The organism is Serratia sp. NCCP-200, from assembly GCF_059697885.1.
Window position 1 is genome coordinate 680,145 of record NZ_BAAKUJ010000001.1, and the last position, 57,671, is coordinate 737,815.

A 57,671-nucleotide genomic window follows, 5' to 3' on the forward strand; every position below is an offset into this window, starting at 1 on the left:
ACCGACCAGGCGGGAACTGTAACGCTGCCCTCTGCGGTAATATTGACACCGGAGGCGAGTGAGCGGTCTCCCAGGTTTTGTTGGATTGCGCTCAGGGTGAGATTTTCACCGGTAAAGTCATTAAGCGTTCTGGCTTCCGGCGCTGCGTTGATGATAACGACTAACGCATCGGCTTGGGGATCAAGATCGTTTCCGGCCTGAACTCCGTCATCAATGGTCATTACCAGTAAGCCCAGTTGCTGTTCTGCGCCCGTGTTACGGAAATCGACACGTTTCATCACTTCGTGGCCGCTACCCAAGGCAATCAGAGGCGAGGATTGGCGCAGTTGCGTGAGTTCCTGATAGAACGAGTTCATCTGCGCGATCTCTGTTTGGCCAGGTGTGGCAACAGCATCTTTTACGCTGGCGATCAGCGAATAGTTGTCACCGTCATCGCTGATGCGTGGCATACCAACGTTGAAGTTGTTGTCTTGATAGCTGTAATCCACACGGTTGAACCAGTCCCCGGCATCATATGAGTCACGGGTAAATGACTTGGAACGCAACAGCTCTGAGCCTTGTTGATCGAATGCTAGCCCTTGGCCCAACAACGTAGTGGCCAGTGACACCGCCTGCATGCGTACGCGAGTGGTGAGATCGGCTTCACGTGCGGCTTTGTAGCTGATCATATCCCATAAGGTTTGGTTGTCGTGTTTGGAAACATAGTTGACCACTTCGGTCGGATCGTTGGCATAACCCCCAATCGCCCCGTTATAGTCAATTTCGCTGCCTTTTTTGACGGAGCCGTCTTTATCGATCAACAGGAATTCAGCCAGGTTGCCGGCCATGCCCAGACGGGTCAGATCGGCCAGATGGCGCACGGTATCCTCGTTTTGCTGGGTCAACTCGTTAGCCAATACTCCGGCACCGTTACCCACCCCCTGGTTTTGACGCAAGGCATCACCAGAGTCAAACGGGCCGCCTCCGCGAACAGCATCACGCAGACGATCGGAGAAGGTGCCAATGCCGGTGCCTTTTAACGTGATCTGCGAAGCGATTTCGAAGCGATCGTCCTGACCTGAATTCCAACCTTCACCAAAGAAATAAACGTTGGGGTTCACCGATTTTACTTTCTCCCGGGCCGCCAGGATTTGTGCTTTCGGATGATAGCCCATCAGGTCAAAGCGGAATCCGTCAATCTTGTAGTCTCGGCTCCAGACCACCAGAGAGTCTTCAATCAGTTTGGCAAACATCCGGTGTTCGGGGGCCGAGTCGGAACAGCAGGTGGCCGACTCTACACTGCCCGTAGTTTCATTCAAACGTTGATAATACCAGGGCACGATTTTATCCAGCACCGAGGTACGATCCGTTGGGCCAGCCGCATTGGTATGGTTATAAACCACGTCCATGATGATGTTCATACCCAGTTGCTGTTTGATGGTCTGCACCATGGTACGAAACTCTTTGATGCGGGCAGTGCCTTCGGGATTGGTAGCATAAGAACCTTCAGGCACCGTGTAGTGGAACGGATCATAACCCCAGTTGTAGGAGTCAGTCTGTGCCACATAGCCATTCAATTCCTGCACCTGCGGGTTATCCTGGCTGTCATTCTGTTTCAGTTCTTCTAGTACATCACCGATGGTGGTTGAACTCCCACAGTAGCCAGCAAAACGGCTTTGCTTAACGGCGCTGTTCAGTTCACAAAGCCGACTGAATGGATGGGTGAGATCCGCCACTTTGTCGCTGAACTCATTGACGGTTGCCAGATCGAACACCGGTAACAATTCAATATGGGTTACGCCAGCTTGCCCAAGCTGTCTGAGATGCTGCACCATATTGCTGTCACTGGCGGTCAACGCCAGATATTTACCCCGTACCTGTTCAGGAACGGTCTGATCCCAGGCGGAAAGATCGCGGATATGCGACTCATGGATGACCATCTTGGCAATATCAGCCTGGCTGGTCTGTGGGTGTGGCATTGCCAGACCGTCCCAGCCTTCTGGTTTCAACGCGCTGTCATTGAGATCCACGACCTGGCTGTATTCGGAGTTCGTGGAGAGGCTATGGGAGTAAGGGTCGGTGACCTCATACTGCTCCACTTTGCGCGATTGCGGATGATAAACGGTCAGGGCGTAACGATAAAAAGCGTCTTTAAGGTCATGACTTCCTTGATATGACCAGGCACCGGAATCGTTATCTCTGGTCATCGGATGGCTACCAATGACTTTTTTATCCGCACTGTAGATCACCAGTTCTGCCTGCTGGGCCGTGGGTGCCCAGACACGGAAAGTGACGCCAGAATCGGTCAGCAGAGCACCATATTCCAGGCCTTCCGCTGCGGCTGAGAAGCGATCATCGAGAACGCCTGCGGTCTGTACCTGGGTGGCTGAAATAAGGATGCCGTCCTGATTGGCGGCCAGGGCGACGGTCTCGCCGCTAAGCAGTTCGTCTACTTTTGCATTGTCCGGCAATTTGAAGGCGGCATAACCCGCAAGGTGAGGGAAGCGTGAACCCAGTTCCTGGTTGATGCTGGTCGGTGTCAGCGAAAGATAGCGATCGGTAAACTTCCCTTCGCTGTTGGCGGCCACTTTGCCATTGTGGTTGTAGTACAGACGTACGATAGGTTTCCCTTCCCCGGCTGGCCACAGCAGGGTGTGTTTATCTACCCAATGGGCTTCAGCCAGAGCCACCCCGAAGGCCGCGCGGAAAGCTTCGGCACGGGTATCATAAAGCGTACTGCTGCCTGCAAGCGTAGAAACGGTCCTGTCAGGAAAATCACTGAACGATAAACGCATATCCGCATCAATCAGCTTATTGGTGCCATCACGCAGAATGAAGTTGATACACCCAGTGGTTTTGCTCAGAGGTAGCACCCAATACGGGCCATAACTGTCGCTGCCTGTCGGTGTTGTACTGGTGTCATTCCAGTCCCCAGAGGGGTTATCCAGGGCGTCACAGGTGTCGTTATTCCACAAAAACAGGTTCTTGGTACTGTAATCAGCGGCGGAGCCGCTGGTGATACCAGCAATATCGACCAGATGAATGACCGCCTGGTTTTCACCTGCCATGACGGCTTCGCCAGGCATGGCTATGTCAGGCAGACGTGCAATCGGCTCTTGGTTGTTGGTATCGGGGCTAACGTCTGAAGAATTATTATTATCACAGCCGCTCAATATGACGAGCGAGCCGAAAAGTAGGGCATTACAGGTATTTTTCAGCATTCTAAATTCCCTATCAGGCTTGCATTATAGAAAGTAAAAAATCGTATCAATGTGTAAAGCAGTGGTATTAGATATTGCATGATAAGGAGGAGCATCCTCCTGCTTTAGGAGGAGGAGGGGCGTAGGTGGAAGGAGGACGCGAAGTTTAGAGTAGGGAGATCAAACGGGTTAAACCGCTTTTATGCTAGCGAGATTAAGAAATAAATAGCTATAAAAACAGAAAGATAAATTATTTCGATAAGCAAAAATAATGATTTATTATTGAGGGGAGTATGTATAAAGTAACCCTTTCTGAGAGGATGTATTCAGAAACGTAAGGGCTGATGGAGGTACTGAGTTGTAAGGTTTCAGTCATAACCTTACATATTCTCCAACGACAATGCCCCCAACGATATGCCCACCGATTGACTGATATCGGTGAACTTCTAACTGGCGTAAACAGAGAAGCAGGCAAAGGAAGGCAAGATGCGATTTTCTGTATTGTTATCGGTATGCAGAGAGGCTACTTTCAGGCTGTTCACGCCGCGATGGGCTTTATGCGTTCTGTCACTGTTGATTTGCAATCAACTCGCCTTGCTCACCTGGCACGGGCTCCTGCCCCCTGAAATATCCCCCGTACGCTTATCCAAAGCAGACTTCGCACCAGTAACAACTGGCGTTGGAGGTGAGTCTGAACGTTACCGCTTCACCCTCTTTGGTACTTCGCTACCCTCATCTTCCGCCGCTGAGCATTCTGTCTCTGACCAAGCCCTGCGTAACGCACCGCCTTCTTCTCTCAAGCTAAACCTGACCGGCATTGTCGCCAGCCCCAGTCCAGAGCGTTCCATCGCCATTATCGCCAAAGATAGCAAACAGTTCAGCCTTGGCGTGGGGGAGAAGGTGCCTGGTTATGACGCCCGAATTGCGTCAATTTTTGCCGATCGTATCGTGATCGCCTATCAGGGGAATTATGAATCGTTGTTGCTGTTCAGCGAGCAACCCGAGGCCGCTAAAAGTGACAAAAAAACCTCAGCGTCGCAGCTCAAGGCACAACTGCAAAAGCAGCCGCAAAGCATTCTCAATTACCTGAATATCTCACCGGTGATGGTGGATGACAAACTCATCGGCTATCGACTCAATCCGGGCAAACAAGGCGAGTTATTCCGCAAGGTCGGGCTGCAGGAAAACGATCTTGCCATAGCGCTAAATGGCCTGGATCTGCGTGATGCACAGCAGGCTCAACAGGCATTGAAACAGCTTTCAGAACTCAGTGAACTGAATCTTACCGTTGAGCGTGGCGGTCAGTTACAGGATATCTATTTGGCTCTTGGAGATGACTAATTGTTGAATACAAAAATAATCAGGAGCTTACGCATTGTGCTACTGGCGGTGATGCTGCTTGGTACTCGGCAGGGCTGGAGTGCCGAGTTTTCTGCCAGCTTCAAGGGCACGGATATTCAGGAGTTTATTAATACGGTCAGCAAGAACCTGAATAAAACGGTGATTATCGATCCTGCCGTGCGCGGCACTATCACCGTACGCAGTTATGACATGCTCAATGAGGAGCAGTATTACCAGTTCTTCCTCAGCGTGCTGGACGTTTATGGCTTTGCCGTGGTGGATATGCGTAACGGCGTGTTGAAAGTGGTGCGCTCCAAGGATGCGAAAACCGCTGCGGTGCCGGTAGCCAGTGATGCTCAGCCGGGCGAGGGTGATGAAGTGGTGACACGTGTCGTGCCGGTCAATAACGTGGCGGCACGCGATCTTGCCCCGTTACTCCGTCAATTGAACGATAACGCCGGGGCTGGCAGTGTTGTGCATTATGAGCCTTCCAACGTGTTGCTGATGACCGGGCGTGCAGCGGTTATCAAACGTTTGATGGCGATTGTTGAACGCGTTGACAAGGTCGGTGACCGTAGTGTGGTCACGGTACCGTTGGCTTACGCGTCAGCTGCTGAAGTCGTCAAACTGGTCACCGAATTAACCAAGGATGCCAGCAAATCAGCGATGCCAAGCCTGATGGTAGCCAATCTTGTTGCGGATGAGCGAACCAACTCGGTCCTGGTCAGCGGAGAACCCAACTCTCGCCAGCGGATCATCGCCATGATCAAGCAGCTGGATCGTGAGCAGGCCGTGCAAGGCAATACCAAAGTGATTTACCTGAAGTATGCCAAAGCCACCGATCTGGTTGAGGTGTTGACTGGCGTCAGTACCAGTATTCAAAGTGAGCAACAGAATGCCAAGCCAGCGGAAGCACTGCGTAAAGACATCACCATCAAAGCCCATGAGCAAACCAATTCACTGATACTGACGGCGGCTCCGGATGTCATGCGGGATCTGGAGAAGGTGATAGCTCAGTTGGATATTCGCCGTGCACAGGTACTGGTAGAGGCGATTATCGCAGAGGTACAAGACGCCGATGGTTTGAACCTGGGGATCCAGTGGGCTAACAAGAATGCTGGAGTGACGCAGTTCACCAATACCGGTTTGCCTATCACCACGGCGATTGCCGGCGCCAATCAATACAATCAGGACGGGACGGTGAATAGTACCCTGGCCAGCGCTCTCAGCAGTTTTAACGGTATTGCTGCCGGTTTTTATCAGGGCAATTGGGCAATGCTGCTGACCGCGCTTTCCAGCAGTAGCAAAAATGACATTCTGGCGACACCGAGCATTGTCACGCTTGACAACATGGAGGCCACGTTCAATGTCGGCCAGGAAGTTCCTGTCCTCTCCGGCTCGCAAACGACGTCGGGCGATAATATTTTCAACACGGTGGAGCGTAAAACCGTCGGCATTAAGCTGAAAGTCAAACCGCAGATCAACGAAGGGGACTCCGTGCTGCTGGAGATCGAGCAGGAGGTTTCCAGTGTGGCTGATGCGGCGTCCAGCAGCAGTGCTAATCTGGGGGCGACCTTTAATACTCGCACGGTCAATAACGCGGTGCTGGTAGGCAGCGGTGAAACCGTGGTGGTGGGTGGCTTGCTGGATAAAACCGTCCGCGACAGCAGCGACAAGGTTCCGGTGCTGGGGGATATCCCGGTGCTGGGCTATCTGTTCCGCTCCAACAGCAAACAGGTTTCCAAGCGCAACCTGATGCTGTTCATCCGCCCGTCGATCATCCGGGATCGTGACCAGTATCGCCAGGCCTCCTCAGAAAAGTATCAGGCTTTTAATCAGGAACAAGACCATCAGCGTGGCCAACAAGGGAGCGAAGCCACGCTGAATAACGAAGTATTGAAGTTGCCACCCGATCAAAACGGTGCCACTTTCCGCCAGGTTAATGCCGCGATCAGCGCATTCTATTCAACGGGGGGGCGATGAATACCCTCCCCGAGGACCTGAGTGAATTACGCCCGCAGTTGCCATTTGCCTATGCGCGCGAGCAACGCATTTTGCTGTTGCGGGATCATGCGGGGTGCCGTGTGCTCCGTCTGGCGGAAACCACCGCCACAGCATTGCTTGAGGCTCGTAGGGTGGCTGGGTGTGGGCTGACTATCAGCACGGTGTCGGGTGAAGAGTTTGAGAAACAACTGGTGATCAGCTACCAGCGCGATTCGCAAGAGGCGCGACGCATGATGACCGATATCGGCAATGAAATGGATTTTTATACCCTGGCAGAAGAGCTACCCGACAGCGACGACTTGCTGGATGCCGATGATGATGCCCCGATTATCCGCCTGATCAATGCGATGCTGACGGAAGCCATCAAGGATAAAGCCTCGGATATCCACATTGAAACCTATGAACGCCATTTGCAGATCCGTTTCCGGGTCGATGGCGTGTTGCGTGAAATTCTGCGCCCTCAGCGGCGGTTGGCCTCTTTATTGATATCGCGCATCAAGGTCATGGCACGGCTGGATATTGCCGAGAAGCGGATCCCCCAGGATGGGCGCATGGCACTGCGAATCGGCGGCCGAGCCATTGATGTGCGGGTTTCGACCTTACCGTCTAATTATGGTGAACGAATTGTTCTGCGTTTACTGGATAAAAACAGCGTCAGTCTGGATCTCGCCGCGCTTGGTATGTCTTCACATAATCGGCGGCAGATCGATGAACTGATCCAGCGGCCACACGGCATTATTCTCGTCACCGGTCCTACAGGTTCGGGTAAGAGCACCACCCTCTATGCAGCATTGAGCCGCCTCAATGCCAGCGAACGCAATATCATGACGGTCGAAGACCCGATCGAGTATGAACTCGAGGGTATCGGCCAGACGCAGGTAAACCCCAAGGTAGATATGACATTTGCTCGCGGTCTGCGAGCCATTCTGCGTCAGGATCCTGATGTAGTGCTGGTTGGGGAAATCCGCGACAGCGAAACCGCTCAGATTGCGGTTCAGGCATCTCTGACAGGGCACCTGGTACTCTCCACGCTGCACACCAACAGCGCGCTGGGGGCCTTATCGCGGCTGCAGGATATGGGCATCGAGCCTTTTTTGCTTTCCACCTCATTACTGGCCGTGCTGGCACAGCGACTGGTTCGCACACTCTGCCCCGATTGTCGCCAAACTTACTCCGCCGATCCGGTCCTGGCCGATCAGATGGGGATTTTACCCGGAACCCCATTATGGCAGCCGAAAGGATGCTCGCAGTGTAATTTTACCGGTTACCGTGGGCGTACGGGTATCCATGAGCTGCTGCTGATTGATGACCGAGTGCGTACGGCGATCCATCAGGGAGAGAGTGAATTCGCGATTGCTCGTCAATTACGTCATGAGTACAAGACATTGCGCCAGGGGGGATTGGAAAAAGTGTTGGCGGGTGAGACCAGTTGGGAAGAGGTGATCCGCGTGACCGAAAGCCAGTCTCAGGAAGAGGGATGACATGGCCCTATTTCATTATCAGGCGCTAGACGAGCGCGGCAAAAAACGACGGGGAGTGCAGGAAGCGGATTCAGCCCGCCATGCCCGTCAACTTTTACGGGAACAGGGGTTGGTCCCTGTAAGCCTGGACGAAGGGCAGGATGAACGCCAGCAGGCCCAAAGCGGGCGGCGTCTTTCATGGGGGCGGGGGATTAGCAGTGCCGATCTGGCGTTGTTGACTCGTCAGCTTGCGACCTTGGTCGCCGCTTCCTTACCCTTGGAGGAGGCGCTGGATGCCGTGGCAAAACAGAGTGAAAAACCCCGTCAGCGCAGCCTGATGGCCGCAGTGCGCACCAAAGTACTGGAGGGACATTCCTTGGCTGAAGCCATGAGCGCTTATCCCACCAGTTTTGAGCGGCTGTACTGCGCGATGGTGGCGGCGGGTGAAGCTTCTGGTCATCTGGATCTGGTTCTGAACCGGTTGGCGGATTACACCGAGCAGCGCCAGCAAATGCGAGCTCGTATCCTGCAGGCGATGATCTACCCCTGCGTGCTGACGGTGGTCGCCATCAGTGTGATCGCCATTTTACTTTCCGCCGTCGTGCCCAAGGTGGTGGAACAGTTCATTCACATGAAGCAGGCACTTCCGCTATCCACTCGTGTGCTGATGGGGCTGAGTGACGGAGTTCGAGCCTTTGGCCCTTGGGTGCTGCTGTTGCTGTTATTGGCGCCGATGCTGCTGCGTCTGTTGCTGCGCCAAGAAGCCCGGCGCATTGCTTTCCATCGGCAGTTGCTGCGCCTCCCGGTGATCGGACGCATCGCACGAGGGCTCAATACTGCCCGTTACGCCAGAACGCTAAGCATTCTCAATGCCAGCGCGGTGCCATTACTGCAAGCGATGCGCATCAGCGGAGAGGTATTAACCAATGAATATGCGCGCCGCCAGCTGTCACTGGCAACGGAATCTGTGCGCGAGGGGGTGAGCCTGCATCGGGCTCTGGAAATCACTGCGCTGTTTCCCCCGATGATGCGGCACATGATCGCCAGCGGTGAACGCAGTGGAGAACTGGACAGCATGCTGGAACGTGCGGCAGACAACCAGGATCGGGAGTTTACTGCCCAAATGCAGTTGGCATTGGGGCTTTTTGAGCCCTTGTTGGTAGTGAGTATGGCGGGCGTGGTGCTGTTTATCGTTTTGGCGATCCTGCAGCCAATCCTGCAATTAAATACCTTGATGAGTATGTAAATTCAATCTGCAAATAACGGAGAGAAAAATGCGGCAACAGCGTCAGCGAGGTTTTACCCTGCTGGAAATTATGGTGGTGATTGTGATCCTGGGCATCTTGGCGAGTCTGGTAGTGCCTAACCTGATGGGAAATAAAGAGAAGGCGGACCATCAGAAGGTCGTCAGCGATATTGTCGCGCTGGAGAGCGCATTGGATATGTACAAGCTGGATAACGGTCGATATCCCACCACCGAACAAGGGTTGCAGGCACTGGTGACCAAGCCCTCGGCACAACCGGAACCGCGCAATTATCCCCAAGGTGGCTATATTCGCCGTTTGCCACAGGATCCTTGGGGGGCAGACTATCAGTTGCTTAGCCCAGGCCAACACGGTCAGTTAGACGTTTTCTCTTATGGCCCCGATGGCATACCGGACACCGAGGATGATATCGGTAACTGGACGATTGGGAAGAAGTAGTGCGCCAACGCGGCTTTACGTTGTTGGAAATGATGCTGGTTGTGCTGCTGATCGGGAGTGCAGCCAGTTTGGTGATCATGTCATTTCCGGCCATGCAACAAAATAACCCGCAGCTACAGCTGAAACGTTTTCAGGCTCAGTTGGCGTTTGCCATGGATGCCGCGGTGCAAAATGACCAGTTGCTGGGGATCCGGGTTCGACCTGACGGCTGGCAATTCCAAATGCTACAGCGTCAGGCCGCTGAAAAACGCGGGGCGGTATCTGGCTCGGATAGTTGGCAAGGTTACGTCTGGCAGAATTGGCAACCCCGTCAGGCGGCGTTAGGGAGCCAAATGCCTGATGATATTCGGCTCAAGCTGCATTTCCCCGATCGGCAGGAGTGGCCGCGTGCTGCGGAATCGGCACCGGAACCCGATATTCTGCTGTTACCTGGCGGGGAGATTACGCCGTTTGAGCTGGTGTTCAGTGAGGCCGGTAGCCAGCCATTAGTATGGCTGCGGGTCGACGACGTGGGCGCGATCGAATCGTCAGTAAACGGAGCAGCACAGTGAGCGCCCAAAGAGGGATGACGTTGCTGGAAGTGCTGGTGGCACTGATCGTTTTCGCCTTGGCGGGGTTAGCCGTGCTGCAAACCACGGCACAACAGGCTGGCAGTATTGGCCGTATGGAGGAAAAAATACTGGCAAGTTGGTTGGCGGATAATCAACAGGCCAGGTTACATCTTGATAAAACCTGGCCGGAAAAGCGCTGGGTCGGCACCACGGTGACCTATGCTGGCGAGGAATGGTCTGTACGCTGGCAGGGGGTTGATACCGAACTGGGTCAATTACGGGCACTGGATGTTGAGGTGCGGCGTCATAAAGAAGAGGCTGCGCCAGTGGTTTCTTTACGCAGCTACGTGGTGCGGGAATGAATGGTCGCAGCCAGCGGGGCTTCACGTTGCTTGAGATGCTGTTGGCATTGGCAATTTTTGCTGCGTTGAGCATCAGCGCCTTCCAGGTGTTGCAGGGGGTGATGCGCAATGATGAGATTTCGCAGCGCAAGGCGCAGCGGTTGGCCGAACTTCAACGTGCCTTTATGCAGTTGGAAGGGGATTTCGGTCAGATCATCCCTCGCCATCACAGAGGGAATGAACGCGTATTTTCCGCGGCGCGCTATCAATTAAAAAGTGAGGACTGGGGCGTCTCTTTCATGCGCAACGGTTGGCAAAACCCGATGGGAATGTTGCCCCGCGCCGAGTTACAACCGGTGGCATATCGTCTGCGCCATCAGCAGTTAGAGCGGTTGAGCTATGCCCATGCAGATCCGCTCGTTGGGGAAGCGCCGGTGGTCAAGGTCTTGCTCAATGGGGTCAGTGTCTTTCGTCTGCGCTTTTTTGCTGAAGGGACGTGGCGGGAGAGTTGGGACAACGCGTCGGTTTTGCCGCAGGGGATTGAAGTGACATTAGTGGTTGCTGGCGTGGGTGAATTGACCCGTCTGTTTTTGATCACGGCGGTGGGGCAAGAATGAGGGCGCAGCAAAAGGGCGTTGCCCTGCTGGTGGTGTTGCTGATCCTGGCGCTGATGGTGACGATTGCTGCGACCATTGCCGAGCGAAACGGGCGTACCTATCTGCGCACAGCGGCTCATTTGGATCGCCAGCAGGCAAAATGGTATGCCCGCTCGGCAGAAGCACTGGCGGTAAAAATTTTGCAACGAGACGCGCTGGACTCACCGAATAAAACGCATTTGGCGCAAAACTGGGCGCAAGAACAGCGCCGTTTCCCCGTTGAAGGCGGGGAGGTGTTGGGGCAGATTGTTGATGGGCAGGCCTGCTTTAATCTCAATGCCATTAACCAAGGGGCAGCCAGTGAGGGGATGCAGCCGACATTGCCTTATCCTAGCCAGGTTTTTAGGCAGCTGTTAATCAACCTTGGGGAAGAGCCCCTGCGTGCGACGCAGATAGCCGCAGCACTGCGCGACTGGGTAGACAGTGATAGCGAATCAGTTATTGATGGGGCTGAAGATGAGGTCTATATGGCCCAGGCGGTGGCTTACTTGCCAGCCAATCAACCCATGCAGGATGTCAGCGAGTTGCGCACCGTCTCAGGGGTTGATGCCAGCCTTTATCGGCGTCTTTTGCCTTACGTTTGCGCGCTGCCAACCCAGACGCTATTGGTAAACGTTAATACCCTGAGTGAGTCTCAAGGGCCATTACTGGCGGCGCTATTTCTCAAGGAGCTTGATACAGCCATGGCGACTCGATTGTTACAACAGCGTCCACGTGAAGGGTGGAGCAGTACGACGGCATTTTTGGCACAGGTTGCCCTGAAGGACATCGACACCTCAATGGTCAGATCGCTGTTGACGATAAAGAGTGGGCTGTTTTTAGCCAGTTTCACCGTGCTGATGGGGGAGACTCACTATAGCCAGCGCAGCCTGTTGCGCAAAGCCGGTAACAGTTTCCAGGTAGTACAGCGGCAATATGGATTAAGCATGATGGTGGAGCCTTGATGCCTAACAGAAAGCCCCGTGAGCAAGCCAGGTTGATATTGCGCTTACCCAGCGATGAAACGCAGCCAGTGCTGTGGTATTTCGCCTCAGCAGATGGTCATCAGCAAGGCAGCTTGGCTATGGGGGGGAACGATGACCAATTGGTGAGCCTGCTTGCCAGATATCCTGCCTGGGTATTGGTGCCTGCGAGTGAGTTGGTTTTCCATCGTGTGACGCTGCCTCGTCGTGCCAGGTGTCAGAGTCTGCAAGTGCTGCCGTTTATGCTGGAGGAGCAACTGGCAACAGATATTGAACGGCTGCATTTTGCCATTTTGCAGCAAAGTGGTGATGTGTGTGACGTTGCGGTAGTTGATAAAAGCCTGATGCATCAGTGGATAGCCCGTTGTGAACGTCTGGGGGGGCAGGTGCAGGCAATGTTGCCAGATGTGCTGGCGTTACCCTTGGCCGCCGACGGTTGGAGTGCGGTCAGTCTCAATGATCAATGGTTGTTTCGCCGGGAAAAGCATGCCGGCATGATTGTTGAATCCTCCTGGCTATCGGAGTTTTTGGCCGTGTGGGCACCGCCGGTAATTGAAAGCTACTCCGCGCCACCAGCATCAACTGCTAGCCCTCCGGAATGGCGTGTTCAACCACCGCGGGATTTACTGCAGCTGGCGGCAGAAGGTGTGCACGATAGCGGAGCCGATCTGCGCCAGGGCGAATTCACCCGCTCTAGCCCCTGGCGTACACGATTACGCCCCTGGCGGACCGTGATGATGGCATTAACGGGGTATTTACTGCTGCTGTGTGTGAGCGCCGGGCTGTCTCATTACCGGCTTTGGCAACAGGCTGACCATTGGCGGCAGGAAAGTGTGCGGGTCTACCAACAGCTGTTTCCGGCTGATAAAAAGGTGGTTAATCCGCGCGTGCAGATGCAGCAGCACTTGCAACAATTACAACCCGTCGAGCAAGCCGGTGTGGTCGCACAGATGCGCCAATTGCAACAGCTGATGGCGGAGAACTCGGCAATCCGGTTCCAGGCACTGTCTTATGACGCTGGCCGTAAAGAGCTGAAAGTCGATATACAGGCGGCCTCTTTTCAGGCGTTGGAACAGTTTCAGGTTGCCGCCGGGCAGCGTTATCAGGTGCAACCTGGCGAAATCAAGCAGAATCCAACTGGGGTAGAGGGCCGACTGACTCTGGGGATAAAGGATGAATGAACTCAAGCGCCGCTGGCTACAGCTCAGCCTTCGGGAACGGGGGTTGGTATTAGGTTGTGGTGTATTGATTATCGTGAGCTTGTGCTACTACACACTATGGCTGCCCTGGCAACAGCAGGCTAGCCAATGGCAGCGTACTATCGCCCGTGAACAAAACACGGTGGAATGGATGTTGCAACAGGCTCCGCGCTTGCGCCAGCAAGGGACACAGCCTATACAGGAGGCATCTCTAAGCTTGTCGGCCAGGGTGGCACAGAGCGCTACAGCTCAAAACATGAACATTACCCGCATGCAGCCCCAGGGAGAGCGGCTAGCGGTCACGCTGGAACCTGGAGATTTTAATGCCCTGATGCTTTGGCTCACACAGTTGGAAAAGCGCTATAGCGTTCGCATTGTGGCGCTTGAGGTGGCGATGCGTCCCGATAAACCCGGATGGGTGACGGTAAACAAACTGATGCTGGAGCGCAGCGATGGGCGCTAAAGCCAAAAAGGCCGTGCTTTTGTTGGCCTGTTATCTCCTATTGCTGGGAGGCCATGCGCCGGCACGGGTATTACAAGCTTTTATACCCGCAGATATGAAGGTCGGTGGCTTTTCGGGTTCCCTGTGGCAGGGCAGTTTGCACCAGTTAAGCTGGCGTAACATTATGCTGGCCAAGCTGAACTGGCAGTTCACTTTTTCCTCTTGGATGCCAGCCTTGGAGATTGAGCTACGAGATCCGCAAGGCTTGCAGGGAGCCGGTATCCTGCGTGGTTGGCAGGATCTTCAACTGCATGAGTGGCAACTCTCTGTTCCTGCAGATGTTGTGCGGCAGCAGTTGTCGTTACCTCTGCCGATCACCGCCCAGGGAGAACTGCGACTGCGGTTGCAACAAGGAGAGTTCAGTTCCACTGGCTGCCGGAGTCTTGGCGGTGGTGTTGTCAACTGGCAGCACGCACAGTTGGCGACTCCATTGGGAGCGTTGGAACTGGCCAACGTGCAAGGCCAATTGAGCTGTGATGGAAAAGGGGCTCTGGTGTTGGTGTTGAAACAAGACTCCTCTCATCTGAGCCTGACGGGGCGTGGCACCGTCGGAATTGACGGGCGCTATCAGTTCAACGGTCAGGTACGACGAGGACCGGTATTACCGGAGACGATGAGGCCACTGATAAATCAGTTAGGCAGGGCCAACGATCAGGGGCAGATACCCTGGCAGGTTCAGGGGCGGTTGCTGTAAATGGCACTAGGCTGACTGTAGGTACTTGACTGACTGTGGGGAGGTTTTATTGAGTTTATTACTGGATTTCACGGTTGCATTTCCCCTCATCTGGCTGTGTGTCGCGGGGATATTGGGGGCCATAGTGGGTAGCTTTCTCAACGTGGTGATTTATCGGTTACCGGTGATGCTGGAAAAGCAATGGCAGCGTGAGGCGCTCGTACAACTGGGGCTGCCCTTACCTGAATCCATACCGCGTTTTGATCTGCTATTACCGCGTTCCTGTTGCCCGCATTGCCAGCATCCTATTGCGGCCAGGGACAATATCCCCCTGCTGAGTTTTCTGTTGTTAAAGGGTAAGGCTCGTTGCTGTGGTGAGCGGATCCCAAGGCGCTACCCGCTGGTTGAAGTGGCAACGGCTATGATGTTTGTTCTGACGGCGCTTATATTCCCGCTAGGTTTCCCCTTGCTGGGCGCTTGGATCTTGCTCTCCTTTTTGCTGACGCTGGCAGTTATTGACCATCACACACAACTGTTGCCAGATGTGCTGACGTTGCCACTGCTGTGGATGGGACTTTTATTCAATATTCAGGGGCATTTTGCCTCGTTGGAACAGGCGACGATTGGCGCGGTGGCAGGTTATGTCTGCCTATGGAGCGTGTTCTGGCTATTCAAGCTGGCAACCGGTAAAGAGGCTCTCGGCTATGGTGATTTTAAATTACTTGCGGCGTTAGGGGCCTGGTTAGGTTGGCAAGCGTTGCCACAGGTGATTTTGGTGGCGGCGGCCAGTGGGCTGCTGGTTACGCTGATACAGCGCGGGTTGGCGAAACAAGATCTTAATCAAGCGTTAGCCTTTGGCCCCTGGCTCGCCGTGTCGGGCGCGGTCAATATGTTTATACCCTGGAGCTTTTAAGCGCCTATATCTTGATTGGAAGCGCTAGCAAGCGCACCCAGTCTTGTTCCTGAAGTACGACTTTTGTTAGTCGGTTGACCAATGATCAAGAAATCACACGCGTGTTACTTACTGATACTAAAGGGAATGGTTATGCATAAGATTACGATGTTGGCGGTGTTGCTTACGGGAATGCTTAATGCTCAGGCGGCAACGGTTTATACCGGAGATAAAATTGGGGGTAATCCGGTTATCAGCAAGTTGGATGTAGACGATCTGGAGGCAGGAAAGGTATATCGCTTCATGTTCCAGGGAACCAGCAATGGGATCGGTCAACATTGGTATGTTCCTGTTATGGTGGCCAAAGGTGCGCAGCCTGGTCCTAAGCTGGGTCTGCAAGCGGCGGTCCATGGTGATGAATTAAATGGTACCCGGGTGATACAGCAGGTGTTTGAAAAGCTGGATCCCGCAGAGTTGAAAGGCAGCGTGATCGGTGCCGTGGGTGCGAATCCTTCAGGCATGTTGGCCAATAACCGAAACTGGCAGTTGGCCAATGACGGCGGAGATATGGTCGATTTCAACCGGGTTTGGCCGGGTAAAGAAAAAGGTAACGCCGCCGAACAGCAGGCTTGGCTGCTATGGAATAATTTGTGGGCGGGCAATGCCACCCTGTTCGTTGATATGCACACACAGAGCCGGGGGACCGAATATCCCTTGTTCATCTATGCGGATTATCGTAACCCGCAGGTGAAGCAAATGGCTGAACTGTTCCCGGCGGACCAGATTAAAGCCGATCCTGGTGAGAAAGGCTCCGTCGAAACCACTTTCGTTGAGAACAAGATCCCTGCCATTACACTCGAAATTGGCAAACCCAAGCTCTATCAACCTGAACTTATCGCGCGCAGTTTGACAGGGGTGCGTAATCTGATGGTTCAACAAGGCATGACAGCCGGAACATTAGGGACAACGGCTAAAGAGCAAAAAACCTATATCGGTAATGAGATGAGCTCGATTCGAGCTGAGGTTGGCGGATTTGCCGAGGTTCTGGTTAAGGTCGGCGATACGGTGGTCAAAGGGCAGAAGGTGGCGGTTCAGCGTAATGCATTTGGCGACATCATTCGTGAATATACTGCGACCCATGATGGTCGAGTGTTAGCTATCGGCAATGATCCGTTGCGCGAACCCCGGGCTTTGCTGGTTCGTATCCTGTTCAACAATCCTGAACCCCAGTGTGCCGATGGTTGCTAATTGACGAGAGGTATTTACCCCCTTGAAGGGATCTTCAAGGGGGTAAATAGGCTAATTATTCCAATAGCCTTGGGTTGTTTATCAGGCCGAACGCAAATGCTTTCTGCTCCCTAACAGTGCCCAGCCGCTCAGCAGTGCCATCATCATCAGATAATAGCTTGGTGCCAGGCTGGTACCGGTCGCGGTGATCAGCAGGGTGCAGATCAGCGGCGCAAAGCCACCAAATACCGTCACCGCCACGTTGTAACTGATCGCCATACCGCTGGCCCGTGTCGCCATCGGGAACAAATCGGCCATCACCGAAGGCACCGTCGAGAAGTAAATGGACTTCAGCAAGGCCAGCCAGCCAACCATCAACATCAGCATCATCGGCGAAGTGCGGTTCACCACCAGCAGGAATGCCGGATAAATAGTCAGCAGCAGCAGGATCAGCGAACCCCACATCAACGGCAGGCGGCCGACTTTTTCCGCCCATAATCCCATTATCGGGGTAACGACCGTTAAAATCACACCGGCTAACAGGGTTGCACTAAAGGCGGCAGAACCGGACAGATTCAGGTTTTTGGTGGCGTAGGTGGGCACATAATTCAGCATGTAGTTGATGGCGGTGGAAATCACCATCAGCCCGATGGCCAGCAACAGCAGGTTTTTTTGATTACCGACCAGCATCTTTAACGGTGCTTCGGGTTTCTTCTGCTGTATGAAGCTGGCTGGTTCATGCACATGGCGGCGGATATACAGCCCCACCGGGCCGATCAGCAAGCCAAAAGCAAAGGGAATACGCCAGCCCCAGTCCTGGATTTGGCTTTCTGTCAGCCAGTGGGTCATCCCTAACCCGAAGGCGGAAGCCATCAGCGTGCTGGCGCCTTGCGTGGCAAACTGCCAACTGGCGATAAACGCCTTGCGCTCCGGGAAGTGTTCGACCAGAAAGGCAGTTGAACTGCCAAACTCCCCACCGGCGGAAAACCCCTGAATCAATCGGGCAATCAGGATCATCAGCGGAGCCGCCAGCCCAATGGTGGCGTAAGAAGGCATAAAGGTGATGATCGCACCGCCAAGCAGCATCAGGCTGATGGACATCAAAAGTGCCTTCTTGCGGCCGACCCGATCGGCGTAGGCACCGAGCACTACAGCACCCAGAGGGCGGATTAAGAATGAGACACCGAAGCTGCCGAAAGTCAGCAACAATGAAACGGCCGGATCCTCCGTAGGGAAAAAGGCATGGGCGATATAGCTGGCGAAAAAGCCATAAACCGCGATATCGAACCATTCCAACGCGTTGCCGATGCAGGTGGCAAACAGCGTTTTATACAAATTGGGCTTGGCCGCTACGCTATCCTGTTGGGCTATCGCGCTCATGAAGACTCTCCTGCCCGGCGTTGTGCCAGGATCGTGCTGCCATTTTCGCCCAACTCCCAGAACAGGTGAGTCATGATCTGCAATCCTTCACGAGTGATGGATTTCAGCATATGCTCATTGACCCCGTGTTGACCACAGGCCGGATAGGAGTGGGGGATCCACAGCGTGGGCAGTCCCAACGTATCGGCAAACACGTCATTAGGCAGCGAGCCACCCAGATTGGGCAGCAATGCGGGCTTTTTGCCGCTGGTTTGTTGCAGGATCTCAAGTGCCCAGGGAACGAGTGGGTCTTGTGGATTGAGCCGGGTGGCCGGTGAACCATGCAGCGATTCCACCTCCACATTGCCAAAGCCGTGTAATTGCAGATGCTGTTGGATATGGTTAACCAGATTTTGCCAGTCGGTACCGACCACGAAGCGCAGTTGGCATACCGCCGTTGCGCTGCCGGGGATGGCGTTCATTGGCCGAGCCGGGTTGCCCGTTTGATAGGCCAGTACTTCAAGCGTGTTCCAACCATAGAGGCGCTCGCTAGGGGTCAGGTCAGCTTCACCCCAGTTCTCATCGATCGCCGGATCGCCAGCTTGGCCGCCAACGCTGAGATCGCGCAAAATGGCACGCAGGTTGCTATCCAGAGGGGCGGGTTTCAGCGCTGCAACCTGTAACTGCCCGTGCTGATTAACCAGAGAAGCGATGGCATTAGCCAGTTGGGTTCCAGGATTGCTGAGTAATCCCCCCCAGTTGCCAGAGTGATAGGCGTTATCCCTGGCGTGAATGCTGAGGCGGAAATTGATACAGCCGCGTGAGCCTAGGAATAATGTGGGCTGTGTGGCGTTCAGCCGTGGGCCATCGGAGGCGATAAACAGATCGGCTTGCAGCAATTCGCGTTGCTGCTGGCAAATGGCCGCTAGCCCAGGGGAACTGATCTCTTCGCCCATTTCGAAAATCAGCTTGCAGTTGAACCCTAGTTTGCCCCCGCGTGCGTGGAAAACCTGCTCCAGCGCCGCCAGGTTAATACTGTGCTGGCCTTTGTTATCCGCGCTGCCACGGCCGTACCAACGATCGCCTTCTTCAGTCAATTCCCAAGGCGAAAGACCTGCGCGCCAGTTCTCGTCATCGCCGAAGACCACATCGCCGTGGCCATAGCTCAGCAGGGTAGGTAAGGAAGGATCTTCAATGCGTACGGCGATCAGAAACGGGCGGTTGGCCGCTTCCGGGTTATCGAACAGTTGTAACTCGAAACCCAGCGCCCGTAACGGCGGCATGATTTCCTGTTCGAGGTAGAGCAAAATGCCGGCATCGTCGTCATGCCGCTGGCTTTCGGTGGCCAGCGCGATGCGCCGCGCCAATATGCGGCGGAATTCGCCACTGTCAAAATACGCTGTCGCCAAAGCGACGGCCTGTTCACCCGTCATGATTATTTTCCCCGTTGTGTTTGCGTTGTGTTGTTTTACTTGTTGTGTTTGTTATCTAAGCTAAAATCGGGGTTTGCCACAATTATCCATTTAACAAACAAGCTTTGCTTTAAAGGCAACGGTGGTTTGCTCGTTGGCAAGCTTTGCATCATGGAGAGGGACGGCATGTTGAGTAGCGAGGTTCGCTTTTTTCTGGTGGTCGCCAACTGTGGTTCGCTCAGTGCGGCCAGTGAACAGCTGTTTGTGGCGGTCTCGGCGATCAGCAGGCAGATCCAGCGCCTGGAAGTGCAGGTTGGCACGCCATTGTTCGAACGCCACGCGCGAGGGATGGTGCTGACCGAGGCCGGGCAGATTTTTGAAAACCATATTCGTAAAAGCCTGTTAAATATTGAACAGGCAGTAGCAGAAATCAAAGGGTTGAAAGCCGAACGGCGCACAGCGCTACGCGTGGCCTGTAGCAACGGAGTGGCCTTTATGCTGATGCCACAACTGATGGCGCGTTTTCGTGCAGAACACCCGGCTGTCAGCTTCGTGCTGACGGTGGCAGACACTAAAACGTTGGCGCGGTTGGTACGCAATGGCGAGTGTGACATGGTGCTGCAGTTTAGTTTGCACCCAGAGCGGGGCGTTGAGATAGCGGCTTCATGGCCCGCCCCGGTCTTGTTGTTGATGAGAAAGGATCATCCATTAGCCGACAGGCAGGTGGTTCTGGCGGATCTCTGCCAGTATCCGGTGTGTCTGCCAGAGCCGGGCTCCACGGTACGTCAGCTGTTTGATATCGCTTGCCAGATGAATGGCACCTTCATTGAACCAGTGCTAACCTGTGATAACTTCTCCACGCTGTACTATTTTTTACAGGACTCCCCGCTGGCGGTGACCATCTGTAGCCAGTTTACCGCGATGCCTTTGTTGCAACCGCAAGGATTGATCCTGAAACCTTTTGCTGTCGAGCAGCAAAGCCTGCGGACCTTGCAGCTGCAATTACCTCTGGGGCGGCAGCGGAGCACGGCGTTGGACCTGTTTGTGGACTATATTAATCAGACATTAAGCCGTGAAGAACGGGCCATCGGTGAGAAATTCGGCATATAAGCCGTTTTTTAATCAACAAGATAAATAATCTGTTGATTACGCTTGATTGTTCCAGTCTGGCTGTATTATATTGCGCCCCACGGAAACAGCATTACTTCCGACAGATTTCGCCGGCTTAGCTCAGTAGGTAGAGCAACTGACTTGTAATCAGTAGGTCACCAGTTCGATTCCGGTAGCCGGCACCATATAAGAAACCCCAGCAGAAATGCTGGGGTTTTTTGTTTTGGGCATCCATGGTGCGGCGCAGTCAATGACCGCGCCCTTCGGCCCTTTAAATATCGGTGGCCAGCCATTGGTCAGACTCTTCGAACATCTCTTCCAGCATACGGTTTAACTTCTCGCGGTCACTTTTGCTGGCGTCCGAGTTAAGGCCGTTGGCCTGCATGGGTTTTACCTTCACTTCTGCATCCGGGAAGATGCGATGTACCCGTTTTGTCAGCTCGGCCTTGATGATTTCATCGGCACCGGGGATCCCTGCGACATTACGCTTATCAAACACCAATTCAACGAACATAGCCCAACCCTAAATTTACTGTTTATGTATACAGTTATTTTGACCGAAGGGACGGGGTGAGTGCAAGAGGGGGAGGGGAAAATTTTATCGTGGTCTATGCTAAGGGATGTGATCTCTATTGTCATTACACACAAATTGTCAAGGTATGAATCGTTGGTTTTTATTATGCATATTGATCTTTGTGCGTCCGTTTGAATGCATCCATCATAATTGAGTGCAAAGATGCTTGGTTGTGCAATACTTTTTTTACATGTCATAAGGCTATTATTTAAGCTCTTATATTTAAAATTTTTCCAAAGGGAATTAATTGCATGAAAAAAGCATTACTCTTTTTAGGTATTTTGTCGGTTGGCACCATCGGTGTAGTGACGTCGGCAGTTGCCCAAAATGCTGATAACAAAAATGCACTAAAGCCAGCGATTAATTTGGCAGAGTTGTTTGCTGAGAAGTCTACTATATGGTCGACTTATCCAGAGAATGATGCCTATGTTTTTGATCGCTCAGAGGAAAGCTATACTGTCGTCGCTAAACGAGCGGATGGTGTTGTTGCACTGGTCAATAAACAGGAGAGCTATACGACCCCAGGAAAAATGGTATTAATGGGGACCTACTTTAACTGCAATAAAATGACTGATGCGACTTTTTATGTTGAAGATGTCAGTGTAGACGACGTAGCCAAGCAGCTTGCTGACCCGGCTATTGATGATCCAGAGAGAGTGCGTGGCTTTGATGCCAGTATGCCCGTTCACGATCTTTATCTGGTCGCTTGCCCGCAGGGTTGAAACTCGTTGGCTTATTAATCGGTGGTGGTCTCTGATTAGTAATGCGCTTGTGAACAGTCACGTTATCCATTGAGAGACACAATCTGGCGAATGACCTGAGATGATACATTGGTATGGCCTGTTAAAGGGGCAGTACCATAGCCAAAATTCAGACATAAAAAAACCAACCGATTAGAGTTGGTTTTTTTATAAATAATTGGTCGGCATGAGAGGATTCGAACCTCCGACCCCCGACACCCCATGACGGTGCGCTACCAGGCTGCGCTACATGCCGACGCAGAACCCTATACTACCGTTTTCGGATGTAAATTCAAGCAGCTACCTCACCGATTGCTCTAGATTTAAGCAGTTAGTTGGCGATAAAGCGTTTTACATCGGTCAGCACCTGTAACAGCAGGGCTAGCTGGGGTTTCTCGTCTTTAATCTCGTTATCGTCTTGATCGTAGGCACGGTAGTTGCCATTACCATCCAATGTCAGCGTCTGCGTTGGCGTGGTGATCACCAACTGGGTGCCGTCGCCGGTGGCGAGCCAATTGTTTTTACGCTGTGCGGCAAACAGGTCTTCGCCCTGCGAATAGTCGTTAGCCGGTGTTTTCACATGCAGCAGACGTTGCATCAGCGTGCGCATCACATCGTTATGATTGGTCAGCTTATTGATGGTTTGTGCCGGGGTGCCTGGCCAGTGAATGACCAACGGAACCTGCAACTGGCTGCGGTTAAAGCTGCTACCTGCTCCCCAGTTGCCTTTACCGGTATCGTTGAACTCTATGCCGTGCTCGGCGGTGATCACCACCACGGTTTTATCCAACAGGCCTTTTTCTTTCAGCGTTGCCAGCACCTGCTCAATCTGCGCATCGACGTCTTTCGCGCCAGTACGATAGAGCTGGGTAAAGGCTTCCGGCGAGAGCTTATTGTCGCCTTCTGGGAACTTTGCACCGCTGAAATTGATAAAGGAGAACCAAGGGCTATTTCCGCTCTGTGTGGCCAACCAGCTCTGCCACTGATGCGTGGTGGCAGCATCGCTCTGCACGAACGGTTCCGGCGGTAGCGAGAAATCGGTCAATAGCGCCTGACGGTAAAGCGTGGCGTTGAAACCGTCTGAAGAGAACAGGCCGAACTGATAGCCTTGATCGCTCAGTGCGCTAATCAACGCGGCCGGTTTGCGCCCGGCCAGAATGCCATCCAGATAGGTAGGTGAAATACCGTAGAACAGGCCAAACAGGCCAGTGTCCGCATGGTTACCGGAGCTGTAATGGTCGCTGAAGCGGATATTTTCCTGTGCAAAACGGCTTAAGCCTGGCATGTCTTGCGCCAGATCCTGTGTACGCACGCCGTTCACCACGATCATCAGCAGGTTGTAGCCGCTGCCTTTATCGCTGTAGTTCAGACTATTGAGCGGGTATTCAACGGCAGCCGCTTCTGGATTGCCCTGTTGCATCAGGCGGCGCTCATATTCTTGCTGATCGAGCAGGCCGTGTTTTTCCAGGAACTTACGCGCCGTCATGGGGTAAGAGAGTGGTAAGTTGGCGCGTTGCATGGTGATCGGCCGATAGAAATTGGCATCCGCCCAGATATAAATCAGGTGCGAGGCAAAGAACGAACAGATGAACAGCACCGCCAGCGGTTTGCCGAAGTTGCGCCGGTTCAGGCTGCGCAGTTTCTGCCAGCTCCAGGTCGCAAACAGCATTTCGATCAGGAATATCACTGGCACGCAGATAAACACCAGTTGCCAGTCGCGCGCCAGCTCACTTTGGTCCGGGTTGATAACCAACTCCCACACTACCGGATTAAGGTGCAGGTGGAAGTGGGTAAAGACTTCGCTGTCGACCAGCAGCAACGTCAGCCCAGCGGTGGCCAACGTCGCGGAAATAAATCGCAGCAGGCGCTGCGACATCACCACAAAGGTGAGCGGGAAGATGATCAGCAGGTAGGCGGCAAAGACAATAAAGCTGAACTGCCCAATCAGGCTGACCAACGCATAGACTCGCCCCAGCAGTGAGGACGGCCAGTCGGTAACAAACAGGTAGCGGCTGCCCAACCCGATACTGAGCAGAATATTAAATAAGGCGAACCAGTGCCCCCAGCTAATCATCTGGGAGACTTTTTCACGATAACGCTGTCGGTTTGTCACCATAAGTAATTATTAATGCGCTTTATCTTCACGGATAGAAGCCTGCAGGGCTTCAGCAAACGATCTGGCCAGTGTGTTCCGCTGTGCGGGAGCAATACTGGTGTTGATCAAATTGGTTACCATGTTGCCCAGTACCATCAAAGAGAGGTCGGTGGGAGTATGGTGTTTTTCCAGAACGTTGACCAGCTCAGAGAGCAGTTGTTCAACGTGTTCGTCACTATAACGAGATGATTGTGGCATAAATATTGTGCTCAAAGCTCGACAAAGTCCCATATCTTACCGTATGGAGCCGTGATTTTCCGCTCTTTTATAGCGTGAAGATCGTTAAGGCATTGCCATGCCCGTTGTCTTTCGGCTTCGTCAGTGCTTGAATACGCGCTCAAAGAACAGGAGGATTGATCATGAGTCTGGATATCGAGCAGATTGCACTGCACCAGTTGGTAAAACGCGATGAGCAGACGCTGGAAGTGGTGTTGCGCGATTCCCTTCTTACCACCAATGCGGCGGTGGAAGAGATGATGGCAGAGCTGCATCGCGTTTACAGCGCCAAGAGTAAGGCTTACGGCCTGTTCAACGAGCAGAGCGAACTGGCGGACGCGTTGCGTAACTGCCGTAAGGGTGATGACGATTTCCTCGCATTTAGCCGTGCTGCCACCGGCCGTCTGCGTGATGAACTGGCCAAATATCCGTTTGCCGACGGTGGCGTGGTGCTGTTCGCTCATTACCGCTATCTGGCGGTGGAATACTTGCTGATCACGGTGCTGAACAGTTGCAACAGTACGCGTGTCAATGAAGAGTTGGATATCCGCACCACCCACTATCTGGACATCAACCACGCGGACATTGTGGCGCGTATCGATCTGACCGAATGGGAAACCAACCCGCAATCGACTCGCTACCTGACATTCCTCAAAGGGCGGGTAGGGCGCAAGGTCTCAGATTTCTTTATGGATTTCCTGGCGGCGTCGGAAGGGCTGGATACCAAAGCGCAAAACCGTGGCTTGTTACAGGCGGTAGATGATTACTGTGCAGATGCTCAACTAGGCAAACACGAACGCCAGACGGTACGTCAGCAAGTTTACAGCTACTGTAATGAGCAGTTGCAGGCCGGTGAAGAGATCGAACTGCAGGAGTTGTCGAAAGAGATAGCCCCGGTGGGCGAGAAGGATTTCCTGCAGTTTTCCAGCGAGCAGGGCTACGAGCTGGAAGATAGTTTCCCGGCGGATCGCGGCACATTACGCCAATTGACCAAATTTGCCGGCAGCGGCGGCGGTATCAGCCTGAACTTTGATGCGATGCTGCTGGGGGAGCGCATTTTCTGGGATGCGGCCACCGATACCCTGACGATCAGAGGTACGCCACCGAATCTGCGCGATCAGTTGCAACGTCGCACGGGCGGCAAGTAAGCATCGCAGAATGATAGCCAATAAAAAACGCCGCAATTGCGGCGTTTTTCACTTCGGCGTCCCGAAAATCGATAACGTGGCGATTAAACGCGAACGAAGTCGATGTGAGCCAGTTTTGGCTTGAACGGGTGACGCTGTACAGCCTGAACCTTAACTTTGGTTTCTTTACCGTCGACAACCAAAACTACTGCTTCGCTGTAGAATTCTGGTTTAACTTCCATGTTCTTGACAGAATCATGGTCTAGTTCGATAGCAATCGCAGCTTCTTCGCCACCATAGATGATAGCTGGGAATTTGTTTGCTGCACGCAGGCGGCGGCTCGCACCCTTACCCTGGTCTTTACGTACTTGTACGTTGATAGTGAACATTGTTTTTTCTCTTAAAAGAAAATTTACCCTGCTACAGGCGACCCAGTAACAGGCTCGATAACCTGCTTTCACACTGGGCGAACCCAGGTAAAGCGGGCGGCATTTTAACGGAAAGCCGCTCGCTGGGCAATGAAAACCTGCCGCTCGGGCCTAATACAGCTCATTGGCACGGCGAAAGCGACCCTGATAATCAAAAACTTTTTCACGTATCTGCCAGAACTGGCCGCGTTTGCGCGCGACGACGAAGTCTGGATGGCGCAACAGCGCCTGCTGAGCCAGAATGTCCGCCGCGTTTTGCCAACCGAAGGGGACGCCTGGTGCCCGTTGGTGCGGGCGCAGGAACAGCATCTCGAAGGCCTTGCGTTGTGCGGGCGTTTGCAGGCGGAACCGTTCGCTGGTGCTGGTGCCATCTTCGTCATAATAGGTGGCTTTCAGCCATTCCCCTTTGTCGTCCTTGCCGCTTTGCAGTTCCATTCCGCCACAGCGCAGGACTAGCGCATCCTTCAGCTTCAATGCGGCCTTCAGCATATCATCCGGATCGACCAGCACTTCCTGGCACTGATGGCAGCGGCGTGCCGCAATATCGTTCTCTGCGCCGCAGTGCGGGCAGCATTTGAAACGGAAGCGATAGTCACACTGCTCGCGATGCCCCTCATCATCTTCCAGCCAGCCCTGACAGCGACGGCCATAGTGCTCGATGATGTCGCCGTTCTCGGTGCATTTGCCCCAAAACAGGTTGGCAAAACCGCAGCCAGGGCAAAAGACCTGCACCGGTTGGCTGTCTGAGTGGGGTTTGCTGACCCCGACTTCCGGCGTGAACAAATCATGGGGATTGCCTGCGTAGTCCAGGATCAGGCAGTCGGTCTTGCCTGGGGACAGCCGTAAACCGCGCCCGACGATCTGCTGATACAGGCTAACAGACTCGGTGGGCCGCAAAATAGCGATCAGATCGACATGAGGCGCATCGAAACCCGTCGTCAGCACCGCCACGTTGACCAGGTAGCGCAACTGCTGTTGCTTGAAGGCTTCGATCAGCGCGTCACGTTCGCCGGGGGGCGTTTCTGCACTGACCAGCGCCGCCTCCCCGCTTGGCAACAAGCCATGCACTTCACGGGCATGCTCCACCGTGGAGGCAAAAATCATCACGCCTTTGCGGGTTTCGGCGTATTCAACGATCTGGCTGATGATATGGGGCGTAATGCGGTTTTGCTGTTTCAGCTCGCGGTTAAGATCCGCTTCGCTGAACAGGCCGTTACTTCTGGCCTCCAGGCGGCTAAAATCGTATTGCACGATCGGCATATCCAGCCGTTCTGGCGGCACCAGGAAGCCGTGTTTAATCATATAGCGCAACGGCAGCTCATAAATGCAGTCGCGAAACAGGCTGTTGCCGTCGCCACGGGTGATGCCGTGGTAGTGATATTGATAGATCCAACCTTTGCCCAGCCGGTAAGGGGTGGCCGTCAGACCAAGCAGGCGCAGCTGTGGGTTGGTTTTTTGCAGGTGTTGAATAATCTGTTGGTATTGGCTGTCGTCATCGTCGCTGATGCGGTGGCATTCGTCGACGATCAGCAGTGAAAACGCGCCGTCGAACAGCGATAAATTACGTGCTACCGATTGCACGCTGCCAAACACCACCTTGCCGCTGCTCTCTTTTTGCTGAAGCCCGGCGGCGAAGATGTCGGCCTCCAGGCCGTAAGCGCAGTATTTGCTATGGTTTTGCGCCACCAGCTCTTTAACGTGGGCCAGTACTAACACCCGGCCACGGGCGCGTTTTGCCAACTCGGCGATCACCAGGCTTTTGCCTGCGCCGGTTGGCAGCACGATCAGGGCCGGTTCAGGATGTTGGCGGAAATGCTTGATGGTGGCATCGACCGCTTCCAACTGATAGGGGCGAAGGGTAAAAGCCATGCGTTAGTACCGCTCGCTGAAGTGGGCTGTAACATTCCACTGAAATTGTGACATTTTGCTCCTCAGACGGCGGAAAAATTTCTATTATTATGCCCTCTGCGGCTACGCAGTGCGAGAAGCATGGAAATTACCCCTGTTATGGCATCGTTTCCGTCGCTATACTAAGCGGCTTCCCTACGCGAACATCCTCTTCGAACCTGTTTTCTGCACCTGGTGCGACAACGGGGCGTCATATTTAGCAACCAGATCAATGCGATCATAACAACGACAGGCAAAGCAGATTCAATGCGACTGGACAAGTTTTTATCTCAGCAGTTGGGTATCAGCCGTGCGCTGGTAGCGCGTGAACTCCGTGCAAAACGTGTCACCGTAGACGGTGAAGTGGTCAAGAGCGGGGCGCTCAAGCTGGCTCCGGAACAGGAAGTGCGGTTTGATGGCAACGTGTTGTCACAGCTGAACGGGCCACGTTACTTCATGCTCAATAAGCCACAGGGTTATGTGTGCTCGACCGACGATCCGGATCATCCAACCGTGCTCTATTTCCTGGATGAACCCGTTGCGTACAAGCTGCATGCGGCAGGGCGTCTGGATATTGATACCACCGGCCTGGTACTGATGACCGATGACGGCCAGTGGTCGCACCGTATCACCTCACCGCGCCACGAGTGTGAGAAAACCTATCTTGTGACGTTGGAACATCCGTTGGCCGCTGATACCGCTCAGCAGTTCGAGCAAGGCGTGCAACTGCATAACGAAAAAAATCTGACCAAGCCAGCGAAGTTGGAAAAAATCGAAGAGACCCTGGTGCGCCTCACCATCAGCGAAGGGCGTTACCATCAGGTGAAGCGCATGTTTGCAGCTGTGGGTAATCGGGTCATCGAATTACACCGTGAGCGCATTGGCGCCATTGTGTTGGATGACGATTTGGCACCGGGGGAATATCGCCCGCTGACCGAAGAAGAGATTGCCAGCGTAGGCGCACCGCACCTGCTGGATTAATTTTTGCGACCGACCAAGGAGTCGTTGAACGTGCAACAGAACCGGACCTCTCACCTCGGTTTGATCTTTATTCTGGGCCTGCTGTCCATGCTGATGCCACTGGCGATCGACATGTACTTACCCAGCATGCCGATAATCGCCCAGGAGTTTGGCGTGGAGTCGGGCCGGGTGCAGATGACGCTCAGTGCCTACATGTTGGGCTTTGCCGTTGGCCAACTGTTCTATGGGCCGATGTCCGACAGCATTGGTCGCAAGCCGGTGATCCTGTGGGGCACGCTGATTTTTGCTATCGCCGGTGGGGCCTGTGCGATGGCCCAATCCGTGGAGCAACTGATCAACCTGCGTTTCCTGCACGGGCTGGCCGCAGCGGCGGCAAGCGTAGTGATCAACGCCCTGATGCGTGACATGTTCACCAAGGATGAGTTCTCACGCATGATGTCGTTCGTGATCCTGGTGATGACCATTGCGCCATTGCTGGCTCCGATGATCGGTGGTGTGCTGCTGCTATGGTTCAGCTGGCATGCTATCTTCTGGACCATGGGAGCTGCGGCGTTGTTGGGGTCGGTACTGGTGGCGTTCTTTATCAAGGAGACGTTGCCAAAGGAGCGGCGGCAAAAATTCCATCTGCGTACCACGCTGAGGAATTTCGGCTCGTTGTTCCGCCACAAGCGCGTGTTGAGCTATATGCTGGCCAGTGCTTTCTCGTTTGCCGGGATGTTTTCTTTCCTCAGCGCCGGGCCGTTTGTCTATATCGAGCTGAATAATGTTTCACCACAGCATTTTGGCTATTACTTTGCGCTGAACATCGTGTTTCTGTTCCTGACAACCCTGATCAATAGCCGCAACGTGCGCCGCCTAGGGGCAGTAAAAATGTTCCGTCTTGGTCTGTTTGTGCAATTGACGATGGGCGTGTGGTTGCTGGCCGTCACCGCCAGCGGGCTGGGTTTCTGGGCTTTGGTGCTCGGGGTAGCGGTTTATCTCGGCTGTATCGCCATGATCTCGTCTAACGCGATGGCGGTGATCCTGGACGATTTCCCCCATATGGCGGGAACCGCTTCTTCGCTGGCCGGGACGTTGCGCTTCAGCATTGGCGCGCTGGTCGGGGCAATACTGTCCTTGGCTCCAGGTAAGAGCGCGTGGCCGATGGTTTCATCGATGGCCCTGTGCAGTATCGTTGCGGTGTTGTTCTACTTTTATGCCAGCCGTCCGCGCAATAATCCTGCCTGATTACCCCTCACCCTAACCCTCTCCCACAGGGAGAGGGGACCGATCGAGCTATTTTATCGATACTGAGATCACCTTGGCTCTTCCAATGAATGTGCCACCACTTTACGCCTGAATCCTACCACAACACCTGACTCCCTCGGGACCGGATGTGCCATAGGTTAAATCCTGCACCTGATTACAGCTCCGGACCAGCTCCCTCTCCTTGGGGAGAGGGTTGGGGTGAGGGAGATCAAATGCAATTAGACCCCAATCTGCCTGCTTGCAAGTTTAAGTTTGTTGCTAAATATATGCAGGCTAACTAAACGTCGGCCAAACGAACTGTAGTTTTTTTGTTAAATATGGCGGCGTTATTTTCCCTGGTGGCCAGAGGTGCAACCCGTTGGCTGGTGGGTCATTTCCTTGGCGGTTAATCGGGCTAATATTGTTTTAAATCAAAATATTATTGATTTAACCTGCCTTGAGTATTTGAGCGAGATGTTTGCACAATGTAAAATTATACCGATTGTAAAGTAACCGCATTGCAAGAAAAAAATGTTGAGATCGCGGCGGGAAAGGGTTACATATAACGCAAAAATGCGAGCTGAGTCGCAAAACGCCGTGAGAGAACCTTCTACGGTGGAGAAAAACTGAGTGATATCAGCAAGCGCAGGATGTGGTTAATTGATTGTTGCAAATTTTACTTAAAAATAACATTTGTGGGCAGCAAAGTCGGATGATCCCGGCTATAACTAAGTCATCCTGTGATGTAAAAAGTGTTTCATCTTTTCATACTAGGGATTTCATGTGGACAGTTTCCAGCTTTCGGTAGTGCATCGCTTGCCGCAAAGTTATCGTTGGCTATCAGGTTTTACCGGCAGCAAGGTTGAACCGATTCCGCTTAGCGGCATAGACGAAGATAACGATCTGATCGGCCTCAAGCTGCTCAGCCATGACGGGCGCGAAGCCTGGCGGGTTATGCAGCAGCTCAACCTGTCTCTGCAAGAGATCCAGGTCAACTGCTCCATCGTTGAATGGGAGGGTGAGCCTTGCCTGTTCGTTCATCAATGTGATGAAAGTGCTGCCATGTGCCGCTTGAAAAACGTCGGTGCGGCGATCGCCGAGCAGCTCAGCGCGCAGTACCCCTTCTGAATGATGCCGCTAATCAACCAACTGCAATAACTGCTGTGTATAGGCAGCAGCAGGTGCGTTGAAAATCGTCTGGCAGTTACCCTGCTCCACGACTTCTCCCTGACGCAGTACGATCACCTGATGGCACAACGATCGTACCACCTGCAAATCATGGCTGATAAACAGATAGGCCAGCCGGTGACGGAGCTGAAGCGACTTCAGCAGCGTCAGGATCTGCGCCTGCACCGATTTATCCAGCGAGGACGTCGGTTCATCCAGGATCAACAGCTGCGGTTGCAGGATTAGCGCGCGGGCAATGGCGATACGCTGGCGCTGCCCACCCGAAAACTCTGTGGGATAACGATAGCGCAAAGCCGGATCCAATCCGACTTCCTCCAACGCCTCAATCACCCGCTGTTCGCGTTGCTCTGCGGTCAGTTGCTGGTGGATCTCCAGCCCTTCGGCGATGATTTGCAGCACGTTCAGGCGTGGATTCAGCGCGGAATAGGGATCCTGGAACACGATCTGCATCCGGCTGCGGTAAGGCAACATCTGCTGGTTATTGAACTGATGCAGCGGTTGACCATCAAACCAGATCGCACCTTTGGAGCTCAACAGGCGCAGCAGCGCCAGGCCAGTCGTGCTCTTACCTGAACCCGATTCGCCTACCAGGCCCACGCTTTCCCCAGGCTGTATTTCGAAGCTCAGATCTTTCAGCGCGTAGTTCTGATCGACAATGCGTCGTAACAGGCCACGTTTGATCGGGAAGCTGACCTGCAGGTGTTCCACTTTGAGCAGCGGCATAGGCTTATCGCTGGCCGGTAGTGGCAGAGGTTCGCCTACGTCTTCCGCAGCCAGTAGCTGACGGGTATAGGCGTGCTGTGGAGAGCTAAACAGGCCGTCGCGGCTATTTTGCTCTACGCACAACCCTTGGCGCATTACCGCCACGTTATCCGCCAACCGGCGCACGATGTTCAGGTTGTGGGTGATGAACAGCAATCCCATCCCCAGCTCCTGCTTTAACTCTTTCAGCAGCATCAGGATCTGCGCTTGAATGGTCACGTCTAGCGCGGTGGTCGGCTCATCGGCAATCAACAGCTTGGGCTTGGTCAACACCGCCATAGCGATCATTACTCGCTGACGTTCTCCGCCGGAGAGTTGATGGGGATAGTCCTTCAGGCGCCCTTTGGCGTTACGTATTCCCACCCGATCCAGGCACTGAATGATTTCGGCGCGGGCGCCGTCACGGCGCATACCCATGTGGAGCATCAGCACTTCGGCCAGTTGCTTTTCGATGGTGTGCAGCGGGTTGAGCGACACCATCGGCTCTTGGAATATCATTGAGATCTGGTTGCCACGTACTTTGCGCAGTTCGGCTTCCGATGCATGTAACAGTGAGTTGCCGTTAAACAGAATATCTCCACCGGGATACACCACCGGCGGGGAAGGCAGCAGCCGCAGCACGGAGAGGGCGGTGACGCTTTTGCCTGAGCCTGATTCACCCACCAACGCTAGCGTTTCCCCTTGTTCCACCTGTAACGAGACGCCGTTGACCACCTGATTCAAGCTGCCTCCCTGGCGGAAGGCGATGCTGAGATCCTGAATAGCGAGCAGAGGAGTGGTCATATTAATGCGCCTTGCTTGGGTCGAAGGCGTCGCGCACCGCTTCGCCGATAAAGATTAACAGTGAGAGCAGCACCGCCAGCACCAGGAAGGCGGTAATGCCCAACCACGGAGCTTGCAGGTTGTTTTTGCCCTGTAAAAGGAGCTCACCCAACGAAGGCGAACCGAGCGGCAAGCCAAAGCCGAGGAAATCGAGAGAGGTAAGGGTGGTGATCGAACCACACAGAATAAACGGCAGGAAGGTCAGCGTGGCCACCATGGCGTTAGGCAGCATATGACGATACATAATCACGCGATCCGGCACGCCCATCGCTCTGGCGGCACGAATGTAGTCGTAATTACGGGTACGCAGGAATTCGGCACGCACTACGCCCACCAGGCTCATCCAGCCAAACAGGATGGTGATGCCTAACAGCCACCAGAAGTTGGGTTGGATGATGCTGGACAGCAGGATGATCAGGAACAGCGTCGGCATCCCCGACCAAACCTCGATCAGCCGTTGCCCCCAAAGATCGAATCGGCCGCCGTAATAGCCCTGCGTCGCTCCCGCACAGATACCAATCACGCTGGAACACAGCGTTAGCGCTAGCCCAAATAGCATTGAGATACGGAAACCGTACAGCACCCGTGCCAACACATCGCTGCCATTACTGTCGGTGCCGAGCAGGTTTTGGCGTGACGGCGGCGACGGGAAGGGCACTTCGGTGGCAAAGTTGATGGTGTTGTAGCTAAAGCGGATCGGGGCCCAGATGGCCCAGCCGTGTTGCTCAATCTGCTTGATAACAAAGGGATCCTGAAAATCGGTAGTGGTATTCAGTTCCCCGCCGAAGGTCGTTTCGCTGTAGTTGACCATAAAGGGCACATACAGCCGGCCTTCATAGCGCACCAGCAACGGCCGGTCGTTGGCGATCAGGTTGGCGGCCAGGCTGAGTGCAAAGGCAGACAGAAAAATCCACAGCGACCAGTAACCACGGCGGTTGCTGCGAAAACGTGCCCAGCGGGCCTGATTGATGGGGCTTAAGCGGCTCATTGACGGCCCTCGAAATCAATGCGCGGATCGACCAGGGTATAGGTGATATCGCTGACGATATTCAACAGCAAGCCGATCAGGGTAAATATGTAGAGCGTTCCGAACATCACCGGATAGTCGCGTTGCAGGGTGGCATCGTAGCCCAACAGCCCAAGGCCGTTGAGCGAGAACATCACTTCGATCAACAACGAACCGGTGAAAAACATGCTGATAAAGGTGGCCGGGAAACCGGCGATCACCAGCAGCATGGCGTTACGGAACACGTGGCGGTAAAGGATCTTCTTCTCGTCCAGCCCTTTGGCACGGGCGGTGACCACATACTGTTTGCGGATCTCATCAAGAAACGAGTTTTTAGTCAGCATGGTCAGTGCGGCAAAGCCACCGATCACCGTAGCCAGCACTGGCAGGGTAATGTGCCACAGATAATCGGTGATTTTACCGTACCACGGCAGCGTGTCGAAATTGCTGGAAACCAGCCCGCGCAGTGGGAACCAGTCCAGATAGCTGCCACCGGCGAATAGCACGATCATCAGGATGGCGAACAGGAATGCCGGAATGGCGTAGCCGATGATAATCAGCGTGCTGCTCCAGGTGTCAAAGGCGCTGCCGTTGTGGATGGCCTTGCGTATCCCCAGCGGGATCGACACCAGATAAATGATCAGCGTACTCCATAGCCCCAGGGTCGCGGAAACTGGCAGACTCTGGCCAATTAGCTGCATTACCGAGGCCCCGCGGAACAGGCTTTCACCGAAATCGAGGCGCATGTAGTTCCACAGCATGGTGAAATAGCGTTCGTGCAGCGGCTTGTCGAAACCGTAACGCTTGGTGATCTCGGCGATCACTTCGGGATCCAGGCCGCGTGAGCCACGGTATTGGCCTTCGGCCACGTTGCCCGCGCCGGCCTTCATATGCCCTAGGCCTTCACCTGCGCCACCGCCGCCAAAGCCGCTGGTTTGCCCCATCTCAATAGAGGCAATGGCCTGATCGACCGGTCCACCGGGAGCGATTTGCACAATGAAAAAGTTAATGGTGATGATCGCCCACAGCGTGGGGATCACCAGCAGTAATCTGCGTATCAGATAAGCGGCCACCTGAGGCTCCTTATTGCCGTTGCGCCGGCAAGCGTGCCGCCTTGTTGACGTCGAACCACCAGTTGTCGAACCCGATCGAATAGGCCGGGCGTACCGCTGGCGAAGAGAATTTGTCCCAATAGGCGTAACGGTCATGATTGGAGTACCACATCGGCAGCATATACCTGTTCCAGGTCAACACCCGATCCAGCGCACGGCCAAGGGACAGCAACGCTTTTTCATCCCCTTGATGCTTCATGATCTGTTCTATCAGGGCGTCGACGGCTGGATCGCTGACGCCAGGGCTGTTGTAGCTGGAATTCAGATATTCAGTGGCCCAGTAGATCTGCAGGTTGGAGTTGGGGAACGGCATAGCGGGGTAGACCCTCGGCATCATATCAAAATCACGCTCGCGCATACGGCGGGTGAATTGACTGATGTCGATCTCACGGATCTGCATATCGATACCCAACCGCTTCAAATTGTGCTGGAAAGGCAGTACATATTGGAAATTGCTGCCACTCGGCAACATCAGTTCAAAGGTAAAGGGCTTACCGGTTTTGCTGTTGACCAACTGCTGGTTTTTCACTTCCCAACCGGCCTGTTTAAGCAATTCGGTGGCTTTCAGCAGGTTCGCCCGGTCATTGCCGCTGCCGTCGGATGTTGGAGGCTGGTAGATTGAGGTAAACACTTCTGCTGGCACTTTACCTTTTAGCGGGGCCAGCCAGGCCAACTCCGCAGCGTCTGGGTAGCCGCTGGCCGCGTATTCAGTATTCTGGAAATAGCTGTTGGCGCGCTGATAGGCATCGTAATACAGCGCCTTGTTCATCCAGTCGAAGTCGAAGGCCAGGGTAATGGCTTCCCGCACCCGGCGATCGGCGAAAATCGGGCGCTGGATATTGAATGCCAGCCAGCGGGCATTCTGTGCCGCCTGATTGGTTTCATCCTGTTTGATGATGAAGTTGCGCGCGAAATTGCCGCCCTGATACTGGGTGGCCCAGCTTTTTGGCGAGCCTTCGACGCGGAAATCGTAAGCCCCGGCCTTAAAGGCTTCCAGCGCCACCTTATCGTCCAGGTAATAGTCGTAACGCAGCGTGTCGAAGTTATAGCGCCCACGATTCACCGGCAGATTGGCGGCCCAATAGTCACGTACGCGCTCATAAGTAATATATTGGCCCAATCGGTAGCTGCTGATTTTATAAGGGCCACTGCTTAGTGGGGGAACAGTCAGTGGTTCATTCAGTTTATGGTCTTTCCAGAAGCTTTCTGGCATCACCGGCAGGCTTAAGAGGCCGAGTAACTGATCTCTATCCGGTTTGGGGAGTTCTATGCGCACAGTCAGACGGGAGATGGCCTTGACGGTGACGCCTTTATACGACGAACGGAATTGCGGCACCCCTTCGGTCATAAATTTGTTGAAGGTGAAGGCCACGTCGGCGGCGGTGATCGGGCTGCCATCATGGAAGCGCGCGCGTGGGTTGATATCCAGCTCCATCCAACGCATATCTGCCGGATAGCGGGCAGATTCCGCAATCAACGGATAATAGCTGGAGGGCTCATCGTCCGAGCTGGTGAACAGTGTGTCGTAGAGTTCCCCGGTTCTTTCACCAGGTACACCGCGCGAGGCGAAACGGTTGAAGTTATCGTAGGTGCCGATGGCTGCCAGCCTAACGTCGCCGCCCTTGGGGGCCGCTGGGTTCACGTAGTCAAAATGGCTAAAGTCGGTGGAATATTTCGGTTCACCGAGCGTGGCGAAAGCGTAGCTTTCATTAAGGGTTTCGGCCTGCATGCTAAAACTGAGTGCCGAAAGCACCAAGGCAGCAAAAATGCGTACGGACATCTCTACGGTAAGCTCCTGCTAGCTATACCCGTCGCCTTTCAAGCCATGGCTTGAAATACGTCGGATATAAGTCAATTAATCCAGCCGGTAGCATAGCATTTCAGGCTGGTTTTCTGAGTAAAGAAGTTTAAATATCAGGGATTAACTGCGGCCTGATAATCAAAAACGGCCTTATTCTGGCAAAAGGCCACAAACTCCTCAATACCCAGTGGCTTACTGAAATAATAGCCCTGCATGAAATTAACGTCGCGTTCTTGCAGAAAACTCACCTGTTCGGCAGTTTCAACTCCTTCCGCCACGGTCAGCATTTTCAGCTTTTTAGACAGCGAGATCACTGCGTCCAGGACGGGAGCGGTCGCCGTATCCTGGCCAATGGTATTGACAAAACCGCGGTCGATCTTGAGGTAATCCAGGGTAAAGCGTTGTAGATAGATTAAGGCGCTGTGGCCAGTACCAAAGTCATCTACTGCGATTTCAACCCCTTGGCGATGTAGCCAATCAAACTCTTCCAAGGCATTTTGTTCTTCCACCATGCCGCGCTCGGTGATTTCAAACACCACGGTGAAATAGTCGGTTGGCAACTTGGCCAGTAGCTCGGTGATATCGTCATGAAACGAAGGTGCATTAAGGTGAGAAGGAGCGAGGTTGATGCCCAGTTTGGCTCCCCGTGGCAGAGCTTGCACCAATTGCGGGATATCCGCCACGATCCTACGGAACAGGTGGCGGGTCAACGCTACGATCAACCCTTCGCTTTCGGCATAGGGGATAAACAGGTCGGGTGGAATGCGCCCCTCGGTGGGATGCTGCCAGCGGATCAATGCCTCAAGACCGGCGATGGTGTTGGTTGCGGAGTGGAAAACGGGTTGATATTCAACAAAAATCTCATTGTGTTTGATGCCTCTCATCAGGGCGCGTTCGGGGCTTTGGCGCAGTATCTGCATATAGTAATACAGCGCGCCTACCATCAGGGAGAGCACCAGGCTGCCCAGTACGGTTAAACGGATATCATTAGCCGTCAGGGATTGGTGATAGAAGATCATACTCAGTGGATAGCCCGGGACGGCTAGCTGGCTGGCGTGGCTTTTAGGTAATTGCGCCAACGGCAGCATATTCGAGCCGAAGGTGGTAACCGCATGCCCCCCGATCACTATGGCAAATCCGGGAGTATCTCTATCGGGCGAATTGAGCAGCAGATAGGGGGCCAGGGTGAGATCCAACGTGGCTAGTATGCCGGTATTGCCTGGCCCTGGTTGGCGTAACCACATGGCAATCGCCGGTTTTCCAGGCACCATCGGCGTGCCTTGTTGTAATGCCATATCCAGTGGCTTATGCCAGTCGATATCGGAATAAATATGGCTCATCCGCAGCATCATGTTACCGGTTGCCGAGGAGCAATAGGCAAAACCGTCTTTTACCAGAACAAAGGTGCGTACGCCGGCGGTAAACGCGGCACGGTAGGTCAGATCGGACTGGGCCTGTTCGCAAGGTTTACCGGTAAGCGGCATGATTTGTTGCATCATTTCTTGCAGATGATCGAGGTAATTAACGGCAAATTTTTGCGTACGGTTTTCGATTTTATGCTGATATTGCGAGCGTTGATGATTGATCAGAAATAAGGTGACAGAGGTAAAAACAATGAAGAAAACGATCGCGACAATACAGCTTTTAGTCAGGCTACGCCCTGTGTTGGATGCATGGCGTGCAAATGCTCCCTTCAATCCCATTACTCGCCCCCTGAGCGCAGCACAAAAATATTATTGTTATATTGCTGGTGATTAATATATCCCACCGATCCTGCCTGCGTCATTATTCGTTTGGCTTGCACTAAGGCTGTCTGTTTAGACACAGCGTAAATAGCGCGTTACGAAAGGGCATGTCACTTGACGATAATAGGCTACTTTTTCAACCGTTGCGTGGTTTATGGCACTGTGATAATCGAAAACAGCGATGCGGGTTTGTTCGGTGTCAGCATTACCGTGAAAAAAAACGCTGCCCTGGGGCAGCGTTCTCGTCTCGTTTGTTTGGCTTTCAGGACCAGATTCAGATACTACGCCGTTAGCTGGAACTTTTACCCAGTAACCGGCGGCCTTCACGATAACGTTTATCCCAATAGTTATCCGAAAGGCTAGAGATTGTCACACCACTGCTGGTAGAGGCATGAACGAATTTGTCGTTACCCAGATAGATGCCGACGTGGCGGCCAGTAGAACCGGCACGGAACAGCACTAAATCACCTGGGCGCAGTTTGGCGCGTTGGATTTGCTTGCCCATATCTTCTTGCTCATAGGTTGAGCGGGGCAGATCCATACCAAACTGTTCGCGGAAGGTACGTTGCACAAACGCCGAGCAATCAATACCGCGCTTGCTTTCACCACCTAAACGGTAGCGGACGCCTTTCCAATCAGCATACTGGTCCATAATCTTTGACTTGACGTCAACGTTACGCACCATCGCTTCGAATTCATCCTGAGAGGCTTGCAGTAAAAGACCGTTTTTGTCATTAACTGCATGCATCTCAGTTTGCTTACTATCTAACTTCGAAGTGTTTGTTGAGCTACAGGCGGAGAGCACCAAGGCTGCCGCAATTGCAGGTAATACCCGCAAAAAATATCTCAGAAAAGGTTGAGATTTGACCATTGTAATTGTTTTCCCTTGAAGTCCTTAACGACGCAAGTCGTTATCTGAAAAATACCAAACGGAACGAGACTAGTTGGCACTGGCAGGAAGGACAATCAGTTAGCATCGGAAATGTGCAGGAACGCACAGTTTTCGGATTTTTACCAACGAGCCAAGCTAAACCAGGCACAAACGCATCCGAGAGTACCGGAATGACGTGAGGATTGCGAGCCTTTTTCCGACATTCTTTATATGAAATTGTGATGTAACATAATGTAAATCTTCATATAAAAAACGCGGTTCGGCGGTTATGTTGGATTGACGTTAATTAATGGGGTGGGCATGTTAACGATGTGGTTGTTGAGTAAACAAGATGCGACAGGTAAATAACCGAGAGGCGCTGGCCTCCCGGCTATCATAATCTAAAGTTATGGCTGCGTTGGGCGATACTTACCAGGTAGTTTGCAGTTCAACCAGTGGATCACAACATCGCTGGCCGGTGTCATCAGCCACCAACTAGTTCCGACCATCACCACCGACAGTGAGCCGACGGCAATATCGGTAAACCAATGTGCGCCGATCATGATGCGTGGCAGGCAGAAGACCAGGGTGATCAGCAGCGCGATGGCAAATGCCGTGCGATTAAAGTAGCGCAGCATAAAGCAGGAGAAAATCATCAGCATCATGCCATGATCGCCAGGGAAGCTGTCGCTGGAGGCGTCTTTGGTTGGGATGCCGGTGAGTTCGCTGACCCGGTTGATATTGTCAAAAGTCAGGGTAGGGCTGGCGTGTTTTACCGGCAGCAGATGACCAAACTGGTTGAGCACCACTCCCGTTAACAACATCACGACGCCGGTAACGATCAGACGGCGGCGGCCAAAGGCATCCTGCTTGAGGTAGAAGTAAAGATACAGCAGCCCCATGGCGATGAGCGAAATAACATCGAATATCCGATTGTTGGTGATCGCCACCATTCTCAGAAACCAGGCATCGCTGGCCAGATGTTGGTTGAAGTAGAAAAAGATTGCTGAGTCAATCTTGAACCAGAACCCGTGATCCGTGGGTAAATACCAGGAAAGAAATAGCACGATGCCCAAAACGTTGAGCATGAGGATGAAGGGTAAATTGCGGCGTGTCATGGCTAACCTGTAAAAAATCAAAAAAATAATGCCAACGTTAAAAGCATTAACTTAAACGGATGTTAAACAAGGCCGATTGCAAAGCATTCCAGTTGGCCTCGTCGCTGTGGATCAATTCGATACGGCTGTCGAGCGGAGCGGTGGGGCGCGTCTCGATACTGAGATCCTGCCCTTGGCGGTTGATCAGCAAACTGCCTTCGGCAATGCGTACCACCGCCTTGGCCCGATCAACCGGTGCTAACCTGATCCATTCCATCATACCGACGGTATCAAAGACGGTTTCCCCATCGAAAATCCAGCCGCAGCTGGTGAATCCTTGGCCTTGATTAAGGGCGCGGCGCCAGCGGGAGTTTTCAGGCAAACGCAACGCTGCCAATCCTTGGGTCTTGGCGTGGCTATGATGATGCTGTGCGTCCGGCAATTCTGTGCAATTGGTGCGTGGCCGATCCAACAGCTTGATATCCATGCGCCCTTGCTCGATGGAAAAGACCGGCCGCTGCTGGCCATGCAGGATTTGCCAGGCTTCCAGTGCCTGGGCATCTTGCGGCTGCCAGGTATCCATTTTATTGGCGATGATGACGTCGGCTGCGGCCAGCTGATCGCGGAAATTTTCATTTTCACTATAGCGAGATTCGCCCAGTTGGCGGGGATCGAGCACACAGATCGTTGCCAGCAAATCGATCCAACCGCCATAGGTTTCCTGGGTCAACAGCGCCAGGATCTGCTTAGGGTGACCTAATCCAGTGGGTTCAATCAGTAACCGATCGGGTTTGGCCTGTTGCAGCAACATATTCAACCCTACCTGCATAGGTAGCCCGTTAACGCAGCACATGCAGCCACCGGGGATCTCTTTCAATATCGCACCGCTGTCGGCCAGCAGGGCGCCATCGATACCAATCTCGCCAAACTCGTTGACCAGCACGGCCCAACGCTCATTTTCCGGCTTATTGGCCAACAGGTGTCGAATGGTGGTGGTTTTCCCGCTACCGAGAAAGCCGGTGATCAGATTGGTTTTTGTCATTTGGCGATTCCCGTCAATGATGTTTTCAAATGATTAAAAGTGAGCAATTATTTGCTTTTTTATCGCTCTTGGCCAATTAGCAGGGGCAGATCACAAATTTAAGCATAAAAATTGCCTGTTTTTTGGGCGTTTATTTTTCGCTAAAGGTATAGGATTTTTCCCATAAAAAACGTGGCATTAACAAAGTTAATTGTACCGTACCGTATTGTTTCCACGACCTTAATTCAACGATTAACCGTTAAAAAAACTGCCTATCCTTACGATTATTCCTAAAAAAGTAACCTATCTTTAAAGTGGCTTAACAAAAGTGAGGTTGCCATGAATAGCTTACGGTTAATTTTGATCGCAGGAGCGTTGTTTTCATGGATGGCAGCAAGTCATGCGGGTTCCACAGGTGGCGTTATCCACTTTGTGGGTGCCATTGTCGAAGGGCCTTGTACGGTAGATGTTAGCAACTCAACGGCGAATACCCAATGTTATCGTAACGGGCGAAACTACACAGGCACGCAAAGGCTGGCAAGTTTTGATGCCAGTAGTAAAGAACTTCCGCTGAATATCGGCACCACCGAAATGCGGTGGGTCGATCAGCAGAAAAAACTCGCAATAATGACAGTGATTTATCGTTAAGTCCTCTAGTCATGCCGAGTGGGGCTCGGCATGACTTCCCCAGATCCTGCATTTTGATTCGTTTTCTCCATACCTTTCATTGCCCAACCGACTGACCAGGATTGTGCACGGCAAGCCGTCTGCACAGCAGGCCGTTGTCAGATAATAAATTAAGACTTTTCCGACTTGAAATATGTGTTTTGCGGCAATAAATTATGCGCCGCCAGAGAGGTGGAGATACATCTAACTAGATGATAAATAGATAAAACCTCTCTAACTTGCGCTTAATCCAAGAACTTTTTTCAGGTTTATATTGGCTTAATAACAAGTGAGGTGACCATGAAAAGCTTACGGTTATTTTTGATCGCAGGAATGTTGTTTTCATGGCTGGCAGCAGGCGTGGCTAATGCAGCTACCGGTGGCGTGATCCACTTCTATGGCACCATTGTCGAAGGCCCTTGCAGAGTAGAAGTCGCTGACTCAATGGCGCAAACGCAATGCTATCGCGACGGGCAAAACTACACCAGCAAACATCGGTTAGCGAGCCTGCAGAACGGTAGCAAAGAGCTGCCAATGAATCTCGGCAAGAGCGAGATCAAGTGGTTGGATCAGCAGAAAAAACTCGGAATAATGACGCTGGAATACCGTTAATCTAGATTCAAACGTCAAGTGGCCGTCATGCCTGGCAGATTGGCATGGCGGCCGATAGGGATCAATTCAACTGGGTGGTTACCCAATCTTTTACCGTCTGGCGTGCCCCTCGATCGCGCAATGACAGATAGGCCCGGGTTACCTCCTCCACAAACGCACTATCCGCTGGCAACTGCTCGCCAAACACGCTTTTCAACGCCAGCAATGCGGTCACGCGGGGTTCACCGTCCTGTGAGCTGCTAACGGCCTGCTGCAAGGTAGCCAGCATTGGGTCGCGGATATCAATCGGTTGCCCGGCGTCATCAATCCCGCCGACATAACGCATCCAGCCCGCTACGCCAAGCGCAAGCCCCGCATGGCTGCCGCCATATTGCCGATGCCAACGGATCGACTCCAGCAGGCGCTGAGGCAACTTTTGCGTGCCATCCATAGCGATCTGCCAGGTACGGTGTTGCAGTGCCGGGTTGCTGTAACGTTCGATCAACTGCTCCGCGTAGGCGGCCAGATCGACACCAGCGACCTGCAGCGTCGGAGCCTGCTCGTTCAACATCAAATGGTGTGCGGCACGGCGATAATTCTCATCCGCCATGCAGTCAACAATGTATTGGTAACCCGCCAGATAGCCGAGGTAGGCCAGGAAGGAGTGGCTGCCGTTGAGCATCCGCAGCTTCATCTGCTCGAACGGCAGAACATCGTCCACCAGTTGCACACCGACATCCTCCCAGCGTGGGCGGCCAGCGACAAAATTATCTTCCACCACCCATTGAATGAAGGGTTCACAGGCGATAGCGCATTCATCACGCACGCCACCCAGGGCTGCGGCAATTTCATCCAGCGTTGCTGGCGTAGCGGCCGGAACGATGCGATCGACCATGGTGCTGGGGAAGGTGACGTGTTGCGCGATCCACTCGGCCAACTGTGGATCGCGCGCTTTGGCCAGCCCGGTCACCGCATTGCGCACCACGTGCCCATTCTCTGGAATGTTGTCGCAGGACAGCACGCTAAAGGCGGGTAGATGGCGCTCTCGACGCCGGCGCAGTGCTTCCACCAGGATCCCCGGCACCGTGGTGGGTTGGGTCGGATTAGCCAAATCGGCTTTGATCGCGTCGTGTTGCAGGTCCAATTGGCCGCTACCCGGTTCGATGCAGTAGCCTTTCTCCGTAATGGTCATGGAGACGATCGCCACCTGCGGCTCTGCCAGCTTTTCCAGCACGGCGTCGATGCCTTCCAATTTGCGATGTACGCTTTCGTGAACGGCCCCCACCACGATGGCCTGATCGCCCGCCGCGCCCTTTTCCAACACGGTGTAAAGATGATCCTGGTCGCGCAGGGTCTGGAATAGCTTATCGCCGCCGAACAGGCTGATCTCGCAAATCCCCCAATCGCCGCCGTTACGGTTGAGTACTCTGTCGGTCAGCAATGCCTGGTGAGCGCGGTGAAAAGCCCCAAAGCCCAGGTGGACAATTCGGCTGCGCAGGCTCTGGCGATCGTACTGGGGCAGTTGTGTCTTGGCGGGTAACGGTGAGTTGGCGATAGTTTTCATTAATGGCTCCATGACGAGAGCAAGGGCCGGTTGATCGCTGGTATAAAGCTATCAGACCAGTTAGCCGCAGGTGTATGCCCGGCTCTCGCGTATCTGTTAACAACCGCCAGTGTAGAGCGGTAGAGAGGTGAATAAAATTGGTCAGTCCAAAATATCCCAGGATCGTGAGTTGGATCAATCAATCGACATTTCTGTTTTGACAGCATGCCGCTAATCAGTAAGGTTAAAGATGAATGACATCTACTGCAATGTGGTATAACAGGATTGATTTGATTTTGCGATCTACCTCACCACCGATAGCGCTTCAACGATGACAGAGCGACTTTTACAAGGATAAATCAATGGAACAAACATGGCGTTGGTATGGGCCGAACGATCCGGTTTCGCTGGACGATGTGCGTCAGGCTGGTGCGACTGGCGTAGTGACCGCGTTACACCATATCCCTAATGGCGAAGTGTGGCCGGTTGAACAAATCAAGGCGCGGCAGGCTTTGTTGGCGGAAAAAGGGCTGGTGTGGTCGGTGGTGGAAAGTATCCCGGTGCACGAGGAAATTAAAACCCACAGCGGCAACTACCAACGTCATATCGCCAACTATCAACAATCGCTGCGCAATCTGGCGGAATGTGGCATTGATACCGTGTGCTACAACTTTATGCCGATCCTCGACTGGACGCGTACCGATCTGGAATACCCACTGCCGGACGGATCCAAGGCGTTACGCTTTGATCAGATCGCCTTTGCGGCCTTCGATTTGCATATCCTGTGCCGCCGTGGGGCAGAAAAAGATTACACCGACGAAGAGCAGTCCCAGGCACAAAGCTATTTCAAGGCGATGAGTACGGCAGATATTGCCAAGCTGACCGGAAATATCATTGCCGGATTGCCTGGGGCGGAAGAGGGATACACGCTCGATCAGTTCCGTGCTCGGCTGGCGGAGTACGATCATATCAATAAGGCGCAGCTGCGCGAAAATATGGCCGTCTTCCTGCGCGCTATCGTGCCGGTAGCGGAAGAGGTGGGTGTCAGGTTGGCTGTGCATCCCGATGATCCACCTCGTCCCATCCTCGGCTTGCCGCGTATTGTTTCCACCATCGAAGATATGCAGTGGCTGAAAGAGACGGTAGATAGCATCTATAACGGCTTCACCATGTGTACCGGTTCTTACGGCGTGCGCGCGGATAACGATCTGGTGCGGATGATTGAGACCTTTGGCGATCGCATTCACTTTACCCACCTGCGCGCTACTTGCCGCGAGCAAAACCCTAAAACCTTCCACGAAGGGGCGCACTTGCAAGGGGATGTGGATATGGTTGCGGTGGTTGAAGCTATTCTGGCAGAAGAACAGCGCCGTCATAAAGCGGGCGATCTGCGGCCTATCCCAATGCGACCAGACCATGGTCACCAGATGCTGGACGATCTGAAGAAGAAAACCAATCCGGGCTATTCGGCCATCGGTCGGTTGAAAGGTTTGGCGGAGGTTCGTGGGGTTGAGCTGGCGTTAAAGCGGCGGTTTTTCCCAGAGTTACTCTAGCAAAAGCAGGGCGCACTCAGGTTGCGCCCCTACCGTTGACTAGTCTGCGCGGCTCATATAGCGGCGTTCTGCAATATGAATGCGGATTTTATCACCGCTGCTCAGGTACTCGGGTACCAGAATGGTCAGGCCGGTCGCCATGGTGGCCGGCTTGTTACGCGCACTGGCAGAAGCTCCTTTGATGCCCGGAGCGGTTTCAACAATTTCCATATCCACGGTCTGCGGCAGTTCCAACGCCAGCACCTGGCCATCCAGCGTCAGTACCTGCATACCCGGCAAACCCGCTTCAGGGATGAACAGCAGCTCATCTTCGATCTGATCTTTCTTGAAGATATAAGGGGTGTAGTCTTCATCGTCCATGAACACATACTCTTCGCCGTCAATATAGGAGAAGTTTACCTTGCGGCGGGAGAGGCTGATGGTGTCCAGAATATCATCACCTTTAAAACGCTCTTCTACCTTCAGCCCGGTACGGACGTCGGAGAAGCGCATTTTATACAGCGTGCTGGCACCACGGGCGCTTGGGCTCTGGACATCGATGTCCTTTACCAGCAGCAGTTTGCCGTTGTAATTGATCGCCATACCGCGCTTGATTTCGTTCGCTCTTGCCATTGGAATACCCTGTCGAAATGGATTTTAGGAAGTTGCGACAAGTTACTCGCGCCGTGCTTTTCAGGCAAGACCCGCGCGCAAAAAGAGTGGGGAAAAAGGGCGACCGTAGCCGCCCTTGAGGCTTATTTAAACACCGGCAGCAGATCTAATAGCGTCAGCACGTGGGCCACGGCGTTAATCACCCCAAACAGGATGATGAACAGGATCATGCCTTGGCCGCCGGGAGCGCGGTAGCTGGCCTGTGGGAAACGGCGGCGGCTGGCGCGTGCCATCATCGCAGGGACGATCACCGCCCAAATGGTGGCGGCCAGGCCAGCAAAGCCGATGGCGTACAGGAAACCGTTCGGGAACAGTAACGCGGCCAGGGTTGGCGGCACGAAGGTCACCAGTGCCGATTTGGTGCGGCCTGCCTGGTTATCCTTGAACTTGAAGAAGTCGGCGAGAAAATCAAACAGCCCCAGCGACACCCCCAGGAATGAACTGGCCAGCGCCATATAAGAGAAGGCGTTAAGCAGTTGGCCTACCGCATGGCTACTGGAAACGTTACCCATCTGCTTGAGCAGGCTGCCGATGTTGCCCCCTTCGGCGATCACCTGCTTGAAGGCATCACGGGCGATATTGCCCTGGATCACATACTGCCACAGGATATAGATCGCCAGCGCCAGCAAGGTACCGTATACCAGGCTGCGCACCACGGCACCGCTGTCTTTCTGATAATACTTCACCAGGCCGGGCACGTTGCCGTGGTAGCCGAAAGAGGTCAGCAGGTAAGGTAATGCTGCGAGCGCATAGGGCAGGTAGTTGGCGTCGCTGCCACCCTGGTTGAACAACACGGCAGGCTGCACGTGGGTAAACATATCACCGACGGACAACACAAAGGTGATCACCATACCGCCGATCAGAATGGTGCTCAGGCGATCCACGGCGCGGGTGGATAACCAGACGATAAAGGCCACAACGATGGCAAACACCAATCCGGACAGGGTTTGGTTGGCCCCGAAGACGCCTTCCAGCGTATGGGCGATGATCGAGCCGCCCGCTGAGATATAGGCATAGGTCAGAATATAGAGTACGAAGGTGATCGACAGGCTGTTAAGGGTATTCCAGCCTTTGCCGAGCAGATCTTTGACCACGGTGTGGAAGCTGGCGCCCGCCGGATAATTCATGGTGGCCTCCAGGATCATCAGCCCGGAGATCAGCATACAGAACCAGGTATAAATCAGCAGCGCCACGGAGCCGCTGAACCACACGCCAGAAGTTACGATAGGAATGGAGAACATACCAGCACCTACGGCGGTGCCGGCAATGATCATCGCGCCACCGAGTACGGAAGGGCGGGAAAGCTTCTGGATGGTGTCCGCAGACATTATTGCTCCTGGTTGGCCGTTGGCCTTGAGTTCTTTTGTACTAGCTTAATGGTACGTGCGCGATGTGTGCATGTAAAGCGGAGATTTGGAGGGATTGGTGCAATCTTCAGCGGTTAGGAGCGTTATTTTGGTGGTTTTTTTGCTCATACAGCCCTCTCTAACAGGGCGGGGCTGCAATGGCGTTGTGGTCAGGTGCAGAAATCTGTCTGTTCGCACTCACGAAGGGTTAGAACTGTGCTGTAGTCAGGTGCCGAAGTCTATCAGTGTCACGTTAAAATATTCCCTAAGCGAGATGGAGTTATTGCGGTGCTGAGGCCAGTTACTGACGTTAAGTTGTAGCACATTCAGTCCCCTCTCCCTGCGGGAGAGGGTTAGGGTGAGGGGCGTCACTTTACGTATTGTGATGTATTTCTTTGTCTAATTGGCGGGTATTGCGGGAAATGCCACTCATCGACAAAGTGATAAATCTTTCACATAAGTCGTTGGTGACATCCAGGAAATTTTATCGCACGTGAAATAGCCATCATGTTTAAGTTTGTAGTTTACATACAACGAGACCGGTAAACTAAAAAGTATTGATGCCAACGCTAATCTAGTTAAGTTTGTAATAATAATCATATTATGCTTAGGTAATCGGTTAAAAATAAAGAAAAAAACAGAACCAGATAAAGCATCAGGGGTGAACTAAAGAAACACATAAACACTGAGGCTGAAAATGTTATTTCATCTTCCATCAAAATCAATGATGTCACATAACTATAAAATAATAGAGTTCCGAATGTAAACACTATTAATAGTATTGTCGCTAAAAATATTCCCCAGTATTTATTTATCATACTTAGCTATCCAATCCATTGTGCGTTCTACGCGGCCATGCGCTATCTTGATAAAATAACCGACAAGAAACCTGACGGTTACCCACTAAATCAATAAACTCTCTCATCCCATATACTATAGCCCGATGTGCCTGAAATATTATGCTGCCAATCAATGCTTGTGTAGGATAATGAAATGATCTCGTAGGGCTGACCATCATTTTGTGTAAGTGCATTTGGGCAGTGCTGGGTGATGTCTGAGATATAGGCATCCTTAAGCTTTATAGTATAAAAAACTTCTAGAGTCCCAGCAGGATTGACACGGTACATGTACAATGCAATTTGTAATTTTTCATTATTTGATATTGCCATTCCAAGCAAGGGCGATGATTTGTCAATCGGCTTGGTTATTCTGACTGGTTGGTGGGATACGTTTTGCATTCTGGATATATTGTGATCGAAAGCAAGAACGTAAACTTGATCCTCATGTCCTTTTTGACATCTATTGCCAATGGAGTCAAGAGTCGAGCAACCAGCGGATATCAAGCCTTGTTTAATACCGTTGATACTTGCATAAATCAAATTAGCCATAAATCCCTCTATGTTATAGTAAACATCATTTGCAAAGTGATAAATCTTTTACATAAGTCCTTGGTGACATCCACGAAATTCTGTCACAGATCAAGTAGCCATCATGTTTAAGTTTGTAGTTTACATACAAGGAAACCGGTAAACTAAAAAGGATTGATGCCAGCGTTAGCTTAGTCAAATAATTGATCGTTATCTTATTATGCTTAGGTAATCTATCAAAAACAAAAAAATAAACAGAACCAGATAAAACATAGATTAACAAAGGTGAAGAAAAGAAAACAATAAATACAGATGAGGAGAACTTTATTTCACTTTTCATTAATATTAACGAAATTACGTAACTGCATATAAATAAAGATATGCCAGTAAATATCACCAGCAATACTATTGTGCCGAATATTTTCCAATATTTATTTTTCATGTCACCTCCCTAAACTATTAAGGATGTGTTGGAAGTTTGCTTCAGGTGTTCGTGGCTTTACTCTCATTTTTTCTTTCAGTAACGCTATCATTTTATTGCTTAGGCCATAATATTCATCTATATTGTCTAAAGTTAAAACTATTGCAAAGCTAATAGCGAACAATACTGCTGCAATTACAATAATGCTTCCACCTACAATTGCTGTTGCAGTCAATGCTACACCTAGAGCATAAGATGCAACGGTGGTAATGGCGAGTTTAGCCATATCCACAGTTATATTTCCGATAAAGTCGGCCAAAGTATATTCATCTTTGAAAATACTTTCTAAAATGCGATATCCCACAGAGAAAAGGATACAAAAGCGTGCGCCTCTTACTATCGCTGTATTAATGCCTTGCTGCCCAATACCCATCGCTAACATTTGCGGATGGTTGGCCGCATACCGTGTGCCAGTAATGGTTCGTCGAAGCCCGGCATAGCCGGATATGTGAATAAGATTCACGCCATTTGCTCCTGTGAACAGCGTGGCCGTTATGCCTATTCTTTTAAACTCAATGATGACATCAAATAGCCCACGCGCATCATAGATATTGCCTGCATAAGTGGAGATAGGATCGGTAACCTTAAACACGGAGGATATGGCATTTCTTGGTTCAAGGCCTCTGGAGAATGCATCGCCACGACTGGTACTGCGTTGCTCAAAGCCCCGAGCGAACGCTTCACCACGGCCCAGACCTGGGTTTCCAGGGCGGCGAGAGTTGATGTCATCAATAATACCTTTTGCCTCAGCGATCGTAAGAACGACGTGATATTGCGTATTATCGCTTAATGCTTTCTCTAAGCCGATAGTATCAAGGAACTCATGCTGGGGTTTTAGCTGGTTGATCCCGACATTACCCTTCAGGAAGTCCCCCATGTAGCCTTCCCAACTTGGGTTGAAATTTTTATCTGACATGATCTCACTCCATTGATAGTTCTAAGCTTTCCACTCCATGAAAAACAAACTCTAGCACTATTGGTAAGCATTGTGAATGAGTATAACTTAATGCGGCGTTCTGTTATTGTCTCAACCACATAATCAGCCCCCCATAGGATCGCAGATGGACTGCCGTGCCGACTGTGGTGCCTGCTGTATCGCACCTTCGATTTCCAGCCCGATCCCTGGTATGCCCAACGGCAAACCCGCCAATACCCGTTGCATCCATCTGGACCCGCAACTGCGCTGCGGGATATTTCATTCGCCGCTGCGGCCCAAAGTCTGTGGCAGCCTGCAGGCCAGCCGTGAGATGTGCCACGACCGCCGTGATGAGGCGCTGATCTATCTTGCCAAGTTGGAGGCGGATACCGCCCCTTGAACGTCCTTCAGCCGCCACATACACAGTACGGCACCCAGTACCATAGCCAACGCAAAGTAAAATACCGCGTGATAACTCCACATTTCAGCCACGACCCCGGCGATCGAACCGGCAATAATCCATCCTACGCGGGTGGTATTGGTAAACAGCGTGGTGGCCGCCCCGGCCTGGCCGGGCATCAAATCCTGGAAATAGAGCATACCAATTCCCGCCAACACCCCTATAAACAGCGCGTTCAGCAGTTGCAGGGCGATCAGTTGCCAGGTACCGGTAATAAATAGTAGCCCGGCATAGAACAGCACCCCGGCAATCACAGCACAGCGCATCAGGAAACGCTTGCCAAAGCGTTGGGCCACCATGCCTGCGAGCAACATGGTCGGGATTTCCAGCCCGGCAGCGGTACCCATCAGTATTCCCGTCAGTTTTTCCGGTAACTGCAGTTCCCGCACCATGTACAGCGGCATATTGATCAAATACATGCTGTTGGCCGTCCACATAAAGGTGCAGGCCATAAACAGCAATAACGTATCCCGGCGATTCTGGCGGGGGGCTTCCAGCGTCGTCCCGCCGGTACTCTGCACTTTTGGCATGGAGGGCAACATCTTCCATACCAGCGCTCCGCAGAGAATAAAGGCGGCGGCGGCGGCCAGATACATCACCTTAAAACCAAACCCCAAAGCCAGCGCAAAGGCGATCGGCGGGCCAATCACCCAGGCCAGCGAAACCTGAGCGCGCAGGATAGAACTGAACATCACCGTTCCCCTGCCGGTGTGCTCGGCATGTTCCCGTGCCAGGGCAAACATCTGTGGGTTGGCGGTCGAGCCGAAGCTGCTCAGCAACACGCCGACGAACAGCAGCAGGTAGTAGTTACGGTTCCAGGCGAACAGCGCACAAGCCAAGGCGCCTAACATGCAGCAGACAAAGATCAGTGATTTGCGATCGCCCCTCTTGTCTGAGCGGCTGGCCAGAAACTGGCTGACCAAAATGCCGATCACCGCGCTACCGGTAAAGAACAGCCCGACCATCGTTGGCCGTACGTTCACTTCGGTGGAGAGAAACAGACTCAGCGTGGGCGTCTGTAAGGCACCGGCAATCCCGGTGAGAAAAGCCACGACCAGAAATGCCAACGAAGTTAAATCGGGCAAGCGTCGTGTCGCCGCAGTTGAAGTACGCATAAGCTGAATGACTAGCCAAAGAGAAGGGAGACGCGCGCATGATACGCTCGTTTAAAAAAAACAAAAACCGGTTTCAATCAAGGAAAGGGTAAATATATTGTCTCTGTCGGCAGGAAAAGCGCAGGGCGATGTCACCATCACCCTGCGCTGGTGGCTAGCGGTTATGCGCCAGCAGGAACGTCGTGCGCGGTATTCTTCAGCACTTCGCCCTGATATTTCTCAATTTCCAACTGTGCCATCTGGCCGCAGTTGCCCTGTGCCAGGTTGGATGAGCCAATATCGAAAGTCAGGCAGTTGACGTTGCCGTTCTTACAGATCGACCCCGGCGTTGACGGATCGGCCGGATCGTACCAGGCACCTTCGCTGATCCGCACTGCACCTGGGCGCACGTCTTCACTGACAATGGCACCAACAAGAATCTGCCCACGGTCGTTAAACGCCCGCACCAAATCGCCGTTAGTGATGTTGCGCGATTTGGCATCCTCTGGATGGATCAAGATCGCTTCACGGTCGGCCACCGCATACTTCTTACGCAGCGGCGTGTTGTCCAGCTGTGAGTGCAGGCGGTTGGTCGGGTGCGCGGTATTCAGTGACAGTGGGTATTTAGCTGCCTCTGGGCCACGGTACCATTCATGCGGCGGCATCCAGGTCGGGATACCTTTGCAATCCAGATACTCCATCTTCGAGATGGCATCGGAATAGATCTCAATCTTGCCGGATGGAGTCCCCAATGGATTAAGCAGCGGGTTTTCACGGTAATCGGCGAAACGTACCCACTGTTTGTTTTCCTGCGGGATCGGGAAACGAATGTAGTTGTTCGACTCCCAGAACATGTCAAACGGCGGCAGGGCAACGCGGGCGGCACGGGCCTGCAACTTCATGTCGTCGTACATGCCTTTCAGCCACTGAGTTTCGTCTTTGCCTTCGGTAAAGGCATCCAGTACGCCCAGCTTGGCGGCCAGAGCGGCGAAGATATCGAAGTCGTTGCGTGACTCATGCTGCGGCGGCACGCACTGATGCATCGGGAAGACATACAGCTGCGAGTAGTCGCCGCCCATCTCCAGATCGTTACGCTCATAGCTGGTGGTCGCAGGCAGCACGATATCCGCATGCTTGGCGGTGGCCGTCCAGTACGGTTCGTTAACCACGATGGTTTCCGGCCGCTGCCAGGCTTTGACCAGGTTGTTGGTGTCCTGATGCTGGTGGAAGGTATTACCACCGGCCACGTACACCATCTTCACGTCTGGGTAGGTGACATCTGTCCCATTGAAGTGAATGGTCTTGCCTGGGTTGGTCAGGCACTCGGCAATACGTGCCACCGGGATTGGCGTTGGTGAATTTTTCGGTGCATTCCCCGCAGAGATACCGGAGAGGATGCCGCCTTTGGCCGTTGGGCTACCGCCGGAAGAGTAGTGATAGCTAAAGCCAAAGCCGCCGCCCGGCAGGCCGATCTGGCCAAGCATGGCCGCCACGGTCACCAGTAACCAGTGTTGCTGCTCACCGTGATGCTGACGCTGGATCCCCCAGCCGCCCATGATCATGGTGCGCTGTTTCGCCATATCACGCGCCAACTGGCGCAGCACTTCAGCATCGACGCCGCTGATATCGGCAGCCCACTCGGCAGTTTTTGGCGTACCGTCGGTTTCACCCAGCAGATAGGCCTGGAACTTGTCGAAGCCCACGGTGTAAGTTTTCAGGAAGTCCGGGTTATGCAGCTTTTCGGTCAACAGGGTGTGGGCGATACCGATCAGCATCGCGCTGTCGGTGTACGGACGCGGAGCGATCCACTGTGCGCCGACATATTTGGCACTGTCACTGTGCACCGGATCAATGCTGATGATGCGGGTGCCTTTTTTCTTCAGCGCCTCAAAGCCGGTCTGGCCGACGTGGTCTGGCACGTTCCAGCTGTTTTTCAGCGTAACCATCGGGTTACAGCCCCACAGGATCACCAGTTGGCTGTTGTCGATGACGTTTGGCCAGGCTGTTTGCTGTTCGTAAACCTCCATTGACCCCATCACGTGCGACATGATCACCTGTGCGGCACCGGTAGAATAGTCACCGGCATAGCCAAGGAAGCCACCGCTCAGGTTCATCAGGCGTTGCAGAAGGGTACGGCTGTTGTGCAGCATGCCCACGCTTTTCCAGCCGTAAGAACCGGCATAAATTGACTGCGGGCCATGATCTTTTTGCAAACGGACGATTTCGTTACCGACCAGATCGATCGCTTTTTCCCAGCTGACGCGCACCCATTCATCGTTGCCGCGCAGTTCGGTACGGCTGCCAGGGCCGCCTTCCAACCAGCTTTTACGTACCATTGGGTACTTGATACGGTTTTCCGCATGGACCTGGTGGGGGGCCATGGTGATCAGATCGTTCGGGTAAGGATCGTCTTTGACCGGCAACACGCCGACCATTTTTCCGTCTTGCACGATGGCTTCAAATGCGCCCCAGTGCGCCCCGGTCAGGATGCCTTTTTGTGCCTGGCGTAGGGCCACGAACTGTGGCAATGCCTGGCTGATGGCTTCCGCCAATGCTGATTTAGGCCACAGCCCCGCAAACAGAGGCACGGCGGCCAGGGCGCTGGCACCGGTCAGGAAACGACGGCGGCTCATGGCCAATGGTTGTTGTTGGTACTTGCTCATTTCGCTTCTCCCTTAACTTTTGGCCGGTGTGGCAGGTTGCATATCGCTGGCATGTTTCTGAACGTACTGCGTCAGAACGCGCAGTTGTTCTTGCGACAGCGAGGTGCGAGGAGCCATACCTTTAATCACGCCGATCCACTGGTTGGCGTTGAAGCGATCAAGGGCGGTCAGGCCGTGGCAGCCGGTACAGTTGGCGGACATCATATCGGCGGTGTAACGCCAGATTTTCTGCTGATCGTCGATCAGTTGCTTACGTGGCAACCAGACCTGCAGAGACACCTGATGCCAGACCAGGCCGGTTTCGGCATCGGTCATGGTGCTGCCGGTTTTCAGCAGTTTACGCGCGTCTTCGCCCAGCAGAACGCTGAGGATACGTTTACCTTGTGCGGCGTAGAATACTTCACTGACGCCATCCTGTTGCCAGCCGCTAACGTCTACCAGCACCTTGTCACCTTCCTGTTTCACGACGTGAACTTCGGTTGAAGGCATCAGGTTACCGGCATTATGCGTATCGTCGGCTTTCAGGAAGAACGGTTCGGTAGCGATGGTAAACAGCGTGGTTGCTGTTGGAGAGGTTTCCGCCGCGGCTTTCGCCAGTTCGGCAGCGCCGGCCTGTGCGGCTCCGCTCATATCCGGCAGGATATGCGCTACGCCCTTATGGCAGTCGATACAGGTTTCACCTTGTTTGATGGCCACCGGGTGCTGAATACGAGCTTCAGGACGCTGGGCGGTGATATCCATGGCATCGAAGCTATGGCAAGAACGGCAAGTGGCTGAATCGTTTTCTTTCAACGTTTTCCAGACCGATTGTGCCATGGCCAGCTTATGGGCTTCGTATTTTTCCGGGGTGTCGATTTTGCCGGTCATTTCGCCATAAATGTCTTTCACCGCGCGGATCTTGGTCCACAGGTAATCGAGCGGCTCATGAGGGACGTGGCAATCGGCACATTCAGCGCGGATCCCCTTGGCGTTCTGGAAGTGGACACTGCCTTGATATTCGGCCAGAGGTTGTTGCATGGTGTGGCAGGAGACACAGAAGGCGGTATCGCTGGTTTTATGGAAGACCGTTGCGGTCCCCGCCAGCAGTGCGGCACCGAGAATAATCCCGATCACCAAAATCCATAGCCATCCCCACCGGCGTCGCTTTTCAAAGCCAGTTTGTTTTTTGCTCATATTGAACCCACTTATAGTTATGAAATACCAAGGAAAAACTTGCCAAAAAGGTTTCGACACCAGGTCAGAAACACCCGGATAAGTATAGGTATTTTCGCAAAATAAACCTAATACCTTAGGGGTATTTACAGCGAAAAGTAGAGTGATTGAGCAATAAAGTAGCGTTATGTTCTAATTTATATAATGCTCTGCTTTAGATGAACAGAGGAGAACCAGAGGGAATAACGTCACAGTATAGGCAGATATACCTGCTGGCTCAGCCATAGGTGGATCGCCGTTCTGCTCGCTTCAAAGTGGGGCTCCGGCAGGTCGTGCGGGGAACACCAGCGCCATTCGGCACATTTTTCCGGCTCTTTCAGCTCGGCTTCTCCTCCTGGATGCTGAACCAGCATACAGATCGACACCGTATGTTTTCCCTCTGCCCGCCAGGTTTGCAGATTATTGCTGACGCCAATAAAGGTTGGCGGAGCTATCTGCAACCCGGTCTCTTCGGCGATTTCGCGTTGGGCGCACTGTTCAAAGGTTTCCCCCGCGTCCAGATGCCCCCCAGGGATCGACCAAAAAGGGGCATGGGTGCTGCAGCGTTTCCCCAGCAGGATTTGCCCTTGAGCGTTAACGATAATGACCCCGATACCGGTGGCAACCATGTTGTTATCTTCCTTCAGCACTGTTTCAGCACAGTATGCCATTTTCCTCTGTACATGGGGGCTATAGCCAGAAAAGTGTGCGTAAGGTCAAAAAACTATCACGCGGAGATCGAGAAAACTTGCTTTCGGTGATAGCTGCTTACACACTCATTGAAACGTTTCAGCGTCATCGATGGCCTGGTTAGGCGATGGGTAACGCTCCTTTTTCTTAACTTGGCTGAAACGATTCAATTCAGCAGGAGAGGAGAACCATGTTCCAGTTGTCACAGCAAGATATTCACCTGGGAGCCGCCGCTAGCGGCAAACAGGAAGCCATCCGGCAGGTAGCGGCAGCGCTTACCTCCGCCGGATGCGTCAGCGCCGCCTATGTCGACGGCATGCTGCAGCGTGAGCTGCAAACCTCGACTTATCTGGGCAACGGCATCGCCATTCCACATGGCACTACAGATACCCGCGATCTGGTGCTGAACACCGGTGTTCAGGTATTCCAGTTTCCGCAGGGTATCGAGTGGGGCGAAGGCCAAACGGCCTATGTGGTAATCGGCATTGCCGCGCGTTCTGATGAACACCTGGCGCTACTGCGTCAGCTCACGCACGTGCTCAGTGATGACAGCGTCGCCGAACAGCTGGCAAAAACGACCTCAGCTGAAGAACTGCGCAGTTTGCTGATGGGCGAGAAGCTGGCGGCTGAATTCAAGTTTGATGCCTCACTGATTGCTCTTGATGTGGCCGCCGATTCGCTGATGACGCTGCAAGCTTTGAATGCGGGCCGTCTGCAAAAAATCGGTGCGGTTAACGCCCAGTTTGTCAGCGATGTGATCACCCGTAAGCCGCTGAATCTGGGGCAGGGGATCTGGTTGAGCGACAGCACTGAAGGCAACCTGACCAGCGCTGCCACCGTCAGCCGCCCGGCACAGGCGTTTGATGAAGAGGGCGAAAAGGTCGCGCTGTTGCTGACCGTCGCCGTCGCCGATCAACAACCGCTGACGGTGCTGAACTACTTAAGCGATCTGTTAGTGAGCCAAAAAGCTGAACGCTTGCTGAACGCTGATGCGGTCGGCGTGCTGGCGTTACTGACCAGCGAAGTTGCCGAAGAGAGCGCGGTTCTGAGTGCGGAATACGTGGTGCGCAACGAGCATGGCCTGCATGCCCGCCCAGGCACTGCGCTGGTCAACGTAATCAAACAGTT

The 57,671-nt window shown here is 53.2% G+C and carries 52 protein-coding genes and 2 tRNA genes (1 of these 54 only partly in view); 26 read left to right on the forward strand and 28 right to left on the reverse strand.

What is annotated here, in order from left to right; genetic code table 11:
- The coding region (gene pulA / locus AC6HVW_RS03180) for a pullulanase-type alpha-1,6-glucosidase (RefSeq protein WP_497569265.1) at window positions 1-3,200 on the reverse strand (3,200 nt) is incomplete at its 3' end.
- Window positions 3,201-3,665: 465 nt separating this feature from the next.
- On the opposite strand from pulA, the gene gspC reads away from it, so the two are divergent.
- The 14 genes from gspC (at window position 3,666) to AC6HVW_RS03250 (ending at window position 16,711) form a co-directional block, all read left to right on the forward strand.
- Window positions 3,666-4,520, forward strand: coding sequence for a type II secretion system protein GspC (gspC, locus tag AC6HVW_RS03185; RefSeq protein WP_071681056.1), 855 nt, complete (start codon window positions 3,666-3,668; stop codon window positions 4,518-4,520).
- An 18-nt stretch (window positions 4,521-4,538) separates the two neighbouring features.
- The gene (gene gspD / locus AC6HVW_RS03190; RefSeq protein WP_186486663.1) at window positions 4,539-6,503 is read left to right on the forward strand and encodes a type II secretion system secretin GspD; all 1,965 of its coding nucleotides are present in this window, start codon (window positions 4,539-4,541) and stop codon (window positions 6,501-6,503) included.
- Window positions 6,500-8,005, forward strand: a complete 1,506-nt coding sequence (gene gspE, locus AC6HVW_RS03195; protein WP_186486652.1) for a type II secretion system ATPase GspE — start codon at window positions 6,500-6,502, stop codon at window positions 8,003-8,005. The genes gspD and gspE overlap by 4 nt, the downstream gene beginning before the upstream one ends.
- Window position 8,006: 1 nt before the next feature.
- Complete coding sequence (gene gspF, locus AC6HVW_RS03200) at window positions 8,007-9,230, forward strand: type II secretion system inner membrane protein GspF (protein WP_071681054.1); 1,224 nt, start codon at window positions 8,007-8,009, stop codon at window positions 9,228-9,230.
- A gap of 28 nt (window positions 9,231-9,258) precedes the next feature.
- Window positions 9,259-9,687, forward strand: coding sequence for a type II secretion system major pseudopilin GspG (gene gspG / locus AC6HVW_RS03205; RefSeq protein WP_059201257.1), 429 nt, complete (start codon window positions 9,259-9,261; stop codon window positions 9,685-9,687).
- Window positions 9,687-10,238, forward strand: coding sequence for a type II secretion system minor pseudopilin GspH (gene gspH / locus AC6HVW_RS03210; RefSeq protein WP_071681053.1), 552 nt, complete (start codon window positions 9,687-9,689; stop codon window positions 10,236-10,238). Before gspG ends, gspH begins: the two co-directional genes overlap by 1 nt.
- The gene (gspI, locus tag AC6HVW_RS03215) at window positions 10,235-10,600 is read left to right on the forward strand and encodes a type II secretion system minor pseudopilin GspI (protein ID WP_137751172.1); all 366 of its coding nucleotides are present in this window, start codon (window positions 10,235-10,237) and stop codon (window positions 10,598-10,600) included. The genes gspH and gspI overlap by 4 nt, the downstream gene beginning before the upstream one ends.
- Entirely contained in the window at window positions 10,597-11,196 is a 600-nt protein-coding gene (gspJ, locus tag AC6HVW_RS03220) for a type II secretion system minor pseudopilin GspJ (protein WP_071681051.1), read from the forward strand. The genes gspI and gspJ overlap by 4 nt, the downstream gene beginning before the upstream one ends.
- Window positions 11,193-12,179 carry a type II secretion system minor pseudopilin GspK gene (gene gspK / locus AC6HVW_RS03225; protein ID WP_071681050.1) on the forward strand — a complete coding sequence of 329 codons (987 nt, stop codon included), beginning with the start codon at window positions 11,193-11,195 and terminating at the stop codon, window positions 12,177-12,179. The genes gspJ and gspK overlap by 4 nt, the downstream gene beginning before the upstream one ends.
- On the forward strand, window positions 12,179-13,378 hold the full coding sequence (gene gspL / locus AC6HVW_RS03230; protein ID WP_497569266.1) for a type II secretion system protein GspL: 1,200 nt from the start codon (window positions 12,179-12,181) through the stop codon (window positions 13,376-13,378). Before gspK ends, gspL begins: the two co-directional genes overlap by 1 nt.
- Window positions 13,371-13,859, forward strand: coding sequence for a type II secretion system protein M (locus AC6HVW_RS03235; protein ID WP_071681048.1), 489 nt, complete (start codon window positions 13,371-13,373; stop codon window positions 13,857-13,859). Before gspL ends, AC6HVW_RS03235 begins: the two co-directional genes overlap by 8 nt.
- Window positions 13,849-14,592 carry a type II secretion system protein N gene (locus AC6HVW_RS03240; RefSeq protein WP_447889472.1) on the forward strand — a complete coding sequence of 248 codons (744 nt, stop codon included), beginning with the start codon at window positions 13,849-13,851 and terminating at the stop codon, window positions 14,590-14,592. Before AC6HVW_RS03235 ends, AC6HVW_RS03240 begins: the two co-directional genes overlap by 11 nt.
- A 49-nt stretch (window positions 14,593-14,641) precedes the next feature.
- Window positions 14,642-15,484, forward strand: coding sequence for a prepilin peptidase (locus AC6HVW_RS03245; RefSeq protein WP_497569267.1), 843 nt, complete (start codon window positions 14,642-14,644; stop codon window positions 15,482-15,484).
- A gap of 132 nt (window positions 15,485-15,616) precedes the next feature.
- Window positions 15,617-16,711, forward strand: coding sequence for a succinylglutamate desuccinylase/aspartoacylase family protein (locus AC6HVW_RS03250; protein ID WP_081366987.1), 1,095 nt, complete (start codon window positions 15,617-15,619; stop codon window positions 16,709-16,711).
- A gap of 81 nt (window positions 16,712-16,792) precedes the next feature.
- On the opposite strand, the gene AC6HVW_RS03255 is transcribed toward AC6HVW_RS03250, so the two are convergent.
- On the reverse strand, window positions 16,793-18,070 hold the full coding sequence (locus tag AC6HVW_RS03255) for an MFS transporter (RefSeq protein WP_071681045.1): 1,278 nt from the start codon (window positions 18,068-18,070) through the stop codon (window positions 16,793-16,795).
- Window positions 18,067-19,482 carry a M20 family metallopeptidase gene (locus AC6HVW_RS03260; RefSeq protein ID WP_071681044.1) on the reverse strand — a complete coding sequence of 472 codons (1,416 nt, stop codon included), beginning with the start codon at window positions 19,480-19,482 and terminating at the stop codon, window positions 18,067-18,069. The genes AC6HVW_RS03255 and AC6HVW_RS03260 overlap by 4 nt, the downstream gene beginning before the upstream one ends.
- Window positions 19,483-19,647: 165 nt before the next feature.
- On the opposite strand from AC6HVW_RS03260, the gene AC6HVW_RS03265 reads away from it, so the two are divergent.
- Entirely contained in the window at window positions 19,648-20,571 is a 924-nt protein-coding gene (locus AC6HVW_RS03265) for a LysR family transcriptional regulator (RefSeq protein ID WP_071681043.1), read from the forward strand.
- Between the two features lie 109 nt (window positions 20,572-20,680).
- A tRNA-Thr gene (locus AC6HVW_RS03270) sits at window positions 20,681-20,756 on the forward strand.
- A gap of 86 nt (window positions 20,757-20,842) precedes the next feature.
- Here the strand turns inward: AC6HVW_RS03270 and AC6HVW_RS03275 are convergent.
- Window positions 20,843-21,085 (reverse strand): DinI family protein, encoded by a 243-nt coding sequence (locus tag AC6HVW_RS03275; protein WP_021178442.1) that lies wholly within the window; start codon window positions 21,083-21,085, stop codon window positions 20,843-20,845.
- 311 nt (window positions 21,086-21,396) lie between these two features.
- Here AC6HVW_RS03275 and AC6HVW_RS03280 point away from each other — a divergent pair, with 311 nt between their 5' ends.
- Window positions 21,397-21,867 carry a hypothetical protein gene (locus AC6HVW_RS03280; protein WP_071681042.1) on the forward strand — a complete coding sequence of 157 codons (471 nt, stop codon included), beginning with the start codon at window positions 21,397-21,399 and terminating at the stop codon, window positions 21,865-21,867.
- Between the two features lie 197 nt (window positions 21,868-22,064).
- Here the strand turns inward: AC6HVW_RS03280 and AC6HVW_RS03285 are convergent.
- The 3 genes from AC6HVW_RS03285 to AC6HVW_RS03295 all read right to left on the reverse strand — a co-directional run bounded on the left by AC6HVW_RS03285 (window position 22,065) and on the right by AC6HVW_RS03295 (window position 24,238).
- Window positions 22,065-22,141 (reverse strand) — tRNA-Pro (locus tag AC6HVW_RS03285).
- Between the two features lie 75 nt (window positions 22,142-22,216).
- On the reverse strand, window positions 22,217-24,001 hold the full coding sequence (gene yejM / locus AC6HVW_RS03290; protein WP_071681023.1) for an LPS biosynthesis-modulating metalloenzyme YejM: 1,785 nt from the start codon (window positions 23,999-24,001) through the stop codon (window positions 22,217-22,219).
- A 9-nt stretch (window positions 24,002-24,010) separates the two neighbouring features.
- The gene (locus AC6HVW_RS03295) at window positions 24,011-24,238 is read right to left on the reverse strand and encodes a YejL family protein (protein WP_071681022.1); all 228 of its coding nucleotides are present in this window, start codon (window positions 24,236-24,238) and stop codon (window positions 24,011-24,013) included.
- 161 nt (window positions 24,239-24,399) lie between these two features.
- Here AC6HVW_RS03295 and yejK point away from each other — a divergent pair, with 161 nt between their 5' ends.
- On the forward strand, window positions 24,400-25,404 hold the full coding sequence (gene yejK, locus AC6HVW_RS03300) for a nucleoid-associated protein YejK (RefSeq protein ID WP_024486230.1): 1,005 nt from the start codon (window positions 24,400-24,402) through the stop codon (window positions 25,402-25,404).
- A gap of 83 nt (window positions 25,405-25,487) precedes the next feature.
- Here yejK and rplY read toward each other — a convergent pair whose 3' ends face one another.
- Both rplY and radD read right to left on the reverse strand, forming a co-directional pair.
- The gene (gene rplY / locus AC6HVW_RS03305) at window positions 25,488-25,772 is read right to left on the reverse strand and encodes a 50S ribosomal protein L25 (protein WP_024486231.1); all 285 of its coding nucleotides are present in this window, start codon (window positions 25,770-25,772) and stop codon (window positions 25,488-25,490) included.
- Between the two features lie 150 nt (window positions 25,773-25,922).
- On the reverse strand, window positions 25,923-27,680 hold the full coding sequence (gene radD / locus AC6HVW_RS03310) for a DNA repair helicase RadD (protein ID WP_021805877.1): 1,758 nt from the start codon (window positions 27,678-27,680) through the stop codon (window positions 25,923-25,925).
- 285 nt (window positions 27,681-27,965) lie between these two features.
- Here radD and rsuA point away from each other — a divergent pair, with 285 nt between their 5' ends.
- From rsuA to AC6HVW_RS03325, 3 genes are all read left to right on the forward strand, one after another.
- Window positions 27,966-28,679, forward strand: a complete 714-nt coding sequence (gene rsuA / locus AC6HVW_RS03315; protein WP_059201228.1) for a 16S rRNA pseudouridine(516) synthase RsuA — start codon at window positions 27,966-27,968, stop codon at window positions 28,677-28,679.
- A gap of 30 nt (window positions 28,680-28,709) precedes the next feature.
- Window positions 28,710-29,906, forward strand: coding sequence for a Bcr/CflA family multidrug efflux MFS transporter (locus tag AC6HVW_RS03320; RefSeq protein WP_021805875.1), 1,197 nt, complete (start codon window positions 28,710-28,712; stop codon window positions 29,904-29,906).
- A 783-nt stretch (window positions 29,907-30,689) separates the two neighbouring features.
- Complete coding sequence (locus AC6HVW_RS03325) at window positions 30,690-31,034, forward strand: YejG family protein (RefSeq protein ID WP_021805874.1); 345 nt, start codon at window positions 30,690-30,692, stop codon at window positions 31,032-31,034.
- Window positions 31,035-31,043: 9 nt separating this feature from the next.
- Here the strand turns inward: AC6HVW_RS03325 and yejF are convergent, their stop codons facing one another.
- From yejF to AC6HVW_RS03365, 8 genes are all read right to left on the reverse strand, one after another.
- On the reverse strand, window positions 31,044-32,639 hold the full coding sequence (yejF, locus tag AC6HVW_RS03330; RefSeq protein WP_071681021.1) for a microcin C ABC transporter ATP-binding protein YejF: 1,596 nt from the start codon (window positions 32,637-32,639) through the stop codon (window positions 31,044-31,046).
- 1 nt (window position 32,640) lies between these two features.
- Complete coding sequence (locus tag AC6HVW_RS03335; protein WP_094983246.1) at window positions 32,641-33,666, reverse strand: ABC transporter permease; 1,026 nt, start codon at window positions 33,664-33,666, stop codon at window positions 32,641-32,643.
- Window positions 33,663-34,757, reverse strand: a complete 1,095-nt coding sequence (locus AC6HVW_RS03340; protein ID WP_021805871.1) for a microcin C ABC transporter permease YejB — start codon at window positions 34,755-34,757, stop codon at window positions 33,663-33,665. Before AC6HVW_RS03340 ends, AC6HVW_RS03335 begins: the two co-directional genes overlap by 4 nt.
- Before the next feature lie 10 nt (window positions 34,758-34,767).
- A complete protein-coding gene (locus AC6HVW_RS03345) occupies window positions 34,768-36,576 on the reverse strand; it encodes an extracellular solute-binding protein (protein ID WP_071681019.1) in 1,809 nt (602 codons plus the stop codon).
- A gap of 134 nt (window positions 36,577-36,710) precedes the next feature.
- Complete coding sequence (gene pdeN / locus AC6HVW_RS03350; protein WP_071681018.1) at window positions 36,711-38,300, reverse strand: cyclic di-3',5'-guanosine monophosphate phosphodiesterase PdeN; 1,590 nt, start codon at window positions 38,298-38,300, stop codon at window positions 36,711-36,713.
- Window positions 38,301-38,631: 331 nt separating this feature from the next.
- The gene (mepS, locus tag AC6HVW_RS03355) at window positions 38,632-39,213 is read right to left on the reverse strand and encodes a bifunctional murein DD-endopeptidase/murein LD-carboxypeptidase (protein ID WP_021805868.1); all 582 of its coding nucleotides are present in this window, start codon (window positions 39,211-39,213) and stop codon (window positions 38,632-38,634) included.
- A 407-nt stretch (window positions 39,214-39,620) separates the two neighbouring features.
- Complete coding sequence (locus AC6HVW_RS03360; protein ID WP_021805867.1) at window positions 39,621-40,331, reverse strand: phosphatase PAP2 family protein; 711 nt, start codon at window positions 40,329-40,331, stop codon at window positions 39,621-39,623.
- Window positions 40,332-40,377: 46 nt separating this feature from the next.
- On the reverse strand, window positions 40,378-41,352 hold the full coding sequence (locus AC6HVW_RS03365) for a CobW family GTP-binding protein (RefSeq protein WP_071681017.1): 975 nt from the start codon (window positions 41,350-41,352) through the stop codon (window positions 40,378-40,380).
- A gap of 318 nt (window positions 41,353-41,670) precedes the next feature.
- Between AC6HVW_RS03365 and AC6HVW_RS03370 the strand changes: the two genes are divergently transcribed.
- Together AC6HVW_RS03370 and AC6HVW_RS03375 are read left to right on the forward strand one after the other, a co-directional pair.
- Complete coding sequence (locus AC6HVW_RS03370; RefSeq protein ID WP_037375456.1) at window positions 41,671-41,979, forward strand: YmdA family protein; 309 nt, start codon at window positions 41,671-41,673, stop codon at window positions 41,977-41,979.
- Between the two features lie 318 nt (window positions 41,980-42,297).
- On the forward strand, window positions 42,298-42,609 hold the full coding sequence (locus AC6HVW_RS03375; protein WP_071681016.1) for a YmdA family protein: 312 nt from the start codon (window positions 42,298-42,300) through the stop codon (window positions 42,607-42,609).
- Window positions 42,610-42,670: 61 nt separating this feature from the next.
- Here AC6HVW_RS03375 and AC6HVW_RS03380 read toward each other — a convergent pair whose 3' ends face one another.
- Complete coding sequence (locus AC6HVW_RS03380) at window positions 42,671-44,152, reverse strand: mannitol dehydrogenase family protein (RefSeq protein ID WP_071681015.1); 1,482 nt, start codon at window positions 44,150-44,152, stop codon at window positions 42,671-42,673.
- 341 nt (window positions 44,153-44,493) lie between these two features.
- On the opposite strand from AC6HVW_RS03380, the gene uxuA reads away from it, so the two are divergent.
- Window positions 44,494-45,684: a mannonate dehydratase gene (gene uxuA / locus AC6HVW_RS03385; protein ID WP_059201221.1), complete on the forward strand. Its 1,191-nt coding sequence runs from the start codon at window positions 44,494-44,496 to the stop codon at window positions 45,682-45,684.
- Window positions 45,685-45,723: 39 nt separating this feature from the next.
- On the opposite strand, the gene yeiP is transcribed toward uxuA, so the two are convergent.
- The 6 genes from yeiP to AC6HVW_RS03415 all read right to left on the reverse strand — a co-directional run bounded on the left by yeiP (window position 45,724) and on the right by AC6HVW_RS03415 (window position 50,445).
- The gene (gene yeiP / locus AC6HVW_RS03390) at window positions 45,724-46,296 is read right to left on the reverse strand and encodes an elongation factor P-like protein YeiP (protein WP_021805861.1); all 573 of its coding nucleotides are present in this window, start codon (window positions 46,294-46,296) and stop codon (window positions 45,724-45,726) included.
- A 122-nt stretch (window positions 46,297-46,418) separates the two neighbouring features.
- The gene (gene mtr / locus AC6HVW_RS03395) at window positions 46,419-47,663 is read right to left on the reverse strand and encodes a tryptophan permease (protein ID WP_497569268.1); all 1,245 of its coding nucleotides are present in this window, start codon (window positions 47,661-47,663) and stop codon (window positions 46,419-46,421) included.
- 447 nt (window positions 47,664-48,110) lie between these two features.
- Entirely contained in the window at window positions 48,111-48,281 is a 171-nt protein-coding gene (locus AC6HVW_RS03400; RefSeq protein ID WP_390900630.1) for a DUF1240 domain-containing protein, read from the reverse strand.
- A 308-nt stretch (window positions 48,282-48,589) separates the two neighbouring features.
- Entirely contained in the window at window positions 48,590-49,069 is a 480-nt protein-coding gene (locus AC6HVW_RS03405) for an Hcp family type VI secretion system effector (protein ID WP_071681012.1), read from the reverse strand.
- Window positions 49,070-49,094: 25 nt separating this feature from the next.
- Window positions 49,095-49,490 (reverse strand): DUF1240 domain-containing protein, encoded by a 396-nt coding sequence (locus tag AC6HVW_RS03410; protein ID WP_497569269.1) that lies wholly within the window; start codon window positions 49,488-49,490, stop codon window positions 49,095-49,097.
- A 1-nt stretch (window position 49,491) separates the two neighbouring features.
- Window positions 49,492-50,445 (reverse strand): hypothetical protein, encoded by a 954-nt coding sequence (locus AC6HVW_RS03415; protein ID WP_497569270.1) that lies wholly within the window; start codon window positions 50,443-50,445, stop codon window positions 49,492-49,494.
- 145 nt (window positions 50,446-50,590) lie between these two features.
- Between AC6HVW_RS03415 and AC6HVW_RS03420 the strand changes: the two genes are divergently transcribed.
- Window positions 50,591-50,845, forward strand: a complete 255-nt coding sequence (locus AC6HVW_RS03420) for a YkgJ family cysteine cluster protein (RefSeq protein ID WP_021805859.1) — start codon at window positions 50,591-50,593, stop codon at window positions 50,843-50,845.
- Here the strand turns inward: AC6HVW_RS03420 and AC6HVW_RS03425 are convergent.
- From AC6HVW_RS03425 to AC6HVW_RS03440, 4 genes are all read right to left on the reverse strand, one after another.
- Window positions 50,809-52,020, reverse strand: a complete 1,212-nt coding sequence (locus AC6HVW_RS03425) for a sugar efflux transporter (protein WP_071681010.1) — start codon at window positions 52,018-52,020, stop codon at window positions 50,809-50,811. The two genes, AC6HVW_RS03420 and AC6HVW_RS03425, sit on opposite strands and share 37 nt — an antisense overlap.
- 161 nt (window positions 52,021-52,181) lie before the next feature.
- On the reverse strand, window positions 52,182-54,662 hold the full coding sequence (torA, locus tag AC6HVW_RS03430; protein WP_024484968.1) for a trimethylamine-N-oxide reductase TorA: 2,481 nt from the start codon (window positions 54,660-54,662) through the stop codon (window positions 52,182-52,184).
- A gap of 12 nt (window positions 54,663-54,674) precedes the next feature.
- On the reverse strand, window positions 54,675-55,835 hold the full coding sequence (locus AC6HVW_RS03435; protein WP_071681009.1) for a NapC/NirT family cytochrome c: 1,161 nt from the start codon (window positions 55,833-55,835) through the stop codon (window positions 54,675-54,677).
- A 227-nt stretch (window positions 55,836-56,062) separates the two neighbouring features.
- Window positions 56,063-56,524, reverse strand: coding sequence for a nucleotide triphosphate diphosphatase NUDT15 (locus tag AC6HVW_RS03440; protein ID WP_024528058.1), 462 nt, complete (start codon window positions 56,522-56,524; stop codon window positions 56,063-56,065).
- 209 nt (window positions 56,525-56,733) lie between these two features.
- Here AC6HVW_RS03440 and fruB point away from each other — a divergent pair, with 209 nt between their 5' ends.
- Window positions 56,734-57,671, forward strand: the 5' portion of a protein-coding gene (gene fruB / locus AC6HVW_RS03445) for a fused PTS fructose transporter subunit IIA/HPr protein (protein WP_024484971.1). It continues 196 nt past the right edge of the window; only the first 938 of its 1,134 coding nucleotides appear in the window; it begins with the start codon at window positions 56,734-56,736; its stop codon lies beyond the right edge, outside the window.

Excerpts from the sequence above, each read along its gene's own strand:
- gspC (WP_071681056.1), top strand. The coding sequence starts at position 3,666 with ATGCGATTTTCTGTATTGTTATCGGTATGCAGAGAGGCTACTTTCAGG.
- gspE (WP_186486652.1), top strand. The coding sequence starts at position 6,500 with ATGAATACCCTCCCCGAGGACCTGAGTGAATTACGCCCGCAGTTGCCA.
- gspF (WP_071681054.1), top strand. The coding sequence starts at position 8,007 with ATGGCCCTATTTCATTATCAGGCGCTAGACGAGCGCGGCAAAAAACGA.
- gspG (WP_059201257.1), top strand. The coding sequence starts at position 9,259 with ATGCGGCAACAGCGTCAGCGAGGTTTTACCCTGCTGGAAATTATGGTG.
- gspJ (WP_071681051.1), top strand. The coding sequence starts at position 10,597 with ATGAATGGTCGCAGCCAGCGGGGCTTCACGTTGCTTGAGATGCTGTTG.
- gspK (WP_071681050.1), top strand. The coding sequence starts at position 11,193 with ATGAGGGCGCAGCAAAAGGGCGTTGCCCTGCTGGTGGTGTTGCTGATC.
- gspL (WP_497569266.1), top strand. The coding sequence starts at position 12,179 with ATGCCTAACAGAAAGCCCCGTGAGCAAGCCAGGTTGATATTGCGCTTA.
- AC6HVW_RS03235 (WP_071681048.1), top strand. The coding sequence starts at position 13,371 with ATGAATGAACTCAAGCGCCGCTGGCTACAGCTCAGCCTTCGGGAACGG.
- AC6HVW_RS03240 (WP_447889472.1), top strand. The coding sequence starts at position 13,849 with ATGGGCGCTAAAGCCAAAAAGGCCGTGCTTTTGTTGGCCTGTTATCTC.
- AC6HVW_RS03250 (WP_081366987.1), top strand. The coding sequence starts at position 15,617 with ATGCATAAGATTACGATGTTGGCGGTGTTGCTTACGGGAATGCTTAAT.
- AC6HVW_RS03255 (WP_071681045.1), bottom strand. The coding sequence starts at position 18,070 with ATGAGCGCGATAGCCCAACAGGATAGCGTAGCGGCCAAGCCCAATTTG.
- AC6HVW_RS03260 (WP_071681044.1), bottom strand. The coding sequence starts at position 19,482 with ATGACGGGTGAACAGGCCGTCGCTTTGGCGACAGCGTATTTTGACAGT.
- AC6HVW_RS03265 (WP_071681043.1), top strand. The coding sequence starts at position 19,648 with ATGTTGAGTAGCGAGGTTCGCTTTTTTCTGGTGGTCGCCAACTGTGGT.
- AC6HVW_RS03275 (WP_021178442.1), bottom strand. The coding sequence starts at position 21,085 with ATGTTCGTTGAATTGGTGTTTGATAAGCGTAATGTCGCAGGGATCCCC.
- AC6HVW_RS03280 (WP_071681042.1), top strand. The coding sequence starts at position 21,397 with ATGAAAAAAGCATTACTCTTTTTAGGTATTTTGTCGGTTGGCACCATC.
- yejM (WP_071681023.1), bottom strand. The coding sequence starts at position 24,001 with ATGGTGACAAACCGACAGCGTTATCGTGAAAAAGTCTCCCAGATGATT.
- AC6HVW_RS03295 (WP_071681022.1), bottom strand. The coding sequence starts at position 24,238 with ATGCCACAATCATCTCGTTATAGTGACGAACACGTTGAACAACTGCTC.
- yejK (WP_024486230.1), top strand. The coding sequence starts at position 24,400 with ATGAGTCTGGATATCGAGCAGATTGCACTGCACCAGTTGGTAAAACGC.
- rplY (WP_024486231.1), bottom strand. The coding sequence starts at position 25,772 with ATGTTCACTATCAACGTACAAGTACGTAAAGACCAGGGTAAGGGTGCG.
- radD (WP_021805877.1), bottom strand. The coding sequence starts at position 27,680 with ATGGCTTTTACCCTTCGCCCCTATCAGTTGGAAGCGGTCGATGCCACC.
- rsuA (WP_059201228.1), top strand. The coding sequence starts at position 27,966 with ATGCGACTGGACAAGTTTTTATCTCAGCAGTTGGGTATCAGCCGTGCG.
- yejF (WP_071681021.1), bottom strand. The coding sequence starts at position 32,639 with ATGACCACTCCTCTGCTCGCTATTCAGGATCTCAGCATCGCCTTCCGC.
- AC6HVW_RS03335 (WP_094983246.1), bottom strand. The coding sequence starts at position 33,666 with ATGAGCCGCTTAAGCCCCATCAATCAGGCCCGCTGGGCACGTTTTCGC.
- AC6HVW_RS03345 (WP_071681019.1), bottom strand. The coding sequence starts at position 36,576 with ATGTCCGTACGCATTTTTGCTGCCTTGGTGCTTTCGGCACTCAGTTTT.
- pdeN (WP_071681018.1), bottom strand. The coding sequence starts at position 38,300 with ATGGGATTGAAGGGAGCATTTGCACGCCATGCATCCAACACAGGGCGT.
- mepS (WP_021805868.1), bottom strand. The coding sequence starts at position 39,213 with ATGGTCAAATCTCAACCTTTTCTGAGATATTTTTTGCGGGTATTACCT.
- AC6HVW_RS03360 (WP_021805867.1), bottom strand. The coding sequence starts at position 40,331 with ATGACACGCCGCAATTTACCCTTCATCCTCATGCTCAACGTTTTGGGC.
- AC6HVW_RS03365 (WP_071681017.1), bottom strand. The coding sequence starts at position 41,352 with ATGACAAAAACCAATCTGATCACCGGCTTTCTCGGTAGCGGGAAAACC.
- AC6HVW_RS03370 (WP_037375456.1), top strand. The coding sequence starts at position 41,671 with ATGAATAGCTTACGGTTAATTTTGATCGCAGGAGCGTTGTTTTCATGG.
- AC6HVW_RS03375 (WP_071681016.1), top strand. The coding sequence starts at position 42,298 with ATGAAAAGCTTACGGTTATTTTTGATCGCAGGAATGTTGTTTTCATGG.
- AC6HVW_RS03380 (WP_071681015.1), bottom strand. The coding sequence starts at position 44,152 with ATGAAAACTATCGCCAACTCACCGTTACCCGCCAAGACACAACTGCCC.
- uxuA (WP_059201221.1), top strand. The coding sequence starts at position 44,494 with ATGGAACAAACATGGCGTTGGTATGGGCCGAACGATCCGGTTTCGCTG.
- yeiP (WP_021805861.1), bottom strand. The coding sequence starts at position 46,296 with ATGGCAAGAGCGAACGAAATCAAGCGCGGTATGGCGATCAATTACAAC.
- mtr (WP_497569268.1), bottom strand. The coding sequence starts at position 47,663 with ATGTCTGCGGACACCATCCAGAAGCTTTCCCGCCCTTCCGTACTCGGT.
- AC6HVW_RS03400 (WP_390900630.1), bottom strand. The coding sequence starts at position 48,281 with ATGATTATTATTACAAACTTAACTAGATTAGCGTTGGCATCAATACTT.
- AC6HVW_RS03405 (WP_071681012.1), bottom strand. The coding sequence starts at position 49,069 with ATGGCTAATTTGATTTATGCAAGTATCAACGGTATTAAACAAGGCTTG.
- AC6HVW_RS03410 (WP_497569269.1), bottom strand. The coding sequence starts at position 49,490 with ATGAAAAATAAATATTGGAAAATATTCGGCACAATAGTATTGCTGGTG.
- AC6HVW_RS03415 (WP_497569270.1), bottom strand. The coding sequence starts at position 50,445 with ATGTCAGATAAAAATTTCAACCCAAGTTGGGAAGGCTACATGGGGGAC.
- AC6HVW_RS03420 (WP_021805859.1), top strand. The coding sequence starts at position 50,591 with ATGGACTGCCGTGCCGACTGTGGTGCCTGCTGTATCGCACCTTCGATT.
- AC6HVW_RS03425 (WP_071681010.1), bottom strand. The coding sequence starts at position 52,020 with ATGCGTACTTCAACTGCGGCGACACGACGCTTGCCCGATTTAACTTCG.
- torA (WP_024484968.1), bottom strand. The coding sequence starts at position 54,662 with ATGAGCAAGTACCAACAACAACCATTGGCCATGAGCCGCCGTCGTTTC.
- AC6HVW_RS03435 (WP_071681009.1), bottom strand. The coding sequence starts at position 55,835 with ATGAGCAAAAAACAAACTGGCTTTGAAAAGCGACGCCGGTGGGGATGG.
- AC6HVW_RS03440 (WP_024528058.1), bottom strand. The coding sequence starts at position 56,524 with ATGGCATACTGTGCTGAAACAGTGCTGAAGGAAGATAACAACATGGTT.